This is a genomic window from Sulfitobacter sp. SK011, assembly GCF_003352065.1.
Classification (GTDB): Bacteria; Pseudomonadota; Alphaproteobacteria; order Rhodobacterales; family Rhodobacteraceae; genus Sulfitobacter.
Genome location: NZ_CP025803.1, coordinates 2,622,868 through 2,680,538, shown reverse-complemented (window position 1 = coordinate 2,680,538; position 57,671 = coordinate 2,622,868). Strand labels below are relative to the sequence as shown.

Sequence of the window (57,671 nt, the reverse complement as noted above, 5' to 3'; positions counted from 1 at the left end):
GTAGGGATATGATCGCCAATATGCGCTGTTTTATGCTGGTCGCGCAAAAGCAAAGGACCGCCCATCGGTCTTATGCGCCCGCATGGTTACTGACCGCAGTTGCCCACCAAAGCTTCATAGCGGGTGGTGATCCAGCCCAAAGCTTCTTCTGGGTTCTTTTCCTCGATTTGCCCGGTAAAGCGGCCAAAAACCGCAGCGGAGCGGCTTTCGTCGACGATGGTGAACTTTTGACCGGTGATCACCGTGTCATAGACAAAGAACGCAACCGCAACCAGCAAGACGCCGCGGACAACCCCAAAGATAAAGCCAAGGCCCTGATCGGCCCCGCCAAAGATCGACCGTTGAACAAGCGATGAAAAGAGCGGCGTGAACAAGGACACCACGATAAGCGCAATGGCAAAGACGATGGCAAAGGCACCGATGATCGACAGCTCACAGCTGTCCGCCAAGAATTCGCCCACCACCGGAATTTCGCGCACCAGCGGTTCAACCTGTGGGGCAAAAAGAAACGCCAGAACAGCGGCAGCGATCCAGCCGACAATCGCCATCAGTTCGCGCACCAGCCCACGGCCATAGGCCAACAGCGCGGACAGCACGATGACCAATGCCACCACACCATCAATAATGGTAAAACCTTCCATGCGCTTCCTGCCCTTTTAATGGAGGCGGTCAGCCCGCCCCGAATATTTCGCCTACAAACCCGGTCAGATCGCTCATTTGATTGAGCGTTATGCCGTTTACACCTACAGATTTTCCACCGAGGGGTGCAATGGCGCTGGTAAAACCAAGTTTTTGCGCCTCTTTCAACCTATTTTCGGTCTGCGACGCCGGACGCAAAGCACCTGACAGGCTTATTTCCCCAAAAACAACAGTTTCTGCGGGTAATGCCACATCTTCTCGTGCCGATAGTAACGCAGCGGCAACAGCCAGATCGGCAGCCGGTTCAGAGATTTTCATGCCGCCCGCAACATTGAGATAAACATCAAGCCCGGCAAACGGGATGCCACAGCGCGCCTCAAGCACGGCCAATATCATTGCAAGGCGGCCCGAATCCCATCCGACAACCGTGCGGCGGGCTTGCGAATGCGGCGAGGGCGCGACAAGCGCCTGTAATTCGCAAAGCACGGGCCGGGTGCCTTCGATACCGGCAAAGACCACAGACCCGGCGGTGGGTTTGCCCCGCTCGCTCAGGAACAGGGCTGAAGGGTTGGTGACTTCGGCCAGTCCGGCACCGGTCATCTCGAACACACCGATCTCATCTGCGGGGCCAAAACGGTTTTTGACGCTGCGCAGGATGCGAAACTGATGGCCGCGTTCGCCTTCGAAATAAAGGACAGTGTCAACCATATGTTCGACCACGCGGGGGCCCGCGATCTGGCCGTCCTTGGTGACATGGCCCACCAGAACAACCGATGTCCCTTTGCGTTTGGCAAACGTGGTCAGTTCATGGGCCGCTGCGCGCACCTGGCTGACCGAGCCGGGGGCGGATTCGACGTTATCGGCCCACATCGTCTGAATGGAATCGATGATGGCAAGTTGTGGCTTCTCGGCCTCAAGCGTGGTCAGAATATCGCGCAGGTTGGTTTCAGCGGCCAATTTGACCGGTGCATCGGTTAACCCCAGACGCTGGGCGCGCATGCGGACCTGCGCGCTGGCTTCTTCGCCGCTGACATAGATGGTTTTCAAGCCGTTCTTGGCAAAATGCGCCGCCGCTTGCAGCAACAGTGTCGATTTGCCAATGCCCGGATCACCCCCAACCAAAATCGCCGATGCCGGCACCAGACCACCGCCCAACACGCGGTCAAGCTCAGTGATGCCCGATTGGCTGCGCGGCGGGGGGGCTTCTTCTGTGGACAGATCGCTGAGGTGCATGGCGGCACCGCGTTTGGCCCCAAGTGATTTGCTGGGCGGCCCTGACGAGATGCCTTTGTCTTGCTGAATGGTGTTCCAATCGCCGCAGCCATCACAACGGCCTGACCATTTGTTAAAGCTTGCGCCGCAGGACGTGCATGAAAATGTGGTGGTGGATTTGGCCATGATGCCTTTTGGCGCAGGCACCGGGTGGCGTCAAAGGAAAACCAAAGCAGCGCGGCCTGATTGTAGTTATTCCGTTCTTGGGATGTTTCGATCGTCGGGCTGATCGGCAATCGAAACCTTTGACCGTTCAGTCCGCCAACTGATGAAAAGTGAGGCAAGGATACAGGCGGTGAACATATAGAGGCCCCAGGCCACCTCAATCCGGCCAATGCCGATGCCTTTGGTCAAGGTGATGTAAAGCGCGATCAGAAAAATGTCGGCCATCGCCAGCTTGCCCAAAAGGTTCAGCGCCGGCAGCAGTCGTTGACTGAGCAGCTTGAAATGCACCAATGCCAGACCGATGGTTTTGAGGTAGGGCGCGAAAAGCGCAAATGCCGTGACCACCAGCGCCAGAAAGATGTCCGAGGCCCAGAGCGATTGCAGCCCCGTCAGCACCGAAATTTCATCAAGTGAAAAAAGCGGCAACAACCCCGCCCGCATCAGCGGCGCGGTCCAGGCGATAGGGTACAAAATCAGGAGCGAAAGGTTCAGGAATTTAATCAGTCTGCTGTTCATGATGTCAGATAAATCCGGTCATACCGCGCACCAAGCGACGTCAGGATTTCATAGCCGATGGTGCCCGCAAACGTGGCCACGCTGTCGACTGATTGGTGCAAACCGATCAGCTGCAAATGGTCGGGGGTGGTGGCCAACGCGCTGATGTCGACCGTAATCAAATCCATCGACACCCGGCCAATCACCGGCACCTTTGCGCCCTCATGTGTCAGCACCGCGTTCGCGCCCATTGCCCGGACCAGCCCGTCGGCATAGCCCGCAGCGATTGTCGCAACCCGCGTGTCCCTGGCCGCCGTGTAGGCATTTGCATATCCGACGGTTTCACCGGCAAGCACATCGCGTACCTGAATGACAGGAATGTCGAGAGCAATCACCGGCGTTGCATCCACAAATGGCAGCCCACCATAGAGGCCGACACCGGGGCGGGTCAGATCAAAGTGATAGTCTGGTCCCAGAAATATCCCGCCCGTTGCCGCCAGCGACCGGGGTGCGTCGATACCGGCTGTCATCTCATCGAACACCCGCAATTGCTGTGCATTCATCGGATGCTCTGGCGTGTCGGCGCAGGCCAGATGCGACATCACAAGTGTCGGACGCTGCGCCAGAGCAATGTCACGCAGGGCGGACCATTCGGCAGGTTCCATGCCCAAACGGTTCATGCCGCTGTCCAATTGCAAGCCAAATGGATGCCCGGGCAAGGCCTCGACGTGCATCAGCAATTGATCGACCGAATTGATCATTGGCGTCAGGTCAGCCGCGCGGATCAGATCGGCGTCACCGGCCATGTGCCCTGAAAAGACGCTGATCGAAGGGCCGGGGCCAAGGACGCGGCGCAGGGCCACGCCTTCGCTTGCCATGGCAACAAAGAACTGACGCGCGCCTGCGGCGGCCAGCGTGGGTCCGGCTTTGGCGATGCCAAGACCGTAGGCATCTGCCTTGACGACGGCGGCGGTTTCAACTTCCGTTGCGCGATCCAGCGCGCGCCAGTTGGCGTCGAGGGCGGACAGGTCAATCGTAAGTGTTGCAGAAGTCATAGATGCGTTTTGACAGGATGCGCGGCAAGGTCAAGATGCCTGCATTGCCCGGCGCAGCGCCATGCTTGCCTCAATCCCGGCCAGCAGCGCAATAAGCACCAGCACCGACGCCGCGCCCCATTCGGTCAGCATCCACCCCGCAATTAGTGGAAAGCCAAAGATGCCGACAAAGTAGGTCAGCGCAAAAAGCTGCAATGTCTGGGGGCCGATGTCGTTGTCAGCGTCGTTGGCGGCCATTGCCACAAGGATCGGGTAAGACACGCCGTATCCGAGGCCAAAAAGCACCGCCACGGTCAGATACAAGACCACCGAACTGCCACTGAACATGAACAAAATGATGCTGGCACACATGATGTATTGCAACATCGCAATGGTGCGATAGGGCGTGGCCCCACCTTTGAATTTCGCAAGGATCAGACGGAAGACAATGACCGTCACCGTGTAGGCCAGAAAGAAGTTGGCGTAGTTCAGCCCGCGTGCATCGGCATATACTGTTTGAAAATTGTTCAACCCGGCAAAGACACAGGCCCCTAAAAACACCATGATGACGGGGGTACGCGCCCTGGAGGCAAAGATGCGCCCCAGCACCGCCACCGTGATGCGCGAGGACGCCTCTGGACCGGGCACAAGCGCATGTCTGTGCACCGGTATTCTGAGCAGGAAAAACAATGCCGCACTCAGCGTGCACAGGGTGGCAGTGGCATAAAACGCATCCGATATCGTGAAACCCCGCGCCTCAAGCACGGAGGCCAGCACGGGCGACAACCCGAAACCCGCCATGACAAAGACCGACAGCAAGGTGAAATAACGCACCCGTTCATCGGCGCGCACCAGACGGGTCAACACGATGGGCCCCAGTGAATAGGTCAGCCCCCAGCCAAAACCCAGCAGGGCGCTGGCCAGAACAAGGGCAGGCCCGACTGAGGAGGTCCAGCCAAACAAGAACAACGACGCGGCAATCGCCAGACACGCCAGGCCAAGTGCGCGCAGCCGCCCCAAGGCATCCGACAGATGGCCAGAAAAATAGACCGTGATCAACGTGGTGATGGCGGTGACAAACAACATCGCCCCAACCGTTTTTTCGCTGGCCCCGAATGCATCAAAGAGGCGCGGCAACATAAAGGTCAGCCCATAAGCCCCGGCTTGGAAAAAGACCGCAAGAAAGAACAGGGTAAATGTTGTTGTGCGCGACATTAGGGTGATCCTTGGGCGGGGCTGAGCAGGGCGCGCAGTGCAGGGGGTGTTAAAGCGGGGGCCCAACCTAACGTCAATGGCGACAAATGACGTGGGGCGGCATAGCATTATGGTCATGACCCGGTTCAAGATCATGTTTTCGCATGCAGGTGTCGCCCTTATGGGCGCGACCTGTCTGATTGCGTTTGGCGCGATGGCGCTGGCGGCCCCGGCTTGGGTCTGGCTGTTGGTGCCGCTGGGCGTCGTTGCGCAGATGATGAACGAATACAACCTGCACCGCTATGTGTTCCATCTGGCACCACCCCGCAGCCAATGGGCGTTTGATCTGCTTTACCGGGCGCATTACGGGCATCACGATTTCCCCACCAATCACGGGCTGTTCTTTGTGCCGGTCTGGGTGGCATTGCCGATGCTCGTGTTCAACTTTGGCCTTGTCTGGAGCCTCATGGCGATGATTGGCGTTGATGCAGCGTTCTGGGTCGCGGTGGCAATCGTGCCCTGCGGTGGTGTGCTGACCTTCATGGGGTACGAATGGTTCCATATGACCGCGCACCTGAGCCTGCCGAAAACAAGGGTGGAACGGCATGTGACGACCCTGCACAACCAGCATCATTTTCGCGACTTCAGCAAATGGTTTCACGTCAGCCCCGGTGGTCAGATCATTGACCGTGCCATGGGGACGGACATCGACCGCGAGGCGTTGAAATCACAGCAGCGGATTGAGTTCATCCGCACCTTGGGTATGGCACCCGATGATCCGCGCTTGGTGGCCGCGCGGGCGAAATTTGCCTCAAAATACCGGCTGTCAGCGGTGGAGATTGAGCGCGCTGCTGTCAGCTAGCGAACTCGGATCTGTTTTCGTCAAACGGAACGAGGTGTTCGCCCTTGGATCAGAATTCCTGATCACCAGCACCCTGTTGCCATGGTTTGACAAGATTACCAAAGCGGGTAAAGCGCCCTTCAAAACTCAGGTCAACGCTGCCGATGGGGCCGTGACGCTGCTTGCCGATCACCACCTCGGCGCGGCCATGCAGGCGCTCCATCTCTTCTTGCCAGCGCGCCATCGCCTCTAGATCATGATCGCCGGGTTTTTCGCGTTCTTTGTAATATTCCTCGCGGAACACGAACATCACCACATCCGCATCCTGTTCAATTGACCCGGATTCGCGCAGGTCGCTCAGTTGCGGGCGCTTGTCCTCGCGGTTTTCGACCTGACGGCTGAGCTGTGACAGGGCGATGACCGGGATGTCCAGTTCCTTGGCGATGGCCTTGAGGCCCATGGTGATCTCGGAAATTTCGTTCACCCGGTTTTCGTTTTTGCCGGTGCCGCGGACCAGTTGCAGGTAGTCCACAATCAACACGTCCAGCCCATGGGTGCGTTTCAGACGCCGGGCGCGGGCGGCCAGTTGGCTGATTGGCAGGGCGGGCGTGTCATCGATGAAAAGCGGGCAGGCTTCCAAGGCTTTGGCGGCATCGACGAAGCGGCGGAATTCTGATTCCGTCATGTCACCCGAGCGGATTTGCTGGCTGGGTATTTCGGCGGCTTCTGACAGGATACGCGCGGCCAATTGTTCGGCGCTCATTTCGAGGCTGTAAAACCCGACAACGCCGCCATCAATCGCGCCCTCGGTCCCGTCCGGCTTCATCCCACGTTTGTAGGCCTTGGCCACGTTGAAGGCGATGTTGGTGGCCAGCGACGTCTTGCCCATTGACGGACGTCCGGCGAGGATCAAAAGGTCAGACCGGTGCAACCCGCCCAACATCTTGTCCATGTCGATCAGCCCGGTAGACACACCTGAAAGCCCACCATCACGCTGATAGGCCGCATTGGCGACATTAACAGCGTCAGTTACAGCCTTGAGAAAGCTTTGAAAACCGCTTTCGGACTGGCCTTGCTCTGCCAGCTTGTAAAGCTCCTGTTCGGCCTCGACGATCTGTTCGCGCGGCTCTGACGCCACGTCGACCTGAGCGGCCTTGGCCGAGATGTCGCGCCCCAGTTGGATCAGGTCCCGGCGCACCGCCAGATCATAGATCATCTGGGCATAATCGCGCACCGCAAAGGCACTGATTGCGGCACCTGCGAGGCGGGCCAGATAGGCCGGGCCGCCAAGCTCTTTCAGCCCCTCGTCGTCCTCCATGAACGCCTTGAGCGTCACCGGCGAGGCAAGATTGTTCTTGGCAATACGGGTCGCCGCAATGTCATAGATGCGGGCATGAACGGGGTCGTAAAAATGTTTGGCACCAATGATCGAGGCCACCCGATCATAGATGTCATTGTTGGTCAGGATCGCGCCCAGAAGCTGCTGTTCGGCCTCAATGGAATGCGGCATTGTCTCAGGTGCCTGCACGGCGATCTGGTTCGCGTTCAGCGATGTAATTTCATTCATGGTGCTGCCCCTTTTTGCCCTGCTGTGTCATAGCCAGCGGGTGGATGCGGCGCAAATTGTATGTTTTCTGTGGAGAACCTGTGGGAAACCCCGCGCGCACCATATCTTGCATCACGGCGGGGCATCACGTCAACATGGAGTAGGGGGATGCCCTAGGCTTTGCGGGCATCCTGCCATTTTTTTGGGGCGTTCAGGAAGGTTTCCACTTCTGCGAGCGTGGCCGCGTCAAAGGCCCCCTGGGCCTTTGCTTCGGCCAGTACGTCCCACCATGTGCACAGGTGATGCAACGCAACCCCATGATCACCCAACGTATTTTCGGTCTGCGGAAAGATATCGTAATAGAAAATCACTGCCGTGTGCCCGCAGGTGGCCCCGGTTTCACGAATCGCATCCACAAAGCTCAGCTTTGATCCGCCATCGGTGGTCAGATCCTCGACCAGCAGCACGCGCTGACCGGGGGACATGTCGCCCTCAATGCGGGCGTTGCGGCCATAGCCTTTGGGTTTCTTGCGCACATAGGTCATCGGCAGTCCCATGCGTTCGGCGACCATGGCGGCAAAAGGGATACCGGCGGTCTCACCCCCTGCGATGTTGTCAAAGGCCTCAAACCCCGCGTTCCGCATCACAGTGACGGTCATGAAATCCATCAGCGTGGCGCGAATGCGCGGATGGCTGATCAGCTTGCGACAGTCGATGTAGGTGGGGCTGGGCAGGCCGGAGGCCAGGGTGAACGGCTCTTCAGCGTTGAAATGCACCGCCTTGATCTCAAGCAGCATCCGGGCGGTGAGGCGGGCCATTTCTTGTGGCGAAGGGTAGCTGGTGGGGATCATCTGGGGCGTCCTTTGCGGGCGGGGTATTTGTGTATTTGAAGAACAATGAAACTTAAGGTGTCCAGTGCAGCGGCATTGCAGGATCAAAGACAGTTACGGGGCCATCGGGGGTGTCGATATGGTCAGGATAATCGGGGGTCTTTCGGATCAGCGTGACGGTTGTGTCATTCACCGGCAGTCCATAAAACGCGGGTCCGTTGAGGGACGTGAACGCCTCAAGCCGGTTCAATGCGCCTTCCTGTTCAAAGACTTCTGCGAGAATTGAAAGGGTGTTGGGGGCGGTGAAACACCCCGCACAGCCGCAGGGCAGCAATTTGCTGGCATCCGTATGCGGTGCTGAATCCGTGCCCAGGAAAAACCGCGCATCGCCAGATGTGGCAGCGGCGCGCAGGGCCAGGCGGTGGACCTCGCGTTTTGCGACCGGAAGGCAATAGTAATGCGGTTTGATGCCGCCCGCGAGGATGTGGTTGCGGTTGATCACAAGGTGGTGGGTTGTGATGGTGGCCGCGAGATTTTTGTCGGCGCTGCGCACATAGTCAGCAGCGTCCGATGTGGTAATGTGCTCCATGATCACTTTGAGCATAGGATGCGCGCGGCGAATGGGGTCAAGCACCCGGTCGATGAACACCGCCTCGCGGTCAAAGATATCGACGGCCGCATCCGTGACTTCGCCATGCGTACAAAGCGGCAGGCCAATTTCAGCCATTTTTTCAAGCACAGGTGCCACTTTGTCAAAATTGGACACACCGCTTGCTGAATTGGTTGTGGCACCGGCGGGGTAAAGTTTGACCGCATGGATCACGCCCGCCGCATGGGCCGCCGCTACATCGGCCGGATCGGTATTTTCGGTCAGGTAAAGCGTCATCAACGGAGTGAAATCCGCACCTTTCGGCAGCGCGCCTATGATCCGGTCCCGGTAGGCGCGTGCATCAGCACCCGTCACCACAGGCGGCACCAGATTGGGCATGATGATCGCACGGGCGAAATGAGCGGCGGTGTGCGGCAACACGGCGCGCAGCATGTCGCCATCGCGCAGGTGCAGGTGCCAGTCATCAGGACGGCGCAATGTCAGGGTTTGTGTCATGCGCGTCGGGCTATCACAGGCCCGCTTGCGCTTCTAGTCTTGTTGTTCAGCCTGACGCGCTTGTAACTGTGTGAGTTTCGCCGAAAACATCCGCGCGCGCATTCGGCTTGTCACGTTTTTGCACAGGGCGATGATCAGTGTCTCCCGATCGCCGTCATCAAGGGCGGTCAGCAGATTGCGCAGGTAGTGCCGGTAGTCCCGGCGGGCGCGGTAAAGGGCGGCAAAGGTTGCCTCGTTAAGCGTCCCGTCAGCGGCGGCCAAAAGCAGAGGCGCAAGTTGTGACATTTCCATCAGATCGGTTTGCAGGGCATCGCCCATAAACCGCATCCGCAGTTTTGTGACATTGGGCCGGGTGAACAGCGCGGCGTGCATGGCATCCAGATTTTCACGCGGATCATATAGAACAAAGGCCTGGTCGGCGGCGTCGAGCATGTCCGGGGCAAAACCATAGCGCGAGGTGAAATCATGGATGCGCATGTCCGCAAAACGGTGATCCCATTCGGTGATGCGCGGATCAAGCGTGGCCTGGGGTTGGACCACCACCACCTTTGCGGCGGGGGCCGCGATCGAATAGGCCGCAGCAGCATAGCCACATGGGCCTGCGCCGTAAAAAATGACGGTATCGAATTCATCAAAGAACCCGTCATCAATCAGCCGGTCAAAATAGCCGTAAACCGCTTTGTCGCGAAACCATGTGTCGCCGTCACTGGCCACGCATAAATGCGACCAGCCATGATCGCGCAGCATTTCCCAGCCGAACGGTTGCGCCAGTTCAGAAAGTGCGTGCATGCCTTGCAGTGTTTCAAAGGTAACCAGCAATGTGGTGCCCTCTTCGATGAAGGTCGCGAAATGGTTTTTGCCAAGCTGTTGGAAATACCCGTCTTCTTCGGTAATTTGCGCCACAGCCTGCAGCCAGTCCTGCTTTGGCAGGTCCACAAGCGATGTGCTTAATGTGGGCGTCTGATCCGTCATTGCCGCGTCCTCAATATTCGAAATGGCGTTATTTTTTGTGCCAATTGCACGATTCATAGCGCCGCAATACGGCGAAATTGGGGAAAATGCGTGTGGAATTGATGCGGTCAGGCGTCCATTTTTCGGGCGAGGTTGGCGTGGTGCATCAGAAAACGCGCGGTCTTTTGATCCAGCGGTTGTGTGGGGGGTGCCATCAAAAGGCGGCCAAAGAGAGCGCGAAATGGCTCTTGCTGCAAGAGCGCGTCAAAGCGGGCCTTGCGCCATTCTACAGCGGCGGTGTGCAGGGGGCCAAGCACCCTGTCCGATTTCAGTTCGGCGAGAATGGCATTTCGCGCAGGCGCGGTGGTCTGGATGGACGTGTCTTCGTCGGTGTTGAAATTTCGCTCAACCCAGTAATCCAGCCCCAAAAGGTGGTCTGAATGCACCGCACGGCCCCGGTCGGCCTTGAGCACATAGGTTTCCATCGCACCCAGCGGATAGTGGTTCAGCTGCACCAGCCCATAATTGTCACGGCCAAAGTTGGAAAAGATGCGCTTGGTTTTGAACAGATCGGGCAGGGGGCGGCCATGGCCATCAAACCAACGTGCCTGATCAAGGCGGGATGTGTCGGGGCTGCGGGGCCGGTGCACACCGGGTTTTTTGTAGGTGCCGTCGTTGCGATAAAGCGTTTTGAACATCGCAGATCGCCACGGCCAGTGCATCACATTGGGCGCGCATCGGGTGAATGTTTCGGTCACAGGGGCGTCTTGATAGCGGACCTGACCTGATGCGCCAAAAAGCCGCCAGGTGAGTGTGATCGCCGTGGCCTCGGGCAGCGCCGCGTGCAGGGCGTTTAAGGTTTGATCGCCGGCGTGAATGTTGACAAATTCATCTACGTCCAGTGGCAGGATCCAGTCGGCCTTTCTGACCTGATCCATGTTCGCCGCAGATTTCAGGGCGGTGAATTGAATGCCCGCCTTGTCGAAAGGGCCGTTGTTGCGGACGTGGGTCAGCCCCCCCATTGCGTCCAGTCGGTCAAGTATTGTGTCCGTGCCATCATCGCAATCGTTTGAAAAAACGACAAAATCGTCGAAACCCAGCGCACGGTGATGGGCGAGCCATTCGAGCAGAAATGCGCCTTCGTTGCGGACACATAAAAGGGCAAGATGGGTCAACGGCTCACCATTCCGTGCGAAAACACACGACCTTGTTGGTCGATGCACGGTGATAATAGGCCAATCCAGCATCCATGAACGCCTTGAACACCGTGTTCACACCTTCTGGGCCGATCCATTGGGGGTGCAATTCGATGACGGCGGCGCGCAGGCCGGTCAAATCAAGCGTCGGGATCAGATCAACTTCGGCCCCTTCGATGTCACAGATCAGCACATTGGCACCGATTTCCTTGAAAACGGTCTTGCCATTGAGCACGTCAACTTTGGTGCTGGGCGGGTCCACTTCGCCTTCAAGCTGGGCCAGTGATGAGCCCAGCACGTTATCGCGGACATAGAAATCAACCGTGCCCTTGCGGCTGCCCAAAATGGCGTTGGTGACATGGGCATTGGTCAAGCCATTTGCGGCATGGACCTGTTGAATATAGGGAATGAGATGGGGGTTTGCCTCAAACGAATGGACCGATTTGACCTTGCGTTTTGACGCGACCAGCGTCGACATATATCCGATGCCAGCCCCCAGTTCTATGACAACATCCCCTTCCCTGACGACCCGCAGGGCGGCCACGGATTCTTTGTAATCATAGACGTTTTTGCGCAGTAACGCCCTCAGGCGGCCCTTGATGATGTCTGCGTGGTTGGGGAATTTCATGCCCCGTGACGTGATAAAGGCAGAGGTCGGTTTTGCGGTCCCGTCCAGCATTGCGTTTCCATCCATCTTCAGCTCTCCATATCCAGTGACAGCGCATAGGCCACCCGTTCGGCTTCGTCTAATTTAACATCCAGCGCCTGTTTGTAGAGATCGCTGAATTCGGGCATGCCGTGCAGTTCGCGGGCCTTGGCACGGTGCCAGTCCAAACCTTGCTGGTGAAATTCTTTCAGTTTGTTGTCTGTCATCAGCGCATCATATTCCGCGCGCACCCGGGGAACGTTGCGTTTGATGGTCACATCGCGGAAATCGCACCAATCCATGCGGATCCAGTAGTTGATCCCAATGGAGCGATCCACGTGCAAGGCCCGGCCCCTTTGGCGTTTGATCAGAAAGGATTCTGCGGACCGCAGCGCATAATGGTTGAGCTGCAATAGGTCGTACCCGATGTTGCTCTTTGATGACCGCCAGCCATTGTGGCTGGCGTCACGGGTCATGTCCTTGCCCGAGCCATTGACCCATTTCACCTTATTTTCAAAGGCTTCTTCAAGTTTGTTCGGGCGATGACACGAGATTTTTGCGTAAGCCCCGATGTTTCGAAACATGGTCTTGAAGCCCCAGACAGTGTGCGGCTTGGGGCAGTATTTGGGCGCGCAGGTGTCAAATTGTTCGATCACGAATTCATCGCTCAACCGGGTCACGCCATTGTGACCAAACAGCCGCCAGGTCATCGCGATGTTGGTGGCATCCGGGACGGCGGCAAAAAGATCATCCAGCGTCCCATTGCCGGTGCGCACGTTGATAAATTCATCCACATCAATGTGAATGATCCAATCGGCGTTCTGGATCACCGGCTCTTTCAGCGCCTGGTTCAGCGCATATTGCTGGGGTGAATTGCCCTTCCAATTGTCGTTTTTGCGGTGTTGCAAGATGCCCATGTCTTGCAACCGTCCCAGAATCTCATCGGTGCCATCGGTGCAATCATTTGTGTAGATCAAGAATGTATCGACCCCTATGGCGCGGTGATAGGCAACCCATTCAAGGATATAGGGTGCCTCATTCTTCATGCAGCCGACGATCACATTGCCGGTCGATCCGGGTTTGAGGGTCCGCGCGGGGACGGGGGCATAGGCCGCACCCAGTTCTTCCTCATTCACCGCGCCGAGGTTGTTGTGGGGTTTGAATTGGGTCGACAGGACCATCTGGTGATTGACCTTGACCCGGTTGAGAAGACGCGCGTTTGCATCCTTTTCGTCGTCGGTCTCGGCGGTTTCCATCAACAGGCGGTCGAACTTGGCCGACGCGTCTTTCACCGATGCCGCTTCGGCGCGCTTTTCGGCGATGGGCGTCGCGTCGGCGCGGATGCGGTGGCTGAATGCGGTGAGGTATTGTGTGGCGCGAAAGCCGAATGCGGGGTCTGCCTCTGTCCAGGGGGCAAGCGGCGCGTCTGGCTTCAGAGCGGTTTTCAAATCCGGAAACATCTTGATCAGGCCGGCGTTTGCCGATTTGAAGTGTTTCGACAAAGCCCCAAGACTGCCCGGTTCAATGGGCGGTCCCTCAACCCTGATCCCGTTGAGCATCTGTTGCCACAGATTGCGGGGGCACAGAATATCACGCGCCTGCATGTATTTGATCAGCACATCACTAAAAAGGCGCATCCGGGTCAGCCATGCGGCGGGACGGGGCGGGGGCAGTGGGCTGGCATCAACTTTGCCCAAGGGACCGGGCAGTCCCAGAACATGCGCCATTTCAGCCGCACCGTTTTCAGAGAAGAGATGCACCATGTCCATCGGCCGCAAGGTGACTTTGCCCATGCCAAAGGTGTTTTCCCAGAGCGCCAGCATCGCCTTGAAATCGAGCCAGAACGGCGGGTGCTGAATGTCGTTGAAGAGGCCAAAGAACGGTTCATTCACACCCCGCTTTGCCAGTGCGCCGTCCCACCAGTTCTTTTCGCCGGCCAGATCAATTTCCTGCGCCAGTGAATGCCGCCTGCCTTCCATCACCGCATAGGCATAGTGCTGCACCATCATCCGCGCCTGTTCATCGACATGCGCAACGATCCGAATGTCGTCGAAATGCGGGTCAAAGAGCGCCGTGAGCCGCGCCAGTTCCGCAGGGGCGGACAGCAGATTGCCCAATTGCGCGGCTGCGACCACCACGTGATCGGCGGTCACTTCGGCCAATTCTTTGGGGATCAGCGTCTCAAATTCACTGGTCAGGGTGCGCTGGACCAGTGGGCTTTCCATCCCGCGCTGGAAGCGCAAAACGCCCACTTCTTTCGGGTCTGCGCAGGCGGCATAGAGGCGGACATGGTTCCAGTCTGGAACATGGATCCCCTGTTTCTGAAGGGGGCCCGCTTTTTGCTTTAACAGGGATCGAAACCGCGCTGCGGTGGCTTCTGTCGGGCCGATCAAGAGGGTCAACCGCATTCAGCTTACCCCTTCCGGACCGGCGGGCGTGCCCACATTGCTTCGGCCCCACCACGGCAGATCAAGTCCCAGATAGGCCGCGATCTTGTCTTGCGCGCCGGTGTCTTCAATGTCGTATTCCAGAAAGTTGTCGCAGCCCTGAAAGACGCGCCGGCAAAACCTGAAATGCCCGTCAATCCAGCGTGCCAATGCGTCTTCGGTGTCCCCGAACCCGCGCGGCAGTCCGGGGATATCGGCCATGGGCAGACGCCGATTGCCCAGATTGTTCCAGCGCATCATGCTGTTGGCGGTCTTCATCGGGTCGCGGTAGGTCATCAGGAACCTGACGTTCGGATGGTGTTCCTGGATCGCTGAAAGAAGCCCCCAGTCGGTTTGCGGCCAGAGGCTGCGGTCATGGCGCACGGCGCTCATTTCATTGATCATATCGAACTCAGTCAGACGGGCCAGGGGATCACCGCTGTCGAAATAATCGGCATAGATGATCTTGCCCACATGTTCGCCGATGATGTCGCTGCGCGTTGATTGTCCGAGTCTGATTTTCCAGTCAGCCACCGCAAGCCCGGCGTGACGCAGCGCATCGGTCAGCGTGGTCGTGCCGGTTTTAGGCAACCCCAGATTGATGATGCGCGGGCCAGTCATACCCCTGCAATCTCATTGATGATGGCTTCTTCGGCGGCGCAATAGGGGGATGTCTCGCGAAATTGTCTTTGCATCGCAAGGTAGCTGTCCTGTTCCAGCAGCGCATCACGCCGGGCCTTGTGCAGCGCCACGGCCTTGTCGTGCAGATCGCCCACACCGGGCAATGCCTTGAGCCGGTCCATTTCAACCTTCAGCGCCTCCGCATAACGCAGGATGCTGTCATCGAAATAGGCCGCATCATTGCGTTCGCGCCAATAGGTTTCGTCAAACGCCCGGTTTTCGCGGTTCACATCACCGCGGTCGATCTTGACCAGATGGCTGTCCAGCGATCGAAGGGCATAATGGTTCAATGTTGCGAACTGCCGCGCGCCCTTGGCCGGAAAGGCGCGGACGCGGCGCTTGTTGGCGCGCCTACGAAATGGCGCAGGGACGGTGCGCCCTGATCCATCTTTCCATGCGGGCGTTTCCTTGGCGTCATCATGGAAAGGACGGTGCGCGCGGTAATACTGCAGCGGAAAATCACTTCGAACGAGGCTTTTGACCTCAATCGCGGTTTCAGCGCACCACAGGTCGGGATTGTGGCTGTGCAGGAACTGGGTGATCACCGGCACGTCCTCAAATGTTTCAACCCCGCCATTTGCGAAATACTGAAAGGTGATCGAAATCGCTTTTGGATTTTGGCAGGCGTCGATGAGCGCCGGGATGGTATGATCGCCGACATGGATGTTCAAAAACTCATCCACATCCGTGACCCAGACCCAATCGGACTTTCGGACCAACGGGTGCCTTCGCGCTGCATTCAGTGCCTGGATCTGATAATTGCGGTTGGTTGCCGGGTTCGGCAAATGCGCGACAATCCCATGCTCTTGCAATTGATCAAGAAGGGAATCTGTCGCGTCCGTACAATCGTTGGAATAAAACAGAAAATCTGTCACCCCAATGAGACGTTGAAAGGCGATCCATTCCAACAGAAACGGCCCCTCGTTTTTCACACAAGTGACAACCGTGATCCGCATGTCAGTGCGCACCATTGGGTCTGGGGCCATCCGATCGATGGTTGTGGGATCTCTGTCTCATGTCCGCCTCTGGGTCGGGGAAACATGGCCCCGTGACCTCTATTAATTCATTAAGATTATGACAGGGCGGCGGAATCGCGTCAATCGCGCAGGCGGTGACCGCGCCAAGCGTGACATATAGGCCAATCGCTCTCTTGACCTGACGCGCTGCAGATGCACCTTTGGGGTCCAGAGGAGCCTTTATGACAGATATATCCAGTATTGATGGCGTGCAAAAGATGTTGAGTGATCAAGGCTATATCTGCGGCCGCGCCCTTGGCACCGTGGTGTTTTTGAGCCTCAAACTGGGCCGGCCCCTGTTTCTGGAAGGCGAGGCCGGTGTTGGCAAGACCGAGATTGCCAAGGCGCTGGCGGCGGGCCTTAACCGGCGGTTGATCCGTCTGCAATGCTATGAGGGTCTTGATGCGTCCTCGGCGGTTTATGAATGGAACTTTCCGGCGCAAATGGTCGCGATCCGCACCGCGGAAGCGGCAGGAGGGGCGGACAGTGCCGATCTGAACACCCAGCTTTTCAGTGATGCCTTTCTGATTGAACGGCCCTTGCTGCAGGCGATGCGCCCGGATGAAAACGGCGCCCCGATCCTGCTGATTGATGAACTGGACCGCACCGATGCCCCGTTTGAGGCATTCCTGCTCGAAGCGCTGAGTGATTTTCAGGTGACAATTCCTGAGCTTGGCACCATCACCGCCCCGGAACCTCCCATCGTGATCCTGACGTCCAACCGCACACGCGAAGTGCATGATGCGCTCAAACGCCGATGCCTCTATCATTGGGTGGATTATCCCGATTTCGACCGTGAAATGGAAATTCTGACCGCCCGCGTCCCTGAGGCGGCCGAAAGCCTGAGCCGCGAAGTGGTTGCTTTTGTTCAGCACCTGCGCACTGAAGATTTGTTCAAGAAACCCGGCGTGGCTGAAACAATTGACTGGGCCAAATGTCTGCTGGCGCTGGATGTGATCACGCTCAGCCCCGAGGTGATTGCCGATACCCTTGGGGCGATCCTGAAATATCAGGACGACATCGCAAAACTGCACGGATCAGAGGCGAAGCGCATTCTGGATCAGGCCAAATCATCGCTTGAGCCTGCATGACGCTGTTGTTGGACATGGATGCGTCCAACGGGTTGGATGCCGCACCGGCAGTCGGCTGGCATGGCTGAACATCTGCCCCTGAACCTTCCTGATGATCCCAAACTTATGGGCAACATCACCCATTTTGCCCGCGCCTTGCGCCGGGCGGGGCTGCCGATTGGGCCGGGCCGGGTGATCGACGCCATTCGCGCGGTTGAAGCCGCCGGGTTCAACAATAAGCGCGACTTTTACTGGACCCTGCACGCCTGTTTCGTGAACCGCCCCGAACATCGCACCGTTTTTGCCCAGCTCTTTCGGCTTTATTGGCGTGATCCGCGGTATCTGGAACATATGATGGCCGCCATGTTGCCCGCGATCCGCGGCGTGCAAGAGGACCGCCCGGCACAGGCCGCAGAAAAACGCGCGGCAGAGGCGCTTTTGGACGGCGCAGAGGCTCCGCCACAGGATGACGCAGATGAGGCACCAGAAGAAGACGCGCTGATCGAGGTTGACGCCAGCCTCACCATGTCCGCCGCCGAACGCCTGCGCACGCTGGATTTCGAACAGATGAGCCTTGCCGAGATGGCGCAGGCCAAACGGATGCTTGCGCAATTGGCGCTGCCGATCAAACCCTTGCCGTCGCGCCGGTCCATGGTGTCGAACCGGGGCCGCATTGACGCGGCGCGCACCTTGCGCGGTGCGCTTCGCAAAGGTGGCGAAATGAACAAGCTTGCCTTCAAAACGCCGCGCCCGCGCTACCCCAATCTGGTGGTGCTCTGCGATATTTCCGGCTCCATGAGCCAATACAGCCGGGTGATTTTGCATTTCTTGCACGCGGTTGCCAATGCGCGCGGGGCCGGTTGGGCGCAGGTGCATGCGTTCACCTTTGGCACCCGGCTGACCAACATCACCCGCCATCTGGCCACCCGAGATGTGGATGCCGCCCTTGCCGCCGCCGGGGCAGAGGCGCAGGATTGGGAGGGGGGCACGCGCATCGGTGCCTCGCTTGCGGCCTTCAACCGTGACTGGTCACGCCGGGTGATGGGGCAGGGTGCCGTGGTGCTGTTAATCACCGACGGGCTGGACCGCGATGCCCCGGAAGATCTGGCGCGTCAGATGCAGCGCCTGCATCTGAGCGCGCGGCGACTGATCTGGCTGAACCCGCTGTTGCGCTGGGACGGCTTTGCGCCCAAGGCGGTTGGCATTCGTGCAATGCTGCCGCATGTCGACAGCTTTCGCGCTGGCCATTCCATTGCCTCACTAGAGGAATTGGCGGCGGTTATTTCCAAACCCGACGATGTGGGCGAAAAGGCACGCCTGATGGCCGCTGGGCAGGACTTGCCCAGCTAGATCCACACGTTATGCAAATGCGGCGGCAAATGCGCTGCGGTAGACCTCAGACAGCTCGGCCAGGGGGGCCGAGGTGCTGCCAAACGTCACCTGATCACCGCCAAAGCTGCCCACGGTGGTCAGCGGCACGCCTGCTGCCCCTGCCGCTGACATCAGGGCCTCGGCCTCGTCGAAATTGCACGCAATCAGATAGCGCGCCTGATCTTCGCCAAAAAGGGTCGGTGTGTCATCGGCATCTATCGTGACGCCGACACCGGCGCTTTCGGCCAGCTCAAACGCGGCCAGCGCCAGACCGCCATCGCTTAAATCCGTGCAGGCTTTGATCAGCGCCCGGTTGGCACGAATGAAATCGCCATGCGCGCGCTCAGCGTCGAGGTCCACATGCGGCGCATCTCCATCGGCGCGCCGGAAAACCTGTGCCAAAAGGGCCGATTGACCCAAGTGCCCGGCGGTGTCGCCCAAGACCAAGGCAACATGGCCATCGCGCACCTGGGTGCCAATAATGTCGTCGGTGTGATCCAGCAGACCCACGGCCCCGATGGTGGGGGTGGGCAGTATGCCAGTGCCGTCAGTTTCGTTATAAAGAGAGACGTTGCCCGACACGATCGGCATATCCAGCGCTTTCACAGCAGCCCCGATGCCTTTGATTGCCCCCACAAACTGGCCCATTATTTCGGGCTTTTCGGGATTGCCGAAATTCATGTTGTCGGTGGTGGCAAGTGGCCGCGCGCCCACGGCACATAAGTTGCGATACGCTTCGGCAACAGCCTGTTTGCCGCCCTCAAAGGGGTTGGCTTTGACATAGCGCGGCGTCACGTCGGACGTAAACGCAAGCGCCTTGTCGGTGCCATGCACCCGCACGATGCCTGAGCCCAAGCCCGGTGTGCGGGCACTGTCGGCCATCACCATGGTGTCATATTGTTCATAAACCCACGCCTTGGAGGCATAGTTCGGGTCCGAGATCAGCGCGCGCAGCCCGTCAATGGGGTCAATGCCGGGCACATCTGCCAATGGGGCAGCGGCGGGTGTTTCCACCCAAGGCCGGTCGTATTCGGGCGCGGTGCTGGCCAGCTTGGACAGCGGCAGATCGGCTTTGACCTCACCATTGTGGACAATCAAGAACCGGTCTTCGGCCATGGTTTCACCCACGATGGCGAAATCGAGGTCCCATTTGTCAAAGACGGCGCGGGCTTCGGCCTCAAGCTCGGGCTTGAGCACCATCAGCATGCGTTCCTGGGATTCCGACAACATCATTTCATAGGCGGTCATATTGGGTTCGCGCTGTGGCACGTTTTCCAGATCAAGCCGGACGCCCAGCCCCCCTTTGTCGCCCATTTCCACTGCCGAACAGGTCAGGCCAGCGGCCCCCATGTCCTGAATGGAAATCACGGCACCGGTCGCCATCAGCTCCAGCGTTGCTTCCATCAGACGTTTTTCAGTGAAGGGGTCGCCCACCTGTACCGTCGGGCGCTTTTCCTCAATCGTGTCGTCAAATTCGGCAGAGGCCATGGTGGCCCCACCAACACCATCGCGGCCGGTTTTTGCACCCAGATAAACGACAGGCATGCCAACCCCTGAGGCGGCGGAATAAAAGATCTTGTCTGCATCTGCCAGACCAGCAGCAAAGGCATTCACCAGACAGTTGCCATCATAGGCGGCATCAAAGCGGACCTCGCCGCCAATGGTCGGCACGCCAAAACAATTGCCGTAACCGCCAACGCCTGCGACCACGCCGTGCACCAGCTGGCGCGTCTTGGGGTGATCTGGACGGCCAAAACTCAGTGCATTCATCGCCGCAATGGGCCGCGCGCCCATGGTGAAAACGTCGCGCAAGATGCCCCCCACGCCCGTTGCCGCCCCCTGATAGGGTTCGATGTAGGAGGGGTGATTGTGGCTTTCCATCTTGAACACCAGCGCTTGCCCATCGCCAATATCGACCACGCCTGCATTCTCACCGGGGCCGCAAATGACCTGCGGGCCTTCCGTGGGCAGGGTCCGCAGCCATTTCTTGGAAGATTTGTAGGAACAATGCTCGTTCCACATCGCTGAAAATATGCCCATTTCGGTATAATTGGGGTCCCGGTTCAGGATACGCTTCACTTCAGCATATTCATCGAGCGTGAACCCGTGGGCCTTGATCAGCTCTGGCGTAATGTCAGGTTCGGTCATGTTTTGGTGTCCCCGATGTAGCAGTTGGGGCTGTCATAGTTGAATGGCCGCTGGGGGAAAAGAGCAAAGCGGGCAAGGGGGCATTGCTGCTTGTCCAAAGGCGGTTGAGCGGACCTGGTTGTCGTTGGTTTGTGTCGATGCAGCAGCTATTTTTGGCTATGATCGTTGATGAACTGCGTCACGCCTGATCAAACAGTTCCGCCTTCGTCAGCCAAGCCGTTGCCGCGTCAATGCGGTCAACACCGCGCATGTCGCGATGTCGCAGCAACCAGACATTGCGATGCATCTCATGTTGCCCGTCCTGATCCCCGAGCCTGACAAGACGCTCATCTTTCGATCCGATCACATCCGGCAGCACCGCTCGGGACGGCGTGTGCAGCACCGTTTGATAGGCCGCTTCAAGATCGTGCATCAACACACCGGCAGTTTTTCCGCCTGAGTCCTTTGCGTATTTTTCCGTCCAACCTGCCTGCGGAAGATGCGCCGCCACAGGATCGTAGGTCAGCCATGGGCGATCAATATCAGGGACCTCGTAAAACGCCTTTGCAGTGAATGCCGCAAACACGATTCTGCCCAGTTTTTGAGTCAGCACCGCATCACCGCCTTCCTGCGGTTCGCCAAAACGGATGGCCAGATCAACTTCTCGCCTTGTGAGGCTGAGGTTTCTGTTATCGGGAATGAGGCTGACCTGAAGCGCCGGATTGGCCGCTGAAAAGCTGTGAATGTGCGGGATGATAAAGCGGTTCAACAGAAATGGCACAGCCGTGAGCCGAACTGTACCATGCAGAATCTTATCCCGGCCCAGAACCGCCTCCGCCAGATTCGCGTGACGTTCCATGCCTTCGGCTTGCTCCGCAAGTGCCAGCCCGTGTTGGGTCAGACGAAGCTTTCCGCTCTGATCGCGGATAAGCAGCGGCGATCCGGCCAGACCCTCAAGCACCTTGAGCCTGCGCGAGACTGTCGTCGCGTTGACGCCCAGCAAGGCCGCCGCCCCTGACAGCGACTGCGTGCGCGAAACGCCAAGCAATACACGAAGATCATTCCAGGGAAGATGCTGCATAATTGCAGATGCTAGATGCAAATATTCGAATTGAGAATGTATAAATGCAGGCCGATGGTTTCCCTCACAGGAGGATGCTCAGATGCTTTACACCATTCATTTTCACGATAACCCGGATGCGGACCCCGATCTGCGGCCACGTTTCATGGCGCAGCACTTGGCGTTCCTGACCGACAACAAGAAAGCGATACGCGCCGCGGGCCCGCTGAAAGAAGACGACGGGCAGGTGAAAGGCGGGCTTTGGCTTGTGGACGTGGCAACAGTCGAACAGGCCTGGGACCTCGTTAAAACAGATCCGTTCTGGACGACCGGACTGCGGGACAAGGTTGAGATCAAGCAATGGTTGCAGGTCTTTGCCGAGGGTCAGACGCTTGTCTGATGCTTACCCACGCCTGTTGGGTTCACTCAACCTGACCGTGAATTTGCGCCCTCTGCCTTGCGCAAAAAAAAGGCCGAGCATAAAGCTCGGCCAAGTCCAACAGGGAGGTATGAAGCAGCGCGCCGAAGCGGCTCATCTTCATACTGCTGAATTAGGCAGCACATCGGTTCCAATCAAGACAGAATCGACTTTCGCCAAAGCAAACCTGATATGCGTCGGGTGCATGGCTACCTGTTTTCCTTGTCCCGCAACAACTTACGGTAGGTAATGATTTCGTCCTGAACAAAGTCTTTAAAGGCCGAAACCCGCTTTGATTGGCGCAATTCTTCTGGATAGGCCAAAAACACAGGTACGTCCGCAGACTCAGTGTCGGGCAGAACCTGCACCAGATCGGGAAAATCCTGCGTCAGGTAGTCGGGCAGAACCCCAATACCCAAATTGTTCAGAACCCCTTGCAGCACCCCAAAGTAGTTGTTCACCGTGAGCAGGGAGCGCACATCATGCATCATCAGTTCCTGCACAAGGGTCACACCGGCCCCGACCTGATCGCTGTTGGTGTTTTGACAGATCAGACGGTGATCCGACATATCTTCGATACGTTGGGGGGTGCCTGCTTCGGCAAGATAAGCCGGGGTGGCGTATAGGCACATCTTGATCATCATCAGTTTCTTGCGGATCAGATCGGCCTGAGACGGCTCTTTCATGCGGATGGCCACATCGGCCTCTCGCATTGGCAGGTCCAACACCCGTTCCTCAAGCATGAGATCAACTTTGAGATCGGGATACTTTTCATAGAGTTTTGGCAGGCGCGGGGCCAGCCAAAGGGTGCCAAATCCGGTTGTCGTGGTCACCCGCAATTCGCCAAACACTTCTTCCTCGCTGTCGCGAATGCGCGCGGCGGCGGTATCCAGGCGTCTGGTCATGGCGGTGGTCGCGTCAAACAGCAATTCGCCCTGTTCGGTCAGGATCAAACCGCGCGCGTGGCGGTGAAACAGGTTTGTGTTCAACTGCTCTTCAAGCCCGCGGATCTGGCGTGACACCGCCGATTGTGACAGGTTCAGTTTGTCGCCAGCGTGGGTCAGGCTGCCAACATCTGCAACCGCATGAAAAATCCTCAGTTTATCCCAATCCATTCGCTTCAACTTTCATTAAATGCCTAACTCCTATCGCACCTGACCGGGAATTACAGGGGGGTATGCTGACAGTCAGCGACAAGAAGCCAAAATATTTACCTATACAGGTCAGTAATTGTGACCTATATCGTCGATATCCATGCCATTATATTGCGACACCGGGGAGGCGCGCCATGACTGTGCAAAATATTTCATTGAACGACCGTTTTGATTTGGAAAAATCACCTGTGTTGCTGAACGGCACGCAGGCGCTGGTGCGCATGATGATGATGCAGGGCGCGCGCGATCGGGCGGCGGGGTTGAACACGGCCGGTTACGTCACGGGCTATCGTGGATCACCCTTGGGGGCGGTTGATTTGCAGATGAGCAAGGCAGAAAAGGTGCTCTCGGCCTACAACGTCAAATTTCAGCCCGGTTTGAACGAAGATCTGGCCGCAACGGCCCTTTGGGGGGCGCAACAGGCCGAATTGCGCGGCGAGGGCAAATATGACGGTGTCTTTGGCCTGTGGTACGGCAAGGGGCCGGGGGTGGACCGGTCGGGCGACGTGATGCGCCACGCCAATATGGCGGGCACGTCCAAGCATGGCGGCGTGCTGATGGCGATGGGGGATGACCACACCGGCGAATCGTCCACCGTTTTGCACCAGTCTGAATGGGCGATGGTAGATGCCTATATGCCGGTGGTCAGCCCGGCAGGCGTGCAGGAAATTCTGGACTACGGCATTTATGGCTGGGCGTTGTCGCGGTTTTCGGGTCTGTGGGTGGGCCTGAAGACGATGAAAGACACGGTTGAGGCAACCTCGGTAGTGAATGGTGACCCACACCGGATGAAGCTGGTGTTGCCCGACTTTGAGATGCCAGAAGGCGGTTTGAACATCCGATTGCAAGATACACCGCATCTGCAAGAGGCTCGGATGATCGACTACAAACGCTATGCAGCCGAAGCGTTCAGCCATGCCAACAAGATGGACAAACGCATGTGGGGCAAGCGCGGGGCCAAAATCGGCTTTGCGGCGGCGGGTAAGAACTGGCTCGATCTGGTGCATGCGATGAACATGCTCAACATTGATGAAAACGAGGCCGAACGGCTGGGGCTGACGCTTTATAAGATCGGCCAGACCTTTCCGCTGGACATGGAAGGGTTTCACGACTGGGCCGATGGCCTTGATCTGGTTGTGGTGGTTGAGGAAAAGCGCAAACTGATCGAGGTGCAGATCAAAGAGGCACTGTTTAGCGATACGCACCGCCGTGTTTATGGTTGGCACAAAGGCGGCGCGGGCATGGAACATGGCGAAGAGCTGTTCCCGACACGCGGCGCGCTTGACCCGCTGCACATTGCCGAGAAACTGGGCAGTATCCTGCTCGAGGAGGGGCGCGAAACCGATGGCATCCGCGCAGGGCTTGAAGCCTTGAGCGAGGCCCGCCACGCTGACAATGCCGAAGATATTGCCGCGCGCTTGCCGTATTTCTGTTCAGGCTGTCCGCATAATTCATCGACCAAGGTGCCTGACGGCTCGCGTGCGTATGCGGGCATTGGCTGTCACTATATGGTGCAGTGGATGGACCGCGAAACCACCGGGTTCACCCATATGGGCGGCGAAGGGGCCAATTGGATCGGCGAGGCACCGTTTTCTAACACCAAGCATGTGTTCCAGAACCTTGGCGATGGCACCTACAACCATTCCGGTGTTCAGGCGATCCGCGCGGCCCTCGCCGCTGGCACTAACATCACCTATAAAATCCTTTACAACGATGCGGTTGCAATGACCGGCGGCCAACACAACGAGGGCGATCTGGATGCTTATCGCATCGTGAATGAGCTTAAGGCGATGGGCGTCAAGAACATCGCTGTGGTTTACGATGAAAAAGAAGACGTGGACCTTGGCCGGTTTAAAGGCGTCGAAACCCACGAACGCGCGGCGCTGCCAAGTGTTCAGGAAGCATTCCGCGCACATGAAGGCGTCAGCGCCATCGTCTATATCCAGACCTGTGCCGCAGAAAAACGCCGCCGTCGCAAGCGCGGCCTGTTTCCAGACCCCGACAAACGGGTGTTCATCAACGAAGACGTCTGCGAGGGCTGCGGCGATTGCGGGGTGCAGTCCAACTGCGTATCCATCGTGCCAAATGAAACCGAACTGGGCCGCAAGCGCGCGATTGACCAATCATCCTGCAACAAGGATTTTTCTTGCGTCAAAGGGTTCTGCCCTTCGTTCGTGACGCTTGAAGGGGCCAAGATTCGCAAGGACCCGACGACTGAAATCACCATTCCTGACTTGCCAATGCCGACGCTGCCGACAATCAAGGGCACCCATAACGTGGTGATCACCGGGGTGGGCGGCACCGGCGTCGTGACCATCGGGGCCTTGCTGGCACAGGCCGCGCAACTGGACGGCAAAGGCGCGGGCATGATGGAGATGGCCGGATTGGCGCAAAAAGGCGGTGCGGTGCATATCCACTGCCGTCTGGCGAATAAACCCGAAGATATCAGCGCCATTCGCGTGGCCACCGGCGAGGCGGACGCGTTGATTGGCGGTGATCTGGTGGTCTCGGCGGGCCACAAGACGCTGGGGCTGACCAAACCGGGACGCACCGGTGCGGTGGTTAACGCGCATCAGATCATCACCGGCGATTTCACCCGCAATACTGAATTTCAGCTGCCTTATGACCGCCTCACACTGGCGCTTGAGGCGCGGCTCAAGGACCGGGTTGCGATGTTTGACGCTTCTGATCTGGCCAAAGCGGCGCTGGGCGATTCTATCTTTTCCAACATGATGATCTTTGGCGCAGCCTGGCAGCAGGGTCTGTTGCCGTTGAGCCTTGAAAGCCTTGAGGAAGCAATTCGTCTTAACGGGGCGGCCGTTGAACGCAATCTGCGCGCCTTTGAGATCGGGCGCTGGGCGGTGCTGTACCCTGAGGATGCCCTTGCGGTCAGCACGCCCAAAGTGATTGCGCTGCCAAAAACACTGGATGAAAAAATCGCGTTTCGCGTGGATCACCTGACCGCCTATCAGGGCAAGGGCCTGGCAAAACGCTATGTCAAAATGCTCGGCAAAATTCCTGACGAAAAGGTCAAGGCGGCTGTGGCACAGGGCTATCATAAGCTGTTGAGTTACAAGGATGAATACGAGGTTGCGCGGCTTTTGCTGACCAGCCGTGAAAAGGCGCGTGCCGAGTTCGATGGCGATCTGAAAATGACCTTTCACATGGCGCCGCCGCTGTTGTCGAAAATGGGGCCGGATGGCCGCCCGTTAAAACGTGAGTTCGGCCAATGGCTGGAAACGCCGCTGCGCATCCTGGCGAAATTCAAGGGTCTGCGTGGCACGCCCCTTGATCCGTTTGGCTATACCGCCGAGCGCAAGATGGAGCGCGGCCTGATCAAGCAATATGTGGCTGACATGAAAGAGGTGCTGCCGCTGCTGACAGATCAAACCCGCGCGGCAATTGTGGCTTTGGCGGAACTGCCGCTGCAGATTCGCGGATTTGGTCCGGTGAAACAGGCCAACGAGGCGAAAGCGGCCAAGCGGCGCGAGGAATTGCTGGGCGTGATCAGGGCAGGTGGCACCGCATCGGCAAAGGCTGCGGAATAGCCCGTCATCAAAGTGTAACGAGGCGATTGCAATAAGGGGTCTGATGGCTATGAATTGGCCAGCACCTGACTCTGAAAGGGGGCGTTTTTGGCCCGCAGACCCCGCGCCTCTGTCCGCGATCTAAGCTATGCAGGATCGGCCCCAACCTGGGGCGGTCGCCTGTTGATCCGCTGTTTGGAAAACGCGACCGGTCGCTTGGGTCTGATCCGGCGCGCTGCGGGCTATGAACGCGATGTCGCTGACGGTGCGCCGTTTTTCGATGTCATGGTCCGACGGTTTGGTTTGTCCCTTGATGTGCAGCGCGGCACCCTCGATCTGATCCCGCGTCAGGGGCCGGTGATTGTGGTGTCGAACCATCCGTTTGGCATCCTTGATGGGTTGATGATGGGTCATCTGCTGACCAAAACGCGCGGTGATTTCAGAATATTGGCAAATTCCGTGTTCAACCGGTCTGAGGATCTGAACGCCATGCTGCTTCCGATCAGTTTTGACACCACCAAAAGGGCTTTGGCACTGAACCTTGAGACACGGCGCGCGGCCCTGGACCATCTCGCTTTGGGGGGTGTCATTGGTGTCTTTCCCGGGGGCACGGTCAGCACCGGCGTCACAGCAGGAAAACCGCCCATGGATCCGCGCTGGCGCAGCTTTACCGCGCGGATGATCGCGAAATCAGACGCTGTGGTGGTGCCGGTCTTTTTCCACGGACAAAACTCGCGGGTCTTTCAAAGGGCCAGCCATCTGCACGCCAATCTGCGGCTGGGCCTGTTGATCCGCGAATTTAGCGCCCGTGTGGAAAGCAGTGTCGCAATGTCGGTCGGTGCACCGATTGGGCGCGACATTCTGGACCCATTGGCAAAAGATGGCACAGCGCTGATGGATTTCCTGCGCAAAACCACTTATGCGCTTTCCCCGGATGCAGACCCATGCTTTGATCTGGGATATGACTATGAGACGCTGCAAAGCGTCTGACAGACTTTGAATTGCCGCCGCGCGGCTGAGGTAGAACGATGGCAGTTGGCATTTTTGACAGTGGTTTGGGCGGGCTAACCATTCTGGACGCCGTACAGGCGCGCCTGCCTGACGTCGCATTCACCTATCTTGCCGACAGCGCGAATGCGCCTTACGGGGTGCGCACTGCGGATGATATTTATGAGCTGACCGTTGCTGCCACCCAGCGGCTCTTTGATGCGGGCTGTGATCTGGTTGTACTGGCGTGCAACACCGCCTCTGCTGCGGCACTGCGCCGGATGCAAGAGGGCTGGGTGCCTGAAGATAAACGGGTTCTGGGTGTTTTTGTGCCGCTGATCGAGGCGCTGACCGAACGCCAATGGGGTGATAATTCGCCACCGCGCGAGGTTGCGCTAAAGCATGTTGCCTTGTTTGCCACACCCGCCACCGTCGCCACCCGCGCATTTCAGCGCGAACTGGCATTTCGCGCCATTGGTGTAGATGTCGAAACGCAGGCTTGCGGCGGGGTGGTTGATGCCATCGAAGACGGCGATTTCATTCTGGCCGAAGCGCTGGTGCAAAGCCATGTGGACGCGTTGAAGCGCAAGATGCCGGAACCGCAGGCCGCGATCCTTGGCTGTACCCATTATCCGCTGATGCAAGAGGCATTTCAGCGGGCCTTGGGCGAGGACGTCAAGGTCTTTTCCCAGGCCAATCTGGTGGCAGATGCGCTGGCTGACTATCTGCACCGGCATCCAAACATGGGCGGCACCGGGCAGGCGGGTTTTCTGACCACCGGCGACCCGGCCCGCGTCAGCACCCGCGCCACGCAATTTCTGCGACGACCGTTGACCTTTACCGCTGCCTGACCGCACATACAGACACATTACCGACGGAATACAGACATGACACATAACATCGCCATTCTTGGCGCATCTGGCTATACCGGGGCTGAACTGATCCGGCTTATCGCTGGACATTCGTCTATGAAAATCAAAGCTTTGGGAGGCAACTCTAAAGCTGGTCAAAGCATGGCAGAGGTGTTTCCACACCTGCGCCATCTCGATTTGCCATCTCTGGTGACAATTGAGGATATCGACTTTTCAGACATTGATCTGTGCTTTTGCGCTTTGCCGCACAAAACCTCTCAGGAAGTGATTGCCGCTTTGCCGCAAGACCTTAAGATTGTTGATCTTTCTGCTGACTTCCGGCTGCGCGACCCAGAGGAGTACACCAAGTGGTATGGCAACAAACACGCCGCTTTGGCCCAGCAAGACGAGGCCGTCTATGGGCTGACCGAATTTTACCGTGAAGAGATCAAAAATGCCCGGCTTGTGGCCGGCACAGGGTGCAATGCCGCAACCGGGCAATTTGCGCTTAGACCTTTGATATCAAAGGGTGTTATTGATCTGGATGAAATCATCCTAGATCTAAAGTGCGCGGTTTCAGGTGCGGGCCGGTCTTTGAAAGAGAACCTGCTGCACGCAGAATTGTCCGAAGGATATCATGCCTATGCCATCGGTGGCACGCATCGGCATCTGGGCGAATTTGATCAGGAGTTTACAGCGCTCGCAGGACGTCCTGTCAAAGTGCAATTCACACCGCATCTGATCCCGGCCAACCGGGGTATCCTTGCCACAGTTTACGTTAAGGGTGATGCGCAAGTCATTCATGATACGCTGAAAAGTGCGTATGCCGGTGAGCCGTTTATCGAAGTATTACCCTTCGGCGAAGCGCCCAGCACTCGGCACATTCGCGGATCGAACTTTTGCCACATCGGTGTGGTGTCTGACCGGTTAGAGGGGCGTGCCATTGTAGTTGCGGCGCTTGACAATTTGACCAAGGGATCCAGCGGGCAGGCGTTGCAGAATGCCAATCTGATGTTAGGTATAGATGAAACCGAAGGGCTGATGATGGCCCCTTTGTTTCCATGATGGAAAACCTAGTCAGATGAAAAGCCTGAAAAAACAGAGACGTATCCAGATCATTGCGGTGGCGGCAGTGGCTTTGGTGCTGTCCACCGTGTTGATCGGCTATGCCTTGCGGGATGGCATCAACTACTTTCGCGCGCCCAGTCAGGTCATCGCAGAGCCACCTGGCCCCGACGAAGTGTTTCGCATCGGTGGTTTGGTTGAAGAAGGCACATTGGTGCGCGGCGAAAGCGAGACCATTCGGTTTAATGTGACCGACGGTGGGGCGACTGTTGTGGCGACATACACAGGTGTTCTGCCTGATCTGTTCGAAGAAGGTCAGGGCATGGTTGGTACCGGTAAATACATTAACGGTGTCTTTGAAGCCACTGAAATTCTTGCCAAACATGACGAAACCTATATGCCGAAAGAGGTCGTGGACGCCTTGAAGGCTCAGGGTGTTTATCAAGAGCCTGACAGCTAGGCAGCGTACGCTATCACAGCCATCCATTAACCCAATTGCGCCCAATCTTGCCGAAAATCAGCGGTAAGGAGCGGTGCATATGCAATCGGTCAAGGACATAGCCACAGCAATAGTGGCCCGGGAAGGCGGGTTTGTGAATGATCCCGACGATCCCGGTGGGGCAACCAATTTTGGTGTCACGATCCACACCATGCGGCGGTTGGGCTTGGATTTGACGGGCGATGGTCAGGTCGGTGTAGAAGATGTGCGCAGACTCACCCAGGGCCAAGCGGTTGAAATCTTTATCAAACACTACTTTGATGGCCCTTTGATCGGGCAGTTGCCGCAGGCCCTGCAAGCGACGGTGTTCGATATGTATGTCAACGCAGGCGGCAACGCTGTAAAGATCCTGCAGCAGCTTTTGCGCGAAATGGGGTATCAGGTTGCCGCTGATGGTGCGCTGGGACCTCAAAGCATTGGTGCGGTGCGCGATGCGATGCGCAAGGCACCCGACCATTTTGTAGATGCATACGGCATTGCCCGGCGCAACTATTACTTCCGACTGGCCGACCGCCGCCCCGCCAGCCGCAAATATGCCCGCAATCGGGCAGGCGGCAAGGGGGGGTGGATCGTGCGGGCCGAAGAATTCATAGGGCCGCAATACCACCTGACCAAAGCAGAGTTCGATGAAAGGATCGCAGCATGGGGTTGATTGAAAAACTCATCGGATTGGTTTTTGGCGGCGAGCGCAACGTGGTGCGCGACACGGTCGAGGTATTTCGGGAAAATGCCGAAGCCGGGGCCGCCCGCGGCGCACAGGTACAGGGACAGGGAATGGCCCAATACGGTGCTGAATTTGCGGTTGCGCGGCAGGGCGGGTTTGATCGATTTATGGATGGGGTCAATCGGCTGCCACGGCCCATGTTGGCGTTGGGGACATTGGGTTTGTTTGTGTCTGCAATGGTGAACCCTTTGTGGTTTTCCGAGCGAATGCAAGGGATTGCGCTGGTGCCAGAGCCGCTGTGGTGGCTATTGGGGGTGATAGTTTCGTTTTACTTTGGCGCGCGTCATCAGGTCAAAGCCCAGCAGTTTCAACGCGAGATTGTCGGAACAATGGCCCAGGTGCCGCAGGTTCTGGAGAACATCAAAACCATCCGTGCCCTGCGTGCCGACAGCGCGAAGGCTGCCGATACCGGGACCGATATGCACCTGTCAGTTGCGTCGATCATGCCAGGAGCCAATGCGGCGCTGGACGCGTGGCGGCGTGCCGCCGCCTGACTGCGACGCTTTGCACCGCTCAAAAGGTTAAATCGTGATGGCATAGGCGGCGGCGGCCCCCTATAGTTTTCTCATGATTACAGAATTGGGACATTTTTCGCTGATGCTCGCTTTTGGTGTCGCGATCATCCAGATGGTGGTGCCGATGATCGGCGCGCACCGTCGGTTGCCTGGGTGGATGGCCGTGGCCGAACCCGCCGCTGGTGCCCAATTTGCGCTGACCGCATTGGCGTTTGGCGCGCTGATGTGGGCTTTCATCACTTCGGATTTCAGCTTGCGGTTGGTGGTGGCAAACAGCCACTCGGCCAAACCCATGCTTTATAAAATCAGCGGCACATGGGGCAATCACGAGGGGTCGATGCTGCTTTGGGTGCTGATCGTGACGCTGTTCGGCGCAATGGCGGCATGGTTTGGCGGTGGATTGCCGCCCACATTGCGGGCACGTGTCCTGTCGGTGCAGGCGGCGATCGCGGTGGCGTTTTTTGCTTTTATCCTGTTCACTTCGAATCCATTTTTACGCCTTCCCACACCGCCCTTTGATGGCCGTGACCTGAACCCGCTTTTGCAGGACCCCGGTTTGGCGTTCCACCCGCCGTTCCTTTACCTTGGGTATGTCGGGCTGAGCATGTCATTCAGTTTTGCCGTGGCCGCACTGATCGAAGGGCGCATTGATGCCGCATGGGGGCGCTGGGTGCGGCCATGGACGTTGGCGGCGTGGATATTCCTGACCATTGGCATCGCGTTGGGGTCCTGGTGGGCCTACTATGAATTGGGATGGGGCGGGTTCTGGTTCTGGGACCCTGTCGAGAACGCCAGCTTTATGCCGTGGCTTCTGGCCGCCGCCTTGCTGCATTCGGCCATCGTCGTCGAAAAACGCGAAAGCCTGAAAAGCTGGACGATCCTGTTGGCGATCCTTGCGTTTGGGTTTTCGTTGATTGGCACGTTCATCGTGCGCTCGGGGTTGCTGACCTCGGTTCATGCCTTTGCAAATGATCCAGAACGTGGCGTTTTCATTCTGGCAATCATGGCGCTTTTCATGGGCGGTGCGCTGGTGCTTTTCGCGCTGCGCGCCGGCGCTATGGAGGCCAAGGGCGTCTTTGGTCTGGTCAGCCGCGAATCCGCTTTGGTGGTGAACAACCTGCTGCTGGCTGTCGCCTGTTTCGTGGTGTTTGTCGGAACCATGTGGCCGCTGCTGGCAGAGATGTTTTTTGACCGCAAACTCAGTGTTGGGCCGCCGTTCTTCAATGCGGCCTTTACGCCGTTTATGGTGGCACTTGGGCTGATCATGCCCATTGGCAGCGTGATGCCCTGGAAACGAGCATCGATCGGGCGTGCGCTTTGGCCCTTGCGCTATGTGTTTGTGCTGGCCTTGGCGGTGGCTGGGCTTGCCTTTGCCCTGCAAACCGGGCGCAGCATGCTGGGACCGATGGGGTTGTTTCTGGCGGCCTGGCTGATCATGGGGACAGGGGTTGAGCTCGCTTTGCGGACGGGGCGTGGGGCGCACAGGCTGAAACGGCTGCGCCGTCTGCCGCGCGCTGACTGGGGCAAGGCCACGGCGCACGCTGGGTTGGGTGTGACCATCGCCGGGGTTGCGGGGCTGACAGCATGGAGCATGGATGACCTTCGTGTGGCGCAGATTGACGAGCCCTTTGATGTTGGCAGCTACACCTTGACCCTGACTGCGGTGGACGAAGTGCGCGGGCCGAATTACCTGTCGACGATGGGACAGGTGACACTGGCCCGAAACGGGCGCGAGATTGCGCAATTGCGGCCTGAGAAACGCTTTTATCCCGTGGCCCAGATGCCGACAACCGAGGCGGCGATCGACTATAATCTCGCACGCGATGTCTATGTTGTGATTGGCGACAAACAGGATGGCGGCGGATGGGCTGTGCGTACGTACATCAAGCCGCTGACCAACTGGATATGGATTGGCTGTGCAATGATGGCGCTGGGTGGTCTGCTGAGCCTAACCGACAGGCGTTTTCGTGTCGCGGCAGGTGCGCGCAAATCCCAGGCGGTGCCTGCGGAATGAAGCGGCTGATCCTGATCTTGATGCTGTTGGCAACGCCGTTGATGGCGGTGGAACCAGACGAGGTGCTAAGCGATCCGGTGTTGGAGGCGCGGGCGCGTGAAGTGTCCAAAGGGCTGCGATGTCTGGTGTGCCGCAACGAGAGCATTGATGAGAGCAATGCGAGCCTTGCCCGTGACCTGCGTGTGCTGCTGCGCGAGCGGCTGGTGGCGGGCGACAGTGACCAACAAGCGGTTGATTTCATCGTGGCGCGTTATGGTGAATATGTCCTGCTCAAGCCCGACACACGCGGCGCGAACTGGCTGCTGTGGGCCGCGGGGCCGTTGATGCTGCTGGTGGCGGGGGGCGTTGGTTTTGGATATCTGCGCAGCCGCTCAAAGGCGCTACCAAAGGAAGAAACGCCGCTGAACGATGATGAAGCAGCGCGGCTGCGCGATATTTTGCGGCAATGACGTGCGGTTTTGCTGGTCAGCACCTGTGGCTTTGTTAAACCTGCATTAAATCCGCGTGAATAAGGGGCAAAACCGATGGAATATCAGACAATCACTTATGATCTGGCCGAAGGCGTTGCCCTGATCACCTTGAACCGCGCGGACAAGATGAATGCGTTGACCACCCAGATGCGTGCGGAAATCGCCCATGCCGTCAAGCAAGGGGGCGAAGAGGCGCGGGTTGTGGTCTTGACCGGCGCGGGGCGCGCGTTTTGTTCTGGTCAGGATCTGGGCGACCGCGCCAATTCATCGTCCATTGATCTGGAGCGGACCTTGCGCGACGAATATGCGCCGATGTTGCGGGCCATTGTGAATTGTCCGGTGCCCACAATTGCTGCGGTGAATGGGCCGGCTGCTGGGGCCGGGGCCAATCTGGCGCTGGCAGCAGATGTGGTTTTTGCCGCTGAGTCCGCCTATTTCATGCAGGCTTTCACCAAAATCGGGTTGATCCCGGATGCGGGCGGCACCTATGTGCTGCCGCGTCAGATGGGCACGGCAAAGGCAATGGGCGCGGCGCTTTTTGCCGATAAGATATCGGCACGTCAGGCCGATGATTGGGGCATGATATGGGAAGCGGTGCCAGATGCGGATTTCGATGCGCATTGGCGGGCCAAGGCGGCGCATCTTGCGGCGGGTCCAACGGCGGCTTACAGCGCGGTCAAAGCTGTGTTGCGCGGATCATGGGACAATACCTTTGAGGATCAGCTGACCTTTGAGGCGCAGGAGCAAGGCAAATGCGGCAAATCGCGCGATTTCAAAGAAGGCGTTCTGGCATTTGTTGAAAAACGCAGCCCATCGTTTGAAGGGCGCTGATCGCTCGCGGGCTCTTTGAGCTTTTAGCTGGAGCGTTCCACCAACAGCACATTTTCAGCGCTGGGTGCAGGTCCGGATGTGCATGCGACAACGGCGACGGCAATGCCATCTGCAAGAACCGTGTGCACAAATCCTGAAACCTGCATGATGGTGATCTCTGGCGGGGTCTGGCCCTTGTCATAGACAACCGCAACCTGATCACAATCATGCAACAGGTCAGGCACCAAAGCACCTTGCGGACATTGCTGAGCAGCGCCACCCACAGGCATGAGGCTGGCGGCATGATCCCAGCGAAATTGGCCAGACTGTTGATTCGATCTCATGGAACCACCTTCCTGTCAGAGAAAGGCAGCCACGTAGGATCAATGGCAGGCAGTGACGCAAACTTGCGGACCGGCGCATCAGATCGCGCCCAAAAACGCCTCATGCCAGAATACATTTTTACCCCCATACTTCGCCCACCTTTGCCATCGAGGTTTGAACCAGGATAAAGTTAACTAGCGATGGCAAATACGGTCAAGCGGACGGCGTTATTGTTGGAATTGGCGAAACAATGACACATTTTTGCCCTGTTTGCGGGGTCTGTGTTTCGATTAAGGCATTGGTAACAGAAACAATTTGCTGAACCAGGCAGGATTATATCCAAACTGTCCGAGCGACCAGAAACAGTGATTCTCTACTTATTGTGAGTGTCTGGGCGTTTCTGTGATGCATCGGGTGACACTGCTGTTCAGCATTGGCCGGGCCGGACACGCAAGACCTGTAAGACATCAGACAAACGAAAATGCCCCGACAAAAGCCGAGGCATCCCTATCATGTGTTCAACTGATCAGCGGTTTTCAATATCCACGTAATCGCGTTTCGTTTCACCCAGATAAAGCTGGCGCGGACGGCCAATCTTGTTCTGTGGATCGGCGATCATTTCCTTCCACTGGGAAATCCAGCCAACTGTGCGCGACAGGGCAAAGATGGGCGTGAACATCGACGTCGGGAAACCCATCGCTTCCAGAATGATCCCGGAATAGAAGTCCACATTCGGGAACAGTTTCTTCTCTGAGAAGTACGGATCTTCCAGCGCCTGTTTCTCAAGCTCTTTGGCGACCTGCAGGATCGGGTTGTTGTCAATACCCAGCAGTTCCAGAACCTCGTCAGCGCTTTCTTTCATCACCGTGGCGCGGGGATCGAAGTTCTTATAGACCCGGTGGCCAAAGCCCATGAGACGGAAGGGATCGTTCTTGTCCTTGGCGCGGGCGATGAATTCGGGAATGCGGTCAGGTGTGCCGATTTCCTTGAGCATCTCAAGACAGGCCTGATTTGCGCCGCCATGCGCAGGGCCCCAAAGGCAGGCAATACCGGCCGCGATACAGGCAAACGGGTTCGCGCCTGACGAAGATGCCAGTCGGACGGTGGATGTGGATGCGTTTTGTTCGTGGTCCGCATGCAACGTGAATATCCGGTCCATCGCGCGGCTGAGGATTGGGTTAACCACGTATTCCTCTGCGGGCACGGCAAAACACATGCGCAGGAAGTTTGACGCGTAATCCAGATCATTGCGCGGGTACACAAACGGCTGACCAATTGTGTATTTATAGGCCATCGCGGCAATGGTCGGCATTTTTGCGATCAAACGGATCGACGCAACCTCGCGCTGGTGTTCGTCTGCGATATCCGTGCTGTCGTGATAAAACGCGGACATTGCACCAACAACGCCAACCATAACCGCCATTGGATGTGCGTCACGGCGGAAGCCACGGAAGAAATACATCATCTGTTCGTGGATCATGGTGTGGTTTGTCACCAGCGTCTCGAAATCCTCAAGCGCCTTGGGCGAGGGGAGTTCCCCATAAAGCAGCAGATAGCACACCTCGAGATAGTGAGATTTGCCTGCAAGCTGATCAATCGGATAGCCACGGTGCAGCAACACGCCTTCTTCACCGTCAATAAACGTAATTGTGCTGTCGCAGGCTGCTGTTGAGGTATAGCCCGGGTCGTAGGTAAAAACATCCAGCTGGCCGTAAAGCTTGCGAATATCCAAAACATCCGGGCCCACGGTGGGCGATAGGATTGGCAACTCGTAATTGTCGCCGTCGATGGTCAATGTCGCGGATTTCTTTTTCTCAGCCATGAAGTCCCTTCCCGAATGTTGGCTGCGGGTATCTTCCCGCCGTCTGGGCATGGCCCCTCGGGGGGCTGCCTTGTCTGTTATCTTACTCAACCTTGCTGCGGGGTTAACCGATGTCAGGCCGCTGCGTCTGTTAGCCGGGCAAGAGTTTCATCACGTCCCAACACAAGCATCATGTCAAAAACCGATGGGGTCACCGCGCGCCCTGCAAGGGCCGCACGCAAAGGCCCTGCCAGCTTGCCGAATTTGGTTTCTTTCGCGGCAGCAAAGCCGTTCATCACCTCTTCCAGCGTTTCTTTGTTCCAGCTAGCATTTTGCAGATGCGGCGTCAATTCAGACAGCATACCACGGGATACATCATCAAGGTTTTTTGATGCCTTGTCATCCGGGGTAATCGGCCGGGATGTCAGAACAAAATGTGCTTTTTCAAGAAGTTCCGGCAATGTCTTCGCCCGTTCTTTGAGACAGTAGAGCGCCGCCTGGAATCCGGATGACTGTGCGGAAGTCAGCGCAGGCAATCCAGCCGCAGCCAGGTATGCCTCGCATTCGCGCCGCAATGCGGCATCATCTGCAACCGCGATATGCTGGCCGCAGATATTCTCAAGCTTCTTGATGTCAAATTGCGCCGGGCTGCGGCGGATGCCATCCAGGTCGAACCATTCCATGGCTTGCTTGTCGGTAAAAAATTCGTCGTCACCATGGCTCCACCCCAGACGGGCAAGATAATTGCGCATGCCAGCGGCGGGATAGCCCATTGCCTGATATTCCTGTGCGCCCAAAGCCCCGTGGCGTTTGGACAGCTTTTTGCCATCAGGCCCGTGGATCAGCGGGATATGGGCCCAGACCGGTACATCCCACCCCATGCCGTGATAGATCATCATTTGCCGCGCGGCATTGTTGAGGTGGTCGTCACCGCGGATCACATGGGTCACGCCCATGTCATGGTCATCCACAACCACGGCCAACATATAGACCGGCGTGCCATCAGACCGCAGCAACACCATGTCATCAAGTTGATCGTTCTGAATGGTCACGTCACCCTGCACCGCGTCACGGATCACGGTTTCGCCTGTTGTTGGTGCTTTGATACGGATCACATAGGGCGCATCGGGATGGTCGGCAGGGTCGGCATCGCGCCAGGGGGATCGGTAAAGCGTGCTGCGTCCTTCGGCCTTGGCGGCCTCGCGAAAGGCTTCAATGTCGTCTTGGGTTGCGAAACACTTGAAGGCCGCCCCTTTGGCCAGCAATTCATTGGCCACTGCAGCGTGGCGCGGGGCGTTTTCGAACTGGCTGACGACATCGCCGTCATGATCAAGGCCAAGCCAGGCCATGCCTTGCAGAATTGCAGAGGTCGCTTCGGGCGTGGAACGTGCGCGGTCGGTGTCTTCGATCCTGAGCAGAAACTTCCCGCTACGGCCCCGCGCATAAAGCCAATTAAAGAGTGCCGTGCGCGCGCCACCAATGTGCAAAAATCCGGTAGGGGACGGGGCAAAGCGGGTGACAACGGGCAAAGACATGGATGGCTGACTTTCTGTTCAGGATGTAGAGTGCGGGGAGGCTTGTTTGGTGCGCGCTTATCCTCGCGTTTACCTTTTGCTAACCATGAACCCGCTAGAGTCTCACGTCTGTCTAAACAGTGCATCAACCGGGGGCAAGCATGGGGCGAACTGCGCAGATGACCGCATCGTTCCTCATCCCGTTGGCATCTCTCTTTCCCAACCAACGCGGCATGTTGATCGGCTGGGTTCCCGTTTGCCTTGCGGCGGGCATCGGAACCTATTTCAACATTCTGACAGAACCATCGTTTATAATGTTTGCAGGCCTTTTCGCCTTGATGCTGGTCTTTGCCATCTTTGGGTGGTGCTTGCCCGAAGCTGTGTCACCAATGGCCGCTGGTATTGCGCTCTGTCTGGCCGGGTTCATCATTGCGGGTGTGCGAACCCATCATGTCGCAGGGCCGGTCCTTGGCTGGCGTTACTACGGCGCGGTTGAGGGGCGGGTGGTCGCAATGGATCGCAGCCAGTCTGACGCGCTGCGCCTGACGCTTGATCAGGTCCGCCTTGACCGGGTGCCGCCGCACCGCACGCCGGACCGGGTGCGCATCTCTTTGCATGGTCACGCGGTGGGCGGGATTACCCCCGAACCGGGGCTGCGGGTGATGACAACCGCCCATCTGTCGCCACCTTCGGGACCAGTTGAACCGGGGGGCTTCGATTTTCAGCGCCATGCGTGGTTCGCAAGATTGGGGGCCGTGGGCTATACCCGCGTGCCGCTGGTGGGCGCTGCGCGCGCCGAGGCGGGGCATGCGGGGCTTGCGGTCTTTCGCATACGTATGGCGGCATCAGCCCGTATTCAGGCCGCTCTGCCGGGGGACATCGGCGGGTTCGCGACTGCCATCACCACCGGGGATCGCAGTGCAATCAGCCAAGGGGCGCTGGATGATCTGCGCGCCAGCAACCTCGCCCATCTTTTGGCGATTTCGGGGCTTCATATGGGGTTGGTCACGGCAGTGGTGTTTGGCGCGCTGCGGCTTTTGCTGGTGGCCGTTCCGCGCATCGCCCTGAATTGGCCAACCAAGGGCATCGCCGCTTGCGGCGCGCTGATCGCGGCGTCGGGCTATCTGGCGCTCTCGGGCGGCAATGTGGCCACGGAACGCGCCTTTGTCATGGTTGCCGTCGCCTTGGGGGCGCTGATGATCGGCAGGCGGGCCATTTCGCTGCGTGCTGTGGCGGTGGCGGCGATTATTGTGCTGGTCTTGCGGCCTGAGGCACTGATGGGTCCGGGGTTTCAGATGTCTTTTGCCGCGACAACGGCGCTTGTGGCTGTATTTGGCTGGCTGCGCGGCGTTGAACTGGCGTTCATACCGCGTTGGCTGCGCCCTGTGATGGCTGTCTTTGTGTCTTCTGCCGTGGCGGGTATCGCCACGGCCCCGATTGCCGCGGCGCATTTCAACGCGATTGCCCATTACGGGCTGATCGCCAATCTGATGTCCGTGCCGCTGATGGGAATATTGGTGATCCCGGCGGCGGTCGCTGCGTTGGTGTTGTCGGTTTTCGGTCTGGAATGGATCGGATTATGGGCGATGGCGCTGGGTCTGCGTTGGATTTTGGGCGTCGCACATGAAGTCGCGGGCCTTGATGGCGCGCGGGGATTTGTGCCGGGGCCGGGGGCATGGGTTTTGCCCATGTTGGCGCTTGGGTTTTTGTTCCTGATTTTGTGGCAAGGTCGTCTGCGCTGGGGTGGCATCGCGGCGATGGCCTTGGCCTTTTTGCTGTGGCACGGGGCTCAACGGCCCGGTGTCCTGATCGCGGACAACGGAACGCTGGTAGGGTTGATGACCCCTGCGGGGCGTGCGTTGAGCAAGGAAAAGGGGGCCGGGTTTGTTGCGCGCAACTGGTTGGAAAATGACGGAGACGGCGCATTTCAGGAACAGGCCGCCGCGCGCTGGTCAGGGGGCCAGGTCATCCATTTGTCGGGCAAACGGGCCGTTGCAGGGTTTGCCGGATGCAGCGCGGGTCAGATCGTTGTTACCTCTGTTCCGGCCCCGGATCTGGCAAAGTCAGACTGCGATGTGTTTGACCCGGACCGCCTGAGACAAACAGGATCGGTTGCACTCAATCGCACCAAGCAGGGTTGGCAGATGATCACAGCCCGCGATCTGGCTGGCGAACGACCCTGGACCAACTGGCCCAAGCCCGATCAGGGGCAACTTGCCAGTCAATATGTGCGGATCAACCCGACCAGACGGCCCTGAACCTTGATCCTGTTGGACGGCAGCACCGTTGGCTTGTAAGCGGGGTTCGCCGCCTCAAGAGCGATGGAAGAACCGCTGCGCCGGAACCGCTTTAGCGTGGCTTCGCTGTCATCGACCAGGGCCACAACGATGTCACCATCGTCTGCCACGGATGTTTCGCGGATCACCACGACATCGCCATCGTTGATCCCGGCGTCGATCATCGAATCACCCTTCACCTCAAGCGCGTAATGTTCACCAGAGCCCGCGATCATGCCGTTGGGCACTGAAACGGAATGGGACACATGGCTGATGGCATCAATCGGGACACCGGCCGCAATCTGACCCATCACAGGCAATTCAATCGCGTGCACGGTGGATGTCGGCATAGACGCAGGGGGCCGCGGCACATCGGGGCGATCCCCATCAATCACCCGCGGCGCAAAGCCGGGATTGGGCAAGCCGCCAAGGCTTTCAGGGAGTTTGACCACTTCGATCGCGCGGGCGCGGTGCGCCAGACGGCGGATAAAGCCGCGTTCCTCAAGTGCTGTGATCAGGCGGTGAATGCCGGATTTAGACCGCAAATCCAGGGCCAGCTTCATTTCATCAAAACTGGGCGGGACGCCATCGCGTTGCACCCGTTTGTGAATAAACGCCAGCAGATCGAGTTGTTTCTTGGTCAGCATTGGGCATTTTCCCTGAACAGTGGTTTTGATTTGTTCTAGGGATGTTCTTGTTTTGTGTCAACGAATTGTGTGAAATTCGTCAGATAACGATATAATTCACTATGTCACCGGGCCTGCGGGCCGGATCATCCACAGGGCGCACCAGCAGCGCATCGGCGCTCGCAAGCACAGACAAAAGTGAGCTGTCCTGTCGGTCATCGGGGTGCAGCGCGCCGTCTGTGATGCGGGCGCGCATGTAATGCGCACGGGGACCATTTGCAGGCAGCGCGCGCGCCAGCGGTGCCTGACGCATCGGTGTTGCCTGCTCGCCCAGCCCAAGCATTTTGCAGACCACGGGTGCGACAAAAACCGTGCCACAGACCATCGCAGAAACGGGATTGCCGGGCAGCCCAATCATTGCGGCATCACCCAGCCTTCCTGCCATCAGCGGCTTGCCGGGGCGCATGGCGACCTTGTAGAACGCTTGTTCCATACCGATTTCAGCAGCGACCGGGGCCACCAGATCATGATCACCGACGGACGCGCCGCCGATGGTGATGATCAGGTCAGACCCTTTTGCAAGGCTGAACGCCTGTTTCAGAGAGGCTGCGGTGTCACGTGCAATCGGCAACATGTGAACCTGCGCCCCCAAACCCTCAAGCATCGCGGCAAGGCCGTAGCTGTTTGAGGCGATGATCTGATCGGGGCCGGGGACCTCGCCGGGTTGAACCAGCTCGTCCCCGGTTGCCAAAATTGCCACGCGGGGGCGGCGGGTGACGGGCACATCCGCGATGTTCATTGCGGCAAGCAAGGCAATATCAGCCGGGCGCAGGCGCAGGGGGGCATGAAGGGTCTGGCCCACCTCAAAATCACCACCGGCTGGGCGAATATTGTCTTTGATTCCAATGCGGTGGCCCAGTGTGATCAGATCTCCACGCCGGGTCACATCCTCTTGGATCACGACAAAATCGGCACCTTCTGGAACCGGCGCGCCAGTGAATATCCGCACCGCCTGACCTGCACGAAGCGCGCCTTCGAACCGGTGCCCGGCAGCGGCTTCACCCACCACTTTGAACATCGCGTCCGGTTCAACCTCGGCCCGGCGCAGGGCATAGCCGTCCATAGAGGAGGCGGCAAAAGGCGGCTGCGTGCGCGTTGCTGCAACATCGCGGGCCAGAACGCGGCCGGCGGCGTGGCGCAAAGGCACATCTTCAACATCCAAAGGGCGCACAAGCGACAAAAGCTGCGCAAGGGCGGCCTCAACAGAGATCATGACGCCTCAAACCGACCCGATTTGCCGCCGTCCTTGAGCACAACGCGCAGTCCACCGATTTCCATGGCCTTATCCACCGCCTTGGTCATGTCATAGACGGTCAACGCGGCGACCGATGCGGCTGTGAGCGCTTCCATCTCGACCCCTGTCTGGCCTGTGGTCTTAACGGTTGCGGTGATGCGGATGCCGGGCAGGTCTGCATCTGGGATAAAATCAACCGCAACCGATGTAATTGGCAGCGGATGGCAAAGCGGGATGAGGTCCGCCGTGCGTTTCGCGGCCATGATCCCGGCCAGTCGGGCAACGCCCAGCACGTCACCCTTCTTGGCGCGCCCTTCGGTAATGATATCAAAGGTTTCCTGCCGCATCTTGATGTGATTTTCTGCAACTGCAATGCGCGCCGTGACTGCCTTGTCGGACACATCAACCATATGCGCATCGCCTTTGGCATCAAAATGGGTAAGGGCCATTCACATCCCTCCGGCAGTCAGCGGATTGGCCAATAGATCGCGGGTCGCCAATTCGACATCGGATTGCCGCATCAGGCTTTCGCCGATCAGGAATATCCGGGCACCGTACATCGCCAGATTTGCCAGATCTTCGGGTGTGCTCAGCCCTGATTCCGACACGATCATGCGGTCGGCAGGCACCTTTTTTGACAGGGTGCGGGTGGTATCCAGCGTGGTTTCGAAGGTCTTGAGGTTTCGGTTATTGATCCCGATAAGGCGGCTCTCAAGTTTGCTTGCGCGCTCCAGTTCGGCCGCGTCGTGCACTTCGATCAGCGCGTCCATGCCCCATTCCGTCGCGGCCTCTTCCAGTTCAGCCGCCTGGGCATCAGACACCGACGCCATGATGATCAAAATGCAATCGGCCCCCAGCGCGCGTGCTTCGGCCACCTGATAGGTGTCATACATGAAATCCTTGCGCAGTACGGGAAGTGTGCAGGCGGCGCGGGCCTCGGCAAGATAGTCTTTGGATCCTTGGAAACTGGGGGTGTCCGTCAGAACGGACAGACAGGTTGCGCCGCCCTCAGCATAGGCCGCGGCGAGGGTCGCGGGGTCAAAGTCGGCACGAATCAATCCTTTGGAGGGGCTGGCCTTCTTGATCTCGGCAATCAGACCGTATCCTTCGCGGGATGCATCATGCAGGGCGTCGGCAAAGGGGCGCACCGGGGGGGCTGCATTCGCCTCTGATATCACCGCCTCAAGAGGCTTGGCAGCCTTGTCGGCGGCAATTTCTTCCAGCTTATAGGCCTTGATCTTATCCAGAATGGTGTCGGTCATAACGCTCTCTTATGGGTTGCCCCAGTTTATGCAGGGACTGCCCTGCGCCTGCAACCATGCATTGGTGCGGCTGAACGGCTTTGAGCCGAAAAACCCACCGTATGCGGACAGCGGCGAGGGGTGTTTGGTCTCAATTTTGAGATTTTGTTGGGCGTCCACATCCTGCGCGACCTTGTGCGCTGGGGTTCCCCAAAGCAGATAGGCGCGAGGGCGGTCGGCCAATCGGGCCAATACTTGCGACGTCAGTTCCTGCCAGCCGAGCGCGGCGTGGCCTTTCGCTTTGCCCTGCGGCACCGTGAGGATTGTGTTGAGCAAAAGCACGCCTTGATCCGCCAAATCACCAAGGTCGGTACGGGTGCGGGTCAGGGCCAGATCGCTCTGCATCTCTTTGAAAATGTTTCCTAAACTGTCCAATCGTCCGCCAAAGTCACGGGTGATGGAAAAGGCTAAACCATCTGCCTTGCCGGGCGTGTGATACGGGTCTTGTCCCAGAATAACGACCTTTACATCATCAGGTTGGGTCATTTCCAACGCTGTAAATACCTGATCTTGCGGCGGGAAAATAACCCGCTTATCCGCCGTTAACGCCGATTCAATACGGGGCAGGTTTTCGGTAAAGAAGGGCAGGTCGGCCCAGTCTCCAAGCCGCCTGAGGTCGAATTTCATTTGCTGTGGCTGACCGCTGCGACGCGGGTGATCTTGTCGCGCGCGGCACCGGAATCGATGCTGTGGCGCGCCATCTCAACCCCGGCTTTCAGGTCGGGTGCGGCATCGGCGACCACCAAAGCAGCCGCCGAGTTCAGCAACACAGCGTCGCGGTAGGCAGAGGGCGCACCGTCCAGCAGCGCATTGAAATCACGTGCATTTTCTTCGGGTGTGCCGCCCTGAATTGCCTCAAATGGATGCACGGGCAGGCCAGCATCTTCGGGGTGTATTTCAAAGTCGGACACAGTGCCGTCGTCCAATCCGCTGACCCAGCTTACGCCGGTGATCGTCAACTCATCGGTGCCATCGGAGCCGTGAACCAGCCACGCCTTTTCGGACCCCAGAGCGTCCAGCGTTTCGGCCATCGGGCGGATCAGGTCACGGCGATAGGCCCCGGTCAGTTGCCGTTTGACGCCCGCAGGGTTGGTCAATGGCCCCAATATATTAAAGATTGTGCGCGTGCCCAATTCTGACCGCGTCGGCATCACATGGGCAATCGCAGGGTGATGCATCGGGGCCATCATAAAGCCGATGCCGACCTCGGCCAATTCGCGCTCGACGATTTTTGGGCCGACCATGACGTTCAGGCCCATTTGCGTCAGCGCATCTGCGGCACCGGATTTGGAGGACAGGTTGCGGTTGCCGTGTTTGGCCACCACGACGCCCGCACCCGCCACAACAAATGCCGTTGCGGTCGAGATGTTCAAAGTGCCCTTGCCGTCGCCGCCCGTGCCGACAATGTCCATCGCGCCTTTGGGTGCCACGACTTTGTGGCATTTGGCACGCATGACGCTGGCGGCAGCGGCGTATTCATCTACCGTTTCACCGCGCGTGCGCAGCGCCATCAGAAATCCACCGATCTGGCTTGGCGTGGCTTCGCCCTCGAACAGAATCTCAAACGCTTCAGCGGCCTGTTGCCGGGTCAGCGGGCCATTTGCAGACGCATCAATCAGGGGTTTCAGTGCATCACTCATGCAGGGACCTTCATCTCGTTGAGGAAGTTTTGCAGCAGCGCAAACCCGTGCTCGGACCGGATCGATTCCGGGTGAAACTGAACGCCGTGCAGGGGTAATTCGCGGTGTTGCAGGCCCATGATCGTGCCATCCTGCAGGGTGGCGTTGACCCTTAAGCACGCAGGCAAACTTTCGCGTTCCACCACCAGCGAATGATACCGCGTTGCTGCGAAAGGGCTGGGCAGCCCTGCGAAAACACCGGTGCTGTCGTGGTGCATCTGGCCCAATTTGCCATGAACGATGTCGCCTGCGCGCACGACCTTGCCGCCAAACGCCTGTCCAAGGCTCTGATGTCCCAGACAGACCCCCAGCAACGGCAGCCGCGCCTTTGCCGCCGCGAGGGTCAACTCAAGGCAAATGCCCGCCTGATCAGGATCGCAGGGGCCCGGGGACAGTAATATACCAGCAGGTTTCATCGCCATCGCATCGGCAACACTTAGCGTATCGTTGCGGTGCACCGCGACATCGGCCCCCAACGCCCCTAAATAGTGCACGAGGTTGTAGGTAAAACTGTCGTAGTTATCTATGAGCAGCAACAATGGGCAAATCTTTGTCTTTGGGCCAGGCATTAGGACTAGAGAAACGCCGGCAAGGCAGCGTATATGTCGTGCCACACATGTTCAGGCTTGCGCGCGTACGTCAAGAGTGCAACCGAAAAGCCGGCAAAGGGCAGAAGGCCGCGTCACGCGCGGAAGCAGACAGCAGGAGAATGCACACATGGCACGCGGATTCTTGAGCGGCGTTCTTTGGGGCGGAATTGTAAGTGTTGGGGTAGGTGGGGTGGCATCCGTGCTGGCACCCCTGCCAATGCCACCTGAGGTCAGCGATGCGGCACCGGCTGAGGCCGTTGCGCCGACACAGATTGCTGAACCCGGCAGCGGTGAACAAAGCAGCAATGCCGACCGTGCGCCAGTGACGGGTCAGGTCGGCGTGCAAACTTCGGCACCGGAACCAGATACCCTTGCCGGGATCAACGCTGATACCGTGACCCCCGCTGCGATCCCCCAAACAGGTGCCGCAGATGATCTGCAAACGCCTGCTGTTGGGTCAGACTTGGGTGGCGCTGTTCCTCAAGGCGATGACCCTGTGTTGCCGAACCCGCAAGCGCTTGCCCCGATGGCACCGGCAGCGGCGGATGATCTGTCCATCAGCACAGAACCTGCACAGCCGCCCGCGCCGCTGGCTGAGGTCGTTGAGGGGGCCTTTGATGCGCCTGCGCAACCATCCAACGAAGACGCGATTGATCCTGGGCCGGTGCTGCCCGTGGCTGAAGAGGGCATCAGCGATCCTGCTCCGGCAGAAGAAGCCGCACAGGTTGCAACTGCCGTGGTTCCAGAACGGGATGCACCCGTTGATCCTGCAGTAGCGGAACCTGCGGTAGCAGAACCTGCGGTCACTGCGGTGGACCCGCCACCCATCGTGATTTTGCCAATTCCAAAAGCGCCGGAGGCACCACAAACCGAAGCGGCCAACGAAGCAGAGGGCACGCCAGCCTCTGCGCGCCCGGCCATTGGAAAACCCGCTGTGTCACTGACAGAGCGCAGTGGCGGCGTTGTCGTCAATCGCCTGACCAATAATGATGCGGCAGCCGAAGGTGCTGTGCCAATTGATGCACCAGCGGAGGGTGTTGCGGGGCAGGTGGGCGAAAATGCGCTGCCGATTGATGCTTTCGCGCAGGCGTTTGATAACCCTGACAACAAACCCCTGATGGGTATCGTTCTGATTGACGATGGCAGTTCGCTTACTTCCGGAAGCGCCGGTATAGCTGCGCTGCGCAGCTTTCCCTATCCGCTTAGCTTTGCGGTAGACAGCAGTCTGGACGATGCGGCTGAACGTATGGCGCTCTACCGAAATGAAGGATTTGAGGTTCTGGCGATGGTTGATCTGCCCGAAGGGGCGGCACCGGTGGATGCGGAAACCACCTTTGGTGTGATATTGTCCAAACTGCCTGAAGTTGTCGGGGTGCTCGAAGGCACCAAGGGTGGCTTGCAAGGGTCACGCGGTGTGGCCGATCAGGTGACCGAGATTCTGGCGCAAACAGGGCATGGGTTGATCACCCAGGACAAGGGGCTGAACACCATGCCCAAGCTTGCCCGCAAAAAAGGCGTGCCCGCCGATCCGGTGTTCCGTGATTTTGACAGCAAGGACCAAACCGCGCAGGTGATCCGGCGGTTTCTGGATCAGGCCGCCTTTCGGGCAAATCAGGAAGGGGCCGTGATCATGCTGGGCCGTCTGCGCCCGGATACGATATCGGCGCTGCTGCTTTGGGGCTTGCAGGACCGCGCGGGAAAGGTGTCATTGGCCCCGATATCGGCGGTGTTGCAGCGGTCGGAATGAGGGGCGTCTCCGATATGGCAGCTGTCTGGTCTGAGCGCACGAGCGCGCACCCTGATTGGTGCCATATTTTCGACTACCGGTTGTGTTCTAACTGAGATACTCAGATGGTCGGCAGGAATTCATTGGAAACAGGTCACATGGTGCGCAAAGCTTTCCTTGGCTTGATATCAATAGCGGCTTTGCTCGTTATTGTTGGCTACCTTGGCCAATTTCACCGTGGCGCGGATACCGTCGCCATTGGAAGGCCGGTATTCGGGATAATCTGCATTCTGGGCATTTTCGTTGCGCGTTCTCTCACGCTCAGATTTGCCTTTGGGACCATCGCGCTGCTGGCAATTTCAACGGTTGCAGTTTCCTTTCTGCCGCAGAAGTCAGGCGGAGACATCCGGGTTTATTCCAAGAACCTCTGGTTCGGTAACAAGGAATTTTCTGCGGTGGTCGCGGACATAGAGGCTGCGAATGTCGACGTTGTCATGCTTCAGGAGGTCTCGGTGCACAACAACCCGGCGCTTCAACAGTTGAAAGCGGAATTTCCGCACCAGTATGTGTGCAGGTTTTCACGGTGGAGCGGCATTGCTCTGGCGTCTCGGCTTCCGTTTGACGGTGATCCTATATGCTCCGATTCGCGTGCAGTGCTGGCCGCGCCGATCCTGCTAAAGGGTCAACGGGTCTGGGTTGCCTCTGCGCATATTCCCTGGCCTTGGCCGCATGACAGTTCTGAGAATGAAAAGGATGCGATATCACTGCTGTCAGAACTTGATGGCCCGGTTATCGTTGCGGGTGACTTTAACATTGTTCCTTGGTCGGGCAGGGTTGGCAGGATCGCGGCATTAACAGGCACCCAATTGGCAGGTCCGGCGCGTGCGACACTGCATCTGAGAAATATACCGTTGCCGATTGATATGGTGCTTGCCCCGGGCGGAGGGTCGTTGGAAATGCGTCCGCTGCTGGGATCTGACCATGCGGGCCTTGTCGCCGATCTGGTGCTTTGGCCGAAGTGATCGCGAATTTGGGGTGCCTGACACCCTTCAGATAATCTCGTCTTCATCAAACAGCGGATCGGTTTCCAACTGTGTGGCCAGATCATCCACCGTGGCTTCCACCGCGCGCGGGCTGAGGCGGGCGAGGTGAAAGACTGCATCGCCTTCGTTGACCACCGGCAATATCGCGCGGCCGATCAGGATGCCTGCAGTCGGGGCAAGCAGATTGGTTTCGACCTCGCCAAAGGGGTCCGAGACTGTCGCCAGCACGTCGCCTTCTTCTACCGTTTCGCCCTCGGCCCGGAACGTGCGCAGCAGACCACCCGCCGGGGCGCGCAGCCAGCTTGAAGACGTGCAGACATGCGGTGCAACCTTGGCGCGGGCAATGCCTTTGGCAGGCAGCATGTCTTGGCCGCGCATCACCCGCAGGATGCCTGCAAGTCCCGCGCGCACGGCCATTTCATCGAACCGCAAGCCTTCACCAGCCTCATAAAGCAGAATTGGCGTGCCATTTTTGGCCGCCACCGCGCGCAATGATCCATCACGCAGGGGCGATGTCAGCACGACCGGCGCACCAAAATCAATTGCCATCTGAGCGGTGACCTTGTCAGAGGGTGACACGCGCACTTGCGGCAGATTGGTGCGGTGGATCGCGGCGGAATGCAGGTCAATGCCAAAGTCGCAGCGCAGCACGACATCGTTCAGAAAGATATGGGCAAGCCGGGACCCAAGCGACCCTGTCGGAGAGCCCGGAAAACAGCGGTTCAGGTCGCGGCGGTCAGGCAGATACCGCGAGCGACTGAGAAAGCCAAAGGAGTTGACAACCGGAACCACAATCAATGTGCCCCGCAGCGATGCCAATTGCGGCGCGCGCAGCAGGCGGCGCACGATTTCAACACCGATTACTTCGTCCCCATGAACCGCAGCGCTGACAAACAACGTGGGGCCGGGCCGTTTGCCGTGGTGCACCTCAAGCGACAGACCGATGGGCGTGTGATCGGGCAGGATCGAGACAGGCAGAGTGATGGATTTGCGGGTGCCGCGTTCAACCCGGTGACCTGCGATCTCAAAGGGTTGTGGGGCGGGCACGATCAGTTGCGCCCCGACCCGTCAAAGCGCGCGGCATCGGCGGCGGCGCGGCGGATGGCGTTGGATTTATGCACGGTTTCCATATATTCAGCCTCTGCATCGCTGTCATAGACCACGCCGCCGCCCGCCTGAATGTACAATGTTTCGCCCTTGATCACCGCGGTGCGCAGCGCAATACACATGTCCATGTCGCCACCGGCGCTGAAATATCCGACACCGCCGCCGTAAATCCCGCGTTTTTCGGGTTCGAGTTCGTCGATAATCTCCATCGCGCGGACCTTGGGTGCCCCTGATACCGTACCCGCAGGCATGCCTGCAAAGAAGGCATCAAGCGCGTCGCAGCCCTCTTTCAGCTCGCCCACCACGTTTGAAACGATGTGCATCACGTGGCTATAGCGTTCAACGATGAATTCTTCGGTGGGGCGTACAGTGCCGATCTTGGCAACCCTGCCCACGTCGTTGCGGCCCAGATCAAGCAGCATCAGGTGCTCGGCCAGTTCTTTTTGGTCGGCCATCAGATCGGCCTCAAGCGCGCGGTCTTCCTCCGGCGTTGTCCCGCGCGGACGGGTGCCGGCGATGGGGCGAATGGTGACTTCATTGCCAAAAACACGCACCAGAATCTCGGGCGAGGCCCCGACCACATGGAAGCCGCCGAAGTTGAAATAGAACATGAAAGGCGACGGGTTGGTGCGGCGCAGACTGCGGTAAAGCGCAAAGGGCGGTTGGGTGAACCCCTGCGCCCAGCGTTGGCTTGGCACGACCTGAAAAATATCCCCCGCAACGATATAGTCCCGGGCCTTTTCAACGGCAGCTTTGTAGGCATCCTTGGTGAAATTGCTGACCGGCTCCGGGGCATCCGCCGCATCACCCAAATCGCGGCTGGTGTCGGGCAGGCTTCGCTCCAGATCACGGACCGCATCCATCACCCGCTCTGCCGCCTGGGCATAGGCCGCACGCGCCGACTGGCCATCCCTGACCCATGCGGGCGACACCAGCGTGACCTCGCCCTTGACGCCGTCAAGAACGGCGATCACCGAGGGGCGCAGCATCTGCGCATCCGGCAGACCCAAGGGATCGGGGTTCACGTCCGGCAGATGTTCAACCAGCCGGATCATGTCATAGCCGAGATAGCCAAAAAGCCCCGCAGCGGCCTGAGGCAGGTCATCGGGCAGCTCGATCCGCGATTCAGCTATTACCGCGCGCAGGGTGTCGAGCGGATTGCCCGGCACGTCCTCAAACGCGTCCGCATCATAGCGCGCGGCGCGGTTGATGGCTGATGCTTTGCCACGGCAACGCCAGATCAGATCAGGTTTCATCCCGATGATCGAATAGCGCCCGCGCACTTCGCCCCCCGTCACGGATTCAAGCACAAAAGCGTTTTCAGCAGCCCCGGTGAGTTTCAGCATCAGTGACACCGGCGTGTCGATGTCAGCGGCAAGGCGGGTATAGACAATCTGGTTTTGCCCGGATGAATAGGCGGCCTCAAATGTGCTGAAATCTGGGGTCAGGGCCATTGGTTTTGCCTAGGGAAAGTTGACATGCACGGCCTGAACGGCGCGCTGGTCGATTTGTGGACCGGCACGGCGCACCACGTCATCGGAATAAATGGCAAAGATATCCTGAGCCAGCGTCTGGTTCAGTTGTTGTGAAACCTGTTCCAGCAGGGCGGCGTTGGCGGCGCTGTCGCCGGCGGCTGTGACGCTGTCCAACCGAACGATTACGACGCTACCATCGCCGGGCAGCACCGTCACATCGCCCACGTTCATGGCAAAGACTTCGCTCATGAAATTCTCTGGCGTGCCCTCGATAAAGCCATTGCGGGTCTGGTCCTGTTCGATCACGGCATCAAGGCCCGCCGCTTCGAACGACGCATCGCTGCCAAGGGACGTCAGCAGGGCCGTGGCTTGCGCATTCAGCTGTTGAACGGTCTGCTCTGCCTGCCATGCGGTGCGCACAGCGCCTTTGGCGTCTTCAAAAGGTTCGGGGCGTTCTGGCAATTCTTCGTCAAGACGCATGGCATAGATACCGCCATCATCGAGTTGGTTGATTTTTGGGAAATCCCCGGCGGACAGCGCTGCCGCTTCCTGCCGAAAATCGCCATATCCGGCAATGCCATCGCTGCTGTCCTGGGTCCAGGCAATCGCGCCGAGGGTCATTTTAGTCTCTTCGGCCAGTTGTTCCAATGTGGCCCCGCCAGCAAGCTGATCATCGAGATCCTGCGCACGGGCCTCGACTGTGCGTACCGCACGGGCGGTGGCCAGTTCACCTTGCAGGTCGGCCTTGGCCTCTTCAAATGTGACGTTTTGTGCGGGCAGAACCCCGTTCACGCGGAAAAGCGCGGGCCCAAGATCACTGGCCAGTGGCCCGACAATATCCCCGACTTCGGCGGCAAATACCGCGTCACCCGCAGCATTCAGATCGGACTTGCTCACATCACCCAAATCAACATCAGACAGTTCCAGCCCGCGTTCCTGCACCAAAGCGTTGAAGGTCGTGCCGTCCACTTCCAATGACGCGGCGGCCCGATCTGCGGCTTCCTGATCGGCAAAGGCCAGACGTTCAACCAATCGACGCTCGGGCTGGATATATTCATCTGCGCGGTCATCATACGCCTGCTGCAATTCTTCCTGCGGCACTTCGATGTCGTCGATCATCGCATCGGGGGACAGCCACGCATAGGTGATCATCTTGGTCGCAGGCAGCATGAACTGATCAGTGTTTTCGTCATAAAAAGCACGCAGATCTGCGTCGGTGGGGGTGCCAATGGGGGCGGTCAGATCCTCGGCAGAAAGGGAGGTCCATGTAAAGCTGCGCTTTTCGTTGACATAGTTCACCAGGGTTCTTGCATAGGCTTCAGGCATCTTTATGCTGCCGATCACCGCACGCTGAAGCAAGGTGCGGGAGGCTTCCTCGCGCAGGCTGGTTTCAAACTCGGCTTCGCTCTGGCCAGCCTGTTGCAGGGCAAAGCGGTATCCCTCGCGGTCGAATTCGCCATCAATGCCCTGAAAGGCGGCGATTTGGATGATTTCCTGTCGCAAGGATTCGTCACCGATGGACAGGCCAAGTGTTGCCGCCTCGTGGTCCAATGCGCGGTTGCGCACCAAACGTTGCAAGACGGCGCGATCAAGTCCGATCTGCTGGGCCTGTGCAAACGGCAGTTGCTGACCTGTTTGCGCCTCAATGGCGCGGATTTCCTGAGACAGGTCGCGGGCGTATTGGTCAATTGGAATGATTTTGTCGCCTACGGTGCCGATGCTGCGGACATTACCAGACAGATTGACCGCCCCAAAGCCGCCGAGGCCAAGGATCAGCAGACCCATAAGGATCCAAACAGCGGTTTTTGAAATGCTAGAGCCTTTGGCCATGTCAGACGTCCCTTTTCGCGTTTGCGCTTGTCTATGCGTTGCGCGGCAGGGCTGCAAGGCGGTCAAACAGAATGCCAATGCCCGCCGCATCCAGATTGGCAAAAGCAATGCGCAACTGGCGCGCGCCGCTTGGGTCATCCGTGGGGCAAAACATCGTCCCGGGCAGGCACAAGATACCTGCATCGCGCACCAGTTGGGGGGCCAAATCGGCAGAGCTGATACCAAAGGGGTGCTGCATATAGGCGAAATAGCCGCCCAGACCCAAAAGCTGCCACCCTTGCGCCGTCAACTTTGGCATCTGGGTGGAAATCGCGGCACGGCGCGCCAGAATTTCGTCGCGCTCCCCGGCCAGCCATTGTGCAAGGTTCTGCATCCCCCAAAGGGCGGCATGCTGACCGATCTGACTGGGACAAATGGCGACGGTGTCGAGGAATTTCTCGACCTCTGCCAGACGCTCTGGACTTGCGATCATCGCGCCGACGCGGTGGCCGGTCAGGCGGTATGCTTTGGAGAAGGAATAAAGATGGATCAGGGTGTCGTCCCAGTCGGGGTCCTGAAACAGGGGGTGGGGTGGGCCGCTGCGGCTGTCAAAATCGCGGTATGTTTCATCTAGGATCAAAGCGATGCCATGTTCGCGGGCCAGATCAAAGAAGGCCTGCACCAGTTCGGCGGGGTATTCCACACCGCCGGGATTGTTCGGTGTGACCAGTGAAATCGCGCGGGTGCGCGGTGTGATCAGGGCTGCTGCCTGTTCGGGGTCGGGCAGCAAATCGACACCAGTTGGCAGCGGCACGGCGGCGACACCTGACATATCAAGCCACATCTTATGATTGAAATACCAAGGGGTTGGCAGGATAACTTCATCTTCTTCCGCGCAGAGCATGGCAATCGCTGCGGCAAAAGCCTGATTGCAGCCCGAGGTGATACAGACCTGTGCGGGGTCCACGATACCTGCGTAATGCTGTGCAGTTTGGGCGGCAAGTTCGGCGCGCAGTTCGGGCAGGCCGAGGACGGGGCCATAAAGATGCGCGTCATCGTTCTGAAGCGCCACATCGGCCATGGCCTGACGCAAGGCAGGCGGCGGCGGATCGACGGGGGCGGCCTGGCTTACGTTGATCAGCGGCCGGTCCGCAGGGAATGTCACCCCCTGCAACCAGCGGCGGGCCTCCATCACGGGGGGCGCGAATGTGTTGGCGGTGCGGGGCAAATTCATTGCGGATGTGTCCTCTGGATGGGGCGGGGCGTGAGGCGGCAGTTGCTGAGGGTTCTCAGGAAGCGATGGGGCCAATGCCCGGATCAGTCCTTGCCCCGGTAGGGTTCAACATATTGCAGGGCCATGTCCCACGGGAAGAATATCCATGTGTCCTGGCTGACTTCGGTGATGAAGGTGTCGACCTGTGGGCGGCCCTTGGGTTTGGCATAGACGGTGGCGAAATGCGCTTTGGGATACTGGGCGCGGACCACTTCGAGGGTTTTGCCGCTGTCCACCAGATCGTCAATGATCAATATGCCAGTGCCGTCACCCATCAGTTCTGCATCCGGGGATTTGAGCACCTTGGCCTCTGATTGGTCCTGGTGGTCATAGGATTTGATCGAGATCGTATCGACGGTGCGGATGTCCAGTTCGCGCGCTGCAATCATCGCCGGGGCCATGCCGCCACGGGTGATCGCAACAACAGCCCGCCATGCGCCATTGTCGGGCCCCTGACCGTCCAGCCGCCACGCCAAGGCGCGGCTGTCACGGTGAATCTGGTCCCAGGAGATATGAAAGCCCTTTTCATGCGGTAATTGCGTGTCGTTCATGTCGGTTACCTTTGCAGCAGAAGTTTGAGGCCAAGCCCGCCCAGAAGCAGGGCCGCGATGCGGTCAAGATGCGGTTTCGCGCGCAGATAGCGTGCGCGCGCGGCAGATGCGCTCAGGACAAAGGCGCAACCGGTATAAAAGAGGATCTCCAAGATCAGGTGGTTCAGCCAGACAAGCCCAATCTCAGGACCCGAAAGGTTGGGGGGAAACACCACGACAAGCACCGCCGCAGCAAAAAGAACCGATTTGGGATTGCCGAGGTTCACAAGGAAACCGTCCATAAAGGCGCGGCCATGTGGTTTGGTTCCTGCTGTCACCGGCTGTTTCGCCCCGCGCCACGTCGCGACCGCAAGATAGATGAGATAGGCCGCGCCACCGATCTTCAGCGTGGCAAAAGCCCATGGAAAATAGGCAAAAACAGCGTCCATGCCCAAAAGGGCGCAGAGCGTCCAAAGGCTCGCCATCAGGCCAAGACCAAGTCCGGTGGCGATCCCCGCGCGCCTGCCATTCGACACGGTACTGCGCACCGCCATCAAAAATGCAGCACCGGGGCTGAGGATCGACACAATCAGCACGGCGTTGAATGCGATCATATGCTCCAGGGTCATGACACAGACCTTGTTTTAACCGAACAAGCGAACACCGCAGTCATCCCAGCCCGATCCGTATGCCAAACCCGCCGAGCAGGACTGCAAAGACACGCTCAGTGTTCATTTTGACCCTAGCATAGAGCCGACGCGGTGCGGGGCGTGAAAAGACCAATGCGACAACGGCGTACCACGCACATTCAACCGCAAATACCACACCGAGGATCGACACCGCATCCGCCAGACTTGGGCTTGCCGGGACGAGACCAGAGAAGATGGCGGCGAAAAACGCCAGTGCCTTGGGGTTGGCAAGATCCGTCCACAGGCCCAACAAGAACGACTGCACCGCCCCGCGCGGCATTTCGGCGTTTTGTTCTGGCAGGCTATCAGGTGCATGTCGCCATAAAGTGACGGCGATATAGATCAGGAACAGCGCCCCGGCGATGCGCAGCCCGGTTTGCAGCCATGGCATCAGTTCGAACAAGATCGACAGACCCGCAAGGGCCGCCGCCGCCCAGAGGACAACAGCAAACGCCAATCCCACAGTCAGCCACAGCGCCGGGCGCATCCCTTCTCCGGCAGCGGTGCGCACAGTCAGCACAAACGCGGGCCCGGGGCTCATCGCGAGAAGCAGTTGCACCAAGGCAAGAGAGGCGAGCGCGGCTGCGGTCACTCTTTGGCCATGTCGGGTGCATCCACCGCCTTCATCCCAACCACGTGATATCCCGCGTCAACATGCAGGTTTTCACCGGTTGTGCCGCTGCCCAGATCGCTCAGCAGATAAAGCGCTGCCTTGCCGACGTCCTCGATTGTCACATTGCGGCGCAGGGGCGAATTGTATTCGTTCCATTTCATGATGTAGCGGAAATCGCCAATGCCAGATGCGGCCAGTGTCTTGATCGGTCCAGCCGAGATTGCGTTGACGCGAATGCCGTCTTTGCCCAGATCTTCGGCCAGGTATTTGACCGACGCCTCAAGTGCGGCTTTGGCCACGCCCATCACGTTATAATGCGGCATCACTTTTTCAGCCCCATAATAGGTGAGGGTAAGCGCCGCAGCACCCGGCGACATCATCTTTTCCGCACGGGCCATCACAGCGGTAAATGAATAGACCGATATGTCCATCGACATCGCGAAATTGGCGCGGCTTGTGTCAACGTAGCGACCGCGCAATTCGTTTTTATCTGAAAAACCAATGGCGTGGACGACAAAGTCAATCTCGCCCCATGTCTCTTTCAGGCTGTTAAAAAGCGCATCGATCGAGGCCTCATCGCCTACGTCACACGGCAGCACGATATTGCTGCCAAGTTGTGCTGCCAATGGATCAACCCGCTTTTTCAACGCATCCCCCTGATAGGAAAAGGCAAGCTCAGCACCGGCATCAGCCAGTGATTTGGCCACGCCCCATGCGATTGATTTATCGTTTGCGAGGCCCATGATCAGCCCTCGTTTTCCTTGCATCAGATCATTTGCCATATCGCTGCCCTGTTTTTACCCGGTTCTTTGTCGCGGGTTTAAGCCATTAGCTGCGCCCCAGCAAGGCCAACGGATGTCAGTGCGGGCTGGTCCATAACGCTTGTGCTTATGTGCATGAATGCAAGCAGTCGATTTTGACATTTTCTCAATCTGACACAATCATTGTCTTGTTGCCTTTCTTTTTAAGGTGTTAGGACCTATGCTAACGTTAACGATTAGACCGCCGAAAAACGGCTCAAAAAGCGGTATATTTCTGGGTAATAACTGAAAGCGAAGGATGACGGGCGACTTGGAAACCACGGTATTGCAAGAGAACCGGACGGGGGTTTTTGCGGGAGATGATCCTTTCGTGATTGCACGCCGCTGGCTTGAAGAAGCGCAAGACAAAGAACCCAATGATCCCAATGCGATCGCGCTGTCGACGGTTGACGCTGGCGGATTGCCCAATGCCCGGATGGTTCTGCTTAAGGAAATCGAAGCTGCTGCCTTTGTTTTCTATACCAACTACGAAAGTACAAAA

General features: G+C 58.3%; 52 protein-coding genes and 1 pseudogene (1 of these 53 running past the window's edge). 18 read left to right on the top strand and 35 right to left on the bottom strand.

The window, feature by feature from the left end:
- Positions 1-86: 86 nt before the first annotated feature.
- The 5 genes from C1J02_RS13225 to C1J02_RS13205 all read right to left on the bottom strand — a co-directional run bounded on the left by C1J02_RS13225 (position 87) and on the right by C1J02_RS13205 (position 4,928).
- On the bottom strand, positions 87-641 hold the full coding sequence (locus tag C1J02_RS13225; RefSeq protein WP_114878998.1) for a CvpA family protein: 555 nt from the start codon (positions 639-641) through the stop codon (positions 87-89).
- Positions 642-669: 28 nt separating this feature from the next.
- Positions 670-2,037, bottom strand: a complete 1,368-nt coding sequence (gene radA, locus C1J02_RS13220; RefSeq protein WP_114878997.1) for a DNA repair protein RadA — start codon at positions 2,035-2,037, stop codon at positions 670-672.
- A gap of 66 nt (positions 2,038-2,103) precedes the next feature.
- The gene (locus tag C1J02_RS13215; protein ID WP_114878996.1) at positions 2,104-2,592 is read right to left on the bottom strand and encodes a paraquat-inducible protein A; all 489 of its coding nucleotides are present in this window, start codon (positions 2,590-2,592) and stop codon (positions 2,104-2,106) included.
- The gene (alr, locus tag C1J02_RS13210; protein ID WP_114878995.1) at positions 2,589-3,626 is read right to left on the bottom strand and encodes an alanine racemase; all 1,038 of its coding nucleotides are present in this window, start codon (positions 3,624-3,626) and stop codon (positions 2,589-2,591) included. Before alr ends, C1J02_RS13215 begins: the two co-directional genes overlap by 4 nt.
- A gap of 30 nt (positions 3,627-3,656) precedes the next feature.
- Positions 3,657-4,928 carry an MFS transporter gene (locus C1J02_RS13205; RefSeq protein ID WP_368073786.1) on the bottom strand — a complete coding sequence of 424 codons (1,272 nt, stop codon included), beginning with the start codon at positions 4,926-4,928 and terminating at the stop codon, positions 3,657-3,659.
- Between the two features lie 7 nt (positions 4,929-4,935).
- Between C1J02_RS13205 and C1J02_RS13200 the strand changes: the two genes are divergently transcribed.
- On the top strand, positions 4,936-5,661 hold the full coding sequence (locus tag C1J02_RS13200; RefSeq protein ID WP_114880562.1) for a sterol desaturase family protein: 726 nt from the start codon (positions 4,936-4,938) through the stop codon (positions 5,659-5,661).
- A 49-nt stretch (positions 5,662-5,710) separates the two neighbouring features.
- Here the strand turns inward: C1J02_RS13200 and C1J02_RS13195 are convergent, their stop codons facing one another.
- The 9 genes from C1J02_RS13195 to C1J02_RS13155 form a co-directional block, all read right to left on the bottom strand.
- Entirely contained in the window at positions 5,711-7,207 is a 1,497-nt protein-coding gene (locus C1J02_RS13195; RefSeq protein ID WP_114878993.1) for a replicative DNA helicase, read from the bottom strand.
- Between the two features lie 152 nt (positions 7,208-7,359).
- Positions 7,360-8,037 carry an orotate phosphoribosyltransferase gene (locus tag C1J02_RS13190; RefSeq protein WP_114878992.1) on the bottom strand — a complete coding sequence of 226 codons (678 nt, stop codon included), beginning with the start codon at positions 8,035-8,037 and terminating at the stop codon, positions 7,360-7,362.
- Positions 8,038-8,089: 52 nt separating this feature from the next.
- Positions 8,090-9,121, bottom strand: coding sequence for a dihydroorotase (gene pyrC / locus C1J02_RS13185; protein ID WP_114878991.1), 1,032 nt, complete (start codon positions 9,119-9,121; stop codon positions 8,090-8,092).
- Positions 9,122-9,154: 33 nt separating this feature from the next.
- Positions 9,155-10,093: a phosphoadenosine phosphosulfate reductase gene (locus tag C1J02_RS13180; RefSeq protein ID WP_114880561.1), complete on the bottom strand. Its 939-nt coding sequence runs from the start codon at positions 10,091-10,093 to the stop codon at positions 9,155-9,157.
- Positions 10,094-10,200: 107 nt separating this feature from the next.
- The gene (locus C1J02_RS13175; RefSeq protein WP_254693097.1) at positions 10,201-11,247 is read right to left on the bottom strand and encodes a glycosyltransferase family 2 protein; all 1,047 of its coding nucleotides are present in this window, start codon (positions 11,245-11,247) and stop codon (positions 10,201-10,203) included.
- 4 nt (positions 11,248-11,251) lie between these two features.
- A complete protein-coding gene (locus C1J02_RS13170) occupies positions 11,252-11,962 on the bottom strand; it encodes an FkbM family methyltransferase (protein ID WP_254693096.1) in 711 nt (236 codons plus the stop codon).
- Positions 11,963-11,964: 2 nt separating this feature from the next.
- Positions 11,965-14,322 (bottom strand): glycosyltransferase family 2 protein, encoded by a 2,358-nt coding sequence (locus C1J02_RS13165; RefSeq protein WP_114878989.1) that lies wholly within the window; start codon positions 14,320-14,322, stop codon positions 11,965-11,967.
- Entirely contained in the window at positions 14,323-14,961 is a 639-nt protein-coding gene (locus tag C1J02_RS13160) for a sulfotransferase (RefSeq protein WP_114878988.1), read from the bottom strand. It abuts the gene before it with no gap.
- A complete protein-coding gene (locus C1J02_RS13155) occupies positions 14,958-15,977 on the bottom strand; it encodes a glycosyltransferase family 2 protein (protein WP_114880559.1) in 1,020 nt (339 codons plus the stop codon). Before C1J02_RS13155 ends, C1J02_RS13160 begins: the two co-directional genes overlap by 4 nt.
- Positions 15,978-16,219: 242 nt before the next feature.
- On the opposite strand from C1J02_RS13155, the gene C1J02_RS13150 reads away from it, so the two are divergent.
- Together C1J02_RS13150 and C1J02_RS13145 are read left to right on the top strand one after the other, a co-directional pair.
- Positions 16,220-17,128 (top strand): MoxR family ATPase, encoded by a 909-nt coding sequence (locus C1J02_RS13150; protein ID WP_114878987.1) that lies wholly within the window; start codon positions 16,220-16,222, stop codon positions 17,126-17,128.
- A gap of 60 nt (positions 17,129-17,188) precedes the next feature.
- The gene (locus C1J02_RS13145) at positions 17,189-18,457 is read left to right on the top strand and encodes a VWA domain-containing protein (RefSeq protein WP_114880558.1); all 1,269 of its coding nucleotides are present in this window, start codon (positions 17,189-17,191) and stop codon (positions 18,455-18,457) included.
- Between the two features lie 9 nt (positions 18,458-18,466).
- Here C1J02_RS13145 and purL read toward each other — a convergent pair whose 3' ends face one another.
- Both purL and C1J02_RS13135 read right to left on the bottom strand, forming a co-directional pair.
- Positions 18,467-20,626, bottom strand: coding sequence for a phosphoribosylformylglycinamidine synthase subunit PurL (purL, locus tag C1J02_RS13140; RefSeq protein ID WP_114878986.1), 2,160 nt, complete (start codon positions 20,624-20,626; stop codon positions 18,467-18,469).
- A 178-nt stretch (positions 20,627-20,804) separates the two neighbouring features.
- A complete protein-coding gene (locus C1J02_RS13135; RefSeq protein ID WP_114878985.1) occupies positions 20,805-21,686 on the bottom strand; it encodes a LysR family transcriptional regulator in 882 nt (293 codons plus the stop codon).
- A gap of 82 nt (positions 21,687-21,768) precedes the next feature.
- Here C1J02_RS13135 and C1J02_RS13130 point away from each other — a divergent pair, with 82 nt between their 5' ends.
- The gene (locus C1J02_RS13130; protein WP_114878984.1) at positions 21,769-22,065 is read left to right on the top strand and encodes a YciI family protein; all 297 of its coding nucleotides are present in this window, start codon (positions 21,769-21,771) and stop codon (positions 22,063-22,065) included.
- 227 nt (positions 22,066-22,292) lie between these two features.
- Here the strand turns inward: C1J02_RS13130 and C1J02_RS13125 are convergent, their stop codons facing one another.
- Entirely contained in the window at positions 22,293-23,198 is a 906-nt protein-coding gene (locus tag C1J02_RS13125; RefSeq protein WP_114878983.1) for a LysR family transcriptional regulator, read from the bottom strand.
- Positions 23,199-23,371: 173 nt separating this feature from the next.
- Between C1J02_RS13125 and C1J02_RS13120 the strand changes: the two genes are divergently transcribed.
- The 10 genes from C1J02_RS13120 (at position 23,372) to C1J02_RS13075 (ending at position 34,720) form a co-directional block, all read left to right on the top strand.
- The gene (locus C1J02_RS13120; protein WP_114878982.1) at positions 23,372-26,785 is read left to right on the top strand and encodes an indolepyruvate ferredoxin oxidoreductase family protein; all 3,414 of its coding nucleotides are present in this window, start codon (positions 23,372-23,374) and stop codon (positions 26,783-26,785) included.
- Positions 26,786-26,872: 87 nt separating this feature from the next.
- Positions 26,873-27,754: a lysophospholipid acyltransferase family protein gene (locus tag C1J02_RS13115; RefSeq protein WP_114878981.1), complete on the top strand. Its 882-nt coding sequence runs from the start codon at positions 26,873-26,875 to the stop codon at positions 27,752-27,754.
- A gap of 38 nt (positions 27,755-27,792) precedes the next feature.
- Complete coding sequence (locus C1J02_RS13110) at positions 27,793-28,602, top strand: glutamate racemase (RefSeq protein WP_114878980.1); 810 nt, start codon at positions 27,793-27,795, stop codon at positions 28,600-28,602.
- 36 nt (positions 28,603-28,638) lie between these two features.
- Entirely contained in the window at positions 28,639-29,667 is a 1,029-nt protein-coding gene (gene argC, locus C1J02_RS13105; RefSeq protein WP_114878979.1) for an N-acetyl-gamma-glutamyl-phosphate reductase, read from the top strand.
- Positions 29,668-29,683: 16 nt separating this feature from the next.
- A complete protein-coding gene (gene ccmE / locus C1J02_RS13100) occupies positions 29,684-30,127 on the top strand; it encodes a cytochrome c maturation protein CcmE (RefSeq protein ID WP_114878978.1) in 444 nt (147 codons plus the stop codon).
- A 79-nt stretch (positions 30,128-30,206) separates the two neighbouring features.
- Positions 30,207-30,818, top strand: a complete 612-nt coding sequence (locus C1J02_RS13095; protein ID WP_114878977.1) for a holin-associated N-acetylmuramidase — start codon at positions 30,207-30,209, stop codon at positions 30,816-30,818.
- Entirely contained in the window at positions 30,809-31,384 is a 576-nt protein-coding gene (locus C1J02_RS13090; protein WP_114878976.1) for a holin family protein, read from the top strand. Before C1J02_RS13095 ends, C1J02_RS13090 begins: the two co-directional genes overlap by 10 nt.
- Before the next feature lie 73 nt (positions 31,385-31,457).
- Complete coding sequence (locus C1J02_RS13085) at positions 31,458-33,419, top strand: heme lyase CcmF/NrfE family subunit (RefSeq protein WP_114878975.1); 1,962 nt, start codon at positions 31,458-31,460, stop codon at positions 33,417-33,419.
- The gene (locus C1J02_RS13080; protein WP_114878974.1) at positions 33,416-33,868 is read left to right on the top strand and encodes a cytochrome c-type biogenesis protein; all 453 of its coding nucleotides are present in this window, start codon (positions 33,416-33,418) and stop codon (positions 33,866-33,868) included. Before C1J02_RS13085 ends, C1J02_RS13080 begins: the two co-directional genes overlap by 4 nt.
- Positions 33,869-33,943: 75 nt before the next feature.
- A complete protein-coding gene (locus tag C1J02_RS13075; protein ID WP_114878973.1) occupies positions 33,944-34,720 on the top strand; it encodes an enoyl-CoA hydratase-related protein in 777 nt (258 codons plus the stop codon).
- A 23-nt stretch (positions 34,721-34,743) separates the two neighbouring features.
- Here the strand turns inward: C1J02_RS13075 and C1J02_RS13070 are convergent, their stop codons facing one another.
- The 3 genes from C1J02_RS13070 to gltX form a co-directional block, all read right to left on the bottom strand.
- On the bottom strand, positions 34,744-35,043 hold the full coding sequence (locus C1J02_RS13070; RefSeq protein ID WP_114878972.1) for a hypothetical protein: 300 nt from the start codon (positions 35,041-35,043) through the stop codon (positions 34,744-34,746).
- A gap of 506 nt (positions 35,044-35,549) precedes the next feature.
- A complete protein-coding gene (locus C1J02_RS13065; protein WP_114878971.1) occupies positions 35,550-36,845 on the bottom strand; it encodes a citrate synthase in 1,296 nt (431 codons plus the stop codon).
- A gap of 113 nt (positions 36,846-36,958) precedes the next feature.
- A complete protein-coding gene (gene gltX, locus C1J02_RS13060; protein ID WP_114878970.1) occupies positions 36,959-38,359 on the bottom strand; it encodes a glutamate--tRNA ligase in 1,401 nt (466 codons plus the stop codon).
- An 85-nt stretch (positions 38,360-38,444) separates the two neighbouring features.
- Here gltX and C1J02_RS13055 point away from each other — a divergent pair.
- Positions 38,445-40,596 (top strand): annotated as a pseudogene (locus tag C1J02_RS13055) (ComEC/Rec2 family competence protein).
- Here the strand turns inward: C1J02_RS13055 and lexA are convergent.
- The 7 genes from lexA to C1J02_RS13020 form a co-directional block, all read right to left on the bottom strand.
- A complete protein-coding gene (lexA, locus tag C1J02_RS13050; RefSeq protein WP_114878969.1) occupies positions 40,560-41,261 on the bottom strand; it encodes a transcriptional repressor LexA in 702 nt (233 codons plus the stop codon). The pseudogene C1J02_RS13055 and the gene lexA sit on opposite strands and share 37 nt — an antisense overlap.
- 79 nt (positions 41,262-41,340) lie before the next feature.
- Entirely contained in the window at positions 41,341-42,513 is a 1,173-nt protein-coding gene (gene glp / locus C1J02_RS13045) for a gephyrin-like molybdotransferase Glp (protein ID WP_114878968.1), read from the bottom strand.
- The gene (gene moaC / locus C1J02_RS13040; RefSeq protein ID WP_114878967.1) at positions 42,510-42,983 is read right to left on the bottom strand and encodes a cyclic pyranopterin monophosphate synthase MoaC; all 474 of its coding nucleotides are present in this window, start codon (positions 42,981-42,983) and stop codon (positions 42,510-42,512) included. The genes glp and moaC overlap by 4 nt, the downstream gene beginning before the upstream one ends.
- Positions 42,984-43,796, bottom strand: coding sequence for an indole-3-glycerol phosphate synthase TrpC (gene trpC / locus C1J02_RS13035; RefSeq protein ID WP_114878966.1), 813 nt, complete (start codon positions 43,794-43,796; stop codon positions 42,984-42,986).
- Between the two features lie 9 nt (positions 43,797-43,805).
- Positions 43,806-44,462: a uracil-DNA glycosylase gene (locus C1J02_RS13030; RefSeq protein WP_114878965.1), complete on the bottom strand. Its 657-nt coding sequence runs from the start codon at positions 44,460-44,462 to the stop codon at positions 43,806-43,808.
- Positions 44,459-45,475, bottom strand: coding sequence for an anthranilate phosphoribosyltransferase (gene trpD, locus C1J02_RS13025; protein ID WP_114878964.1), 1,017 nt, complete (start codon positions 45,473-45,475; stop codon positions 44,459-44,461). The genes C1J02_RS13030 and trpD overlap by 4 nt, the downstream gene beginning before the upstream one ends.
- Entirely contained in the window at positions 45,472-46,053 is a 582-nt protein-coding gene (locus tag C1J02_RS13020; protein ID WP_114880556.1) for an aminodeoxychorismate/anthranilate synthase component II, read from the bottom strand. Before C1J02_RS13020 ends, trpD begins: the two co-directional genes overlap by 4 nt.
- Before the next feature lie 178 nt (positions 46,054-46,231).
- Here C1J02_RS13020 and C1J02_RS13015 point away from each other — a divergent pair, with 178 nt between their 5' ends.
- Both C1J02_RS13015 and C1J02_RS13010 read left to right on the top strand, forming a co-directional pair.
- On the top strand, positions 46,232-47,851 hold the full coding sequence (locus tag C1J02_RS13015; RefSeq protein WP_114878963.1) for a divergent polysaccharide deacteylase family protein: 1,620 nt from the start codon (positions 46,232-46,234) through the stop codon (positions 47,849-47,851).
- 137 nt (positions 47,852-47,988) lie between these two features.
- Positions 47,989-48,852 (top strand): endonuclease/exonuclease/phosphatase family protein, encoded by an 864-nt coding sequence (locus tag C1J02_RS13010; protein ID WP_162798324.1) that lies wholly within the window; start codon positions 47,989-47,991, stop codon positions 48,850-48,852.
- Between the two features lie 27 nt (positions 48,853-48,879).
- Here the strand turns inward: C1J02_RS13010 and C1J02_RS13005 are convergent, their stop codons facing one another.
- From C1J02_RS13005 to fabI, 8 genes are all read right to left on the bottom strand, one after another.
- Positions 48,880-49,920, bottom strand: a complete 1,041-nt coding sequence (locus C1J02_RS13005; protein WP_114878961.1) for a succinylglutamate desuccinylase/aspartoacylase family protein — start codon at positions 49,918-49,920, stop codon at positions 48,880-48,882.
- Positions 49,921-49,922: 2 nt separating this feature from the next.
- Positions 49,923-51,434 (bottom strand): anthranilate synthase component I, encoded by a 1,512-nt coding sequence (gene trpE / locus C1J02_RS13000; RefSeq protein WP_114878960.1) that lies wholly within the window; start codon positions 51,432-51,434, stop codon positions 49,923-49,925.
- Positions 51,435-51,443: 9 nt separating this feature from the next.
- On the bottom strand, positions 51,444-53,285 hold the full coding sequence (locus C1J02_RS12995; protein WP_114878959.1) for a peptidyl-prolyl cis-trans isomerase: 1,842 nt from the start codon (positions 53,283-53,285) through the stop codon (positions 51,444-51,446).
- A gap of 31 nt (positions 53,286-53,316) precedes the next feature.
- Complete coding sequence (locus C1J02_RS12990) at positions 53,317-54,498, bottom strand: aminotransferase (protein ID WP_114878958.1); 1,182 nt, start codon at positions 54,496-54,498, stop codon at positions 53,317-53,319.
- Between the two features lie 83 nt (positions 54,499-54,581).
- Entirely contained in the window at positions 54,582-55,088 is a 507-nt protein-coding gene (gpt, locus tag C1J02_RS12985; RefSeq protein WP_114878957.1) for a xanthine phosphoribosyltransferase, read from the bottom strand.
- Between the two features lie 5 nt (positions 55,089-55,093).
- Entirely contained in the window at positions 55,094-55,696 is a 603-nt protein-coding gene (locus C1J02_RS12980; protein ID WP_114878956.1) for a LysE family translocator, read from the bottom strand.
- Between the two features lie 40 nt (positions 55,697-55,736).
- Positions 55,737-56,348 (bottom strand): LysE family translocator, encoded by a 612-nt coding sequence (locus tag C1J02_RS12975; protein ID WP_114878955.1) that lies wholly within the window; start codon positions 56,346-56,348, stop codon positions 55,737-55,739.
- On the bottom strand, positions 56,345-57,151 hold the full coding sequence (gene fabI, locus C1J02_RS12970; RefSeq protein ID WP_114878954.1) for an enoyl-ACP reductase FabI: 807 nt from the start codon (positions 57,149-57,151) through the stop codon (positions 56,345-56,347). Before fabI ends, C1J02_RS12975 begins: the two co-directional genes overlap by 4 nt.
- A 277-nt stretch (positions 57,152-57,428) precedes the next feature.
- Here fabI and pdxH point away from each other — a divergent pair, with 277 nt between their 5' ends.
- Positions 57,429-57,671 carry the start of a pyridoxamine 5'-phosphate oxidase gene (pdxH, locus tag C1J02_RS12965; RefSeq protein WP_114878953.1) on the top strand. The gene runs 393 nt beyond the window's last position, so 243 of the gene's 636 nt are visible here — the first part of the coding sequence; the start codon lies at positions 57,429-57,431; its stop codon lies beyond the right edge, outside the window.

Coding starts and splice junctions, on each gene's coding strand:
- ccmE (WP_114878978.1), top strand. CDS start 29,684: ATGAAAAGCCTGAAAAAACAGAGACGTATCCAGATCATTGCGGTGGCG.
- C1J02_RS13075 (WP_114878973.1), top strand. CDS start 33,944: ATGGAATATCAGACAATCACTTATGATCTGGCCGAAGGCGTTGCCCTG.
- C1J02_RS13065 (WP_114878971.1), bottom strand. CDS start 36,845: ATGGCTGAGAAAAAGAAATCCGCGACATTGACCATCGACGGCGACAAT.
- C1J02_RS13130 (WP_114878984.1), top strand. CDS start 21,769: ATGCTTTACACCATTCATTTTCACGATAACCCGGATGCGGACCCCGAT.
- C1J02_RS12980 (WP_114878956.1), bottom strand. CDS start 55,696: ATGACCCTGGAGCATATGATCGCATTCAACGCCGTGCTGATTGTGTCG.
- C1J02_RS12995 (WP_114878959.1), bottom strand. CDS start 53,285: ATGGCCAAAGGCTCTAGCATTTCAAAAACCGCTGTTTGGATCCTTATG.
- C1J02_RS12990 (WP_114878958.1), bottom strand. CDS start 54,498: ATGAATTTGCCCCGCACCGCCAACACATTCGCGCCCCCCGTGATGGAG.
- gltX (WP_114878970.1), bottom strand. CDS start 38,359: ATGTCTTTGCCCGTTGTCACCCGCTTTGCCCCGTCCCCTACCGGATTT.
- C1J02_RS13180 (WP_114880561.1), bottom strand. CDS start 10,093: ATGACGGATCAGACGCCCACATTAAGCACATCGCTTGTGGACCTGCCA.
- trpD (WP_114878964.1), bottom strand. CDS start 45,475: ATGAGTGATGCACTGAAACCCCTGATTGATGCGTCTGCAAATGGCCCG.
- fabI (WP_114878954.1), bottom strand. CDS start 57,151: ATGGCAAATGATCTGATGCAAGGAAAACGAGGGCTGATCATGGGCCTC.
- C1J02_RS13160 (WP_114878988.1), bottom strand. CDS start 14,961: ATGACTGGCCCGCGCATCATCAATCTGGGGTTGCCTAAAACCGGCACG.
- lexA (WP_114878969.1), bottom strand. CDS start 41,261: ATGCTGACCAAGAAACAACTCGATCTGCTGGCGTTTATTCACAAACGG.
- C1J02_RS13085 (WP_114878975.1), top strand. CDS start 31,458: ATGATTACAGAATTGGGACATTTTTCGCTGATGCTCGCTTTTGGTGTC.
- C1J02_RS13155 (WP_114880559.1), bottom strand. CDS start 15,977: ATGCGGATCACGGTTGTCACTTGTGTGAAAAACGAGGGGCCGTTTCTG.
- radA (WP_114878997.1), bottom strand. CDS start 2,037: ATGGCCAAATCCACCACCACATTTTCATGCACGTCCTGCGGCGCAAGC.
- C1J02_RS13215 (WP_114878996.1), bottom strand. CDS start 2,592: ATGAACAGCAGACTGATTAAATTCCTGAACCTTTCGCTCCTGATTTTG.
- pyrC (WP_114878991.1), bottom strand. CDS start 9,121: ATGACACAAACCCTGACATTGCGCCGTCCTGATGACTGGCACCTGCAC.
- trpC (WP_114878966.1), bottom strand. CDS start 43,796: ATGACCGACACCATTCTGGATAAGATCAAGGCCTATAAGCTGGAAGAA.
- C1J02_RS13015 (WP_114878963.1), top strand. CDS start 46,232: ATGGCACGCGGATTCTTGAGCGGCGTTCTTTGGGGCGGAATTGTAAGT.
- purL (WP_114878986.1), bottom strand. CDS start 20,626: ATGACCGAACCTGACATTACGCCAGAGCTGATCAAGGCCCACGGGTTC.
- C1J02_RS13205 (WP_368073786.1), bottom strand. CDS start 4,928: ATGCTATGCCGCCCCACGTCATTTGTCGCCATTGACGTTAGGTTGGGC.
- C1J02_RS13010 (WP_162798324.1), top strand. CDS start 47,989: ATGGTGCGCAAAGCTTTCCTTGGCTTGATATCAATAGCGGCTTTGCTC.
- C1J02_RS13095 (WP_114878977.1), top strand. CDS start 30,207: ATGCAATCGGTCAAGGACATAGCCACAGCAATAGTGGCCCGGGAAGGC.
- C1J02_RS13135 (WP_114878985.1), bottom strand. CDS start 21,686: ATGCAGCATCTTCCCTGGAATGATCTTCGTGTATTGCTTGGCGTTTCG.
- alr (WP_114878995.1), bottom strand. CDS start 3,626: ATGACTTCTGCAACACTTACGATTGACCTGTCCGCCCTCGACGCCAAC.
- C1J02_RS13165 (WP_114878989.1), bottom strand. CDS start 14,322: ATGCGGTTGACCCTCTTGATCGGCCCGACAGAAGCCACCGCAGCGCGG.
- C1J02_RS13195 (WP_114878993.1), bottom strand. CDS start 7,207: ATGAATGAAATTACATCGCTGAACGCGAACCAGATCGCCGTGCAGGCA.
- C1J02_RS13200 (WP_114880562.1), top strand. CDS start 4,936: ATGACCCGGTTCAAGATCATGTTTTCGCATGCAGGTGTCGCCCTTATG.
- trpE (WP_114878960.1), bottom strand. CDS start 51,434: ATGGCCCTGACCCCAGATTTCAGCACATTTGAGGCCGCCTATTCATCC.
- glp (WP_114878968.1), bottom strand. CDS start 42,513: ATGATCTCTGTTGAGGCCGCCCTTGCGCAGCTTTTGTCGCTTGTGCGC.
- C1J02_RS13090 (WP_114878976.1), top strand. CDS start 30,809: ATGGGGTTGATTGAAAAACTCATCGGATTGGTTTTTGGCGGCGAGCGC.
- C1J02_RS13110 (WP_114878980.1), top strand. CDS start 27,793: ATGGCAGTTGGCATTTTTGACAGTGGTTTGGGCGGGCTAACCATTCTG.
- C1J02_RS13225 (WP_114878998.1), bottom strand. CDS start 641: ATGGAAGGTTTTACCATTATTGATGGTGTGGTGGCATTGGTCATCGTG.
- C1J02_RS13070 (WP_114878972.1), bottom strand. CDS start 35,043: ATGAGATCGAATCAACAGTCTGGCCAATTTCGCTGGGATCATGCCGCC.
- C1J02_RS13170 (WP_254693096.1), bottom strand. CDS start 11,962: ATGGATGGAAACGCAATGCTGGACGGGACCGCAAAACCGACCTCTGCC.
- C1J02_RS13030 (WP_114878965.1), bottom strand. CDS start 44,462: ATGAAATTCGACCTCAGGCGGCTTGGAGACTGGGCCGACCTGCCCTTC.
- C1J02_RS13145 (WP_114880558.1), top strand. CDS start 17,189: ATGGCTGAACATCTGCCCCTGAACCTTCCTGATGATCCCAAACTTATG.
- C1J02_RS13080 (WP_114878974.1), top strand. CDS start 33,416: ATGAAGCGGCTGATCCTGATCTTGATGCTGTTGGCAACGCCGTTGATG.
- gpt (WP_114878957.1), bottom strand. CDS start 55,088: ATGAACGACACGCAATTACCGCATGAAAAGGGCTTTCATATCTCCTGG.
- moaC (WP_114878967.1), bottom strand. CDS start 42,983: ATGGCCCTTACCCATTTTGATGCCAAAGGCGATGCGCATATGGTTGAT.
- C1J02_RS13150 (WP_114878987.1), top strand. CDS start 16,220: ATGACAGATATATCCAGTATTGATGGCGTGCAAAAGATGTTGAGTGAT.
- argC (WP_114878979.1), top strand. CDS start 28,639: ATGACACATAACATCGCCATTCTTGGCGCATCTGGCTATACCGGGGCT.
- C1J02_RS13125 (WP_114878983.1), bottom strand. CDS start 23,198: ATGGATTGGGATAAACTGAGGATTTTTCATGCGGTTGCAGATGTTGGC.
- C1J02_RS13190 (WP_114878992.1), bottom strand. CDS start 8,037: ATGATCCCCACCAGCTACCCTTCGCCACAAGAAATGGCCCGCCTCACC.
- C1J02_RS13120 (WP_114878982.1), top strand. CDS start 23,372: ATGACTGTGCAAAATATTTCATTGAACGACCGTTTTGATTTGGAAAAA.